The following is a 57,671-nucleotide window of genomic DNA, read 5'->3' as shown; positions in this document are numbered from 1 at the left end:
GTGCTCGATCACGCACGCACATGGCTTGAAAAAACCAGTGACGGCGCCCCGGTTGAACAGTGGAAAGCGTTGCGCCATGAGCTGGAATTACTGCAACCCAGCGCCGAAGCGCTGGATGATCGCCGTCAGTTACTGCTGTCCAACGTGCTCTACCGACTGGGTGAGTGGATCGATTTGTGGCAAGACTGCCGCAGCCTGCAATTGGCCATTGCCACGGGCGATCAAGAAGTTTGGCGCGCGGTTTATCGGCATTGGCGGCTCGGTCGCCTGACCCCTTTTCTAGACCGTGGCCTGATGTTGTATTCGGCATTTTCCACTGTCACCGCCATCGTCATCGCGTGCGTCCTGTGGATCCTGCTCGGCTGGACTGACGGCGCCAGCGCAGTGATCTTGGCGGCCGTAGCCTGCAGCTTCTTTGCGGCCATGGATGACCCCGCGCCGCAGATTTACCGATTCTTCTTCTGGACCTCGCTGTCGGTAGTGTTCGCCAGCCTGTATCTGTTTGTGATCCTGCCCAACCTGCATGATTTTCCGATGCTGGTGCTGGCATTCGCGGTGCCGTTTATTTGCGTCGGCACCCTGACCGTCCAGCCGCGTTTCTACCTGGGCACCTTGCTGACCATCGTCAATACGGCGTCTTTCATCAGCATCCAAGGTGCTTACGATGCTGACTTTCAGGTGTTCATCAACGCCAACCTGGCGGGGCCGATCGGGCTGCTGTTTGCGTTCGTCTGGACCCTGATCGCGCGTCCGTTTGGCGCCGAACTCGCGGCCAAACGCCTGACCCGTTTCAGTTGGCGCGACATCGTCAAACTGACCAAGCCCGCCACCTTGGCCGAGCATCGGCAAATGGGGGCGCAAATGCTTGACCGCCTGATGCAGCACTTGCCGCGCCTGGCCATGACCGGGCAAGACACTGGCGTGGCGCTGCGTGAACTGCGCGTGGCGCTGAACCTTCTCGACTTGCTGGCCTACGCCCCGCGTGTCACAGGCGGGCCGCAACTGTTGTTGCGCCAAGTGGTCAGTGAAGTGGGCGATTACTTTCGCGCCTGCCTTTCAGCCGGTGAGCGTTTGCCCGTGCCCAGCGCCCTGCAAATGACCCTGGACCGTACCCGTCGTGCGCTCAATGCAAACGCCCTGCAAGGCGAAAGTGAAGCCCGCGTTCACCTGCTGCACGCGCTTAGCGGCTTGCGTTTGGCACTGCTGCCGGGTGTGGAATTCATTGTGGACAACGACAACCTGCAACACCCGCATGTTCAGGGCATTGATGGAGCACCGCTATGATCGGAGAGATCGATATCAGCGGGGTATTCCTGCCAACGCTCCTGGTGTTGATGGGCATCACCTACTTACTGTTTCTGGTGGTTCACGCAGTGCTGACGCGTGTGCACTTTTACCGTCTGGTCTGGCACCGGGCTTTGTTCAACGTCGGTCTCTACGCTCTGTTACTCGGCGTTGTGGATTCGTTTAGTCGATATCTAATGACATGAAAAAACCTTTAATGACCTTGGGCAGCGTTGTTCTCACCTTGTTGGTGGTGGCTTTTGCCTGCGTCGTGGTCTGGCGCATGACCATGTACTACATGTTTGCCCCGTGGACCCGCGATGGCCATATCCGTGCTGACGTGGTGCAAATCTCTCCCGATGTGTCGGGTTTGATCAAGCAAGTGGATGTGCGCGACAACCAGCCTGTAACCCGCGATCAGGTGTTGTTCATCATCGACCAGGAGCGTTACAAACTGGCCCTGCGTCAGGCTCAGGCGACAGTGGCTGATCGCAAGGAAACACTGGCGCAGGCCCAGCGTGAAAATCGACGTAACCGAGGCTTGGGTAACCTGGTCGCCCGTGAGCAACTGGAAGAAAGCCAGTCGCGTGAAATGCGTGCGCAGGCGGCGCTGACCGAAGCCGAAGTGGCGGTCGACAGTGCACAGCTCAACCTGGATCGCACCGTGGTGCGTAGCCCGGTTGATGGCTACGTCAACGACCGCGCGCCGCGGGTCAACGAATTCGTGACCGCCGGGCGGCCGGTCTTGTCGATTGTCGACAGCAGCTCATTCCACATCGATGGTTACTTTGAAGAAACCAAACTCGATGGCATCCATGTAGGCCAGAGCGTTGATATTCGGGTGGTCGGCGATGACGCCCGTTTGCGCGGCCATGTTGAAAGCATCGTGGCCGGCATCGAAGACCGCGACCGCACCAGCGGCCAGAACCTGCTGCCCAACGTCAACCCGGCCTTCAGCTGGGTACGGCTGGCGCAACGGATCCCTGTGCGCATCGTCTTTGATGATGTCCCTGAAGATTTCCGCATGATCGCCGGGCGCACTGCGACAGTCTCCATCATCCCGGACTCCCCCAAGGCCCAGGCTGCGCAGGAGAAGGCGCAATGAAAGCTGTTCACCTGGCAGCCGTAGGCCTGGGTTTGCTGTTGTCAGGCTGTCAGATGGTCGGGCCTGACTATCAACTGCCCAAAGACTCGGCCATGCAGCGTCCAGACGTGCAGGGTGAGTTAGCGGGTGAGGGCGCCAATGTTGTATCGGCGCCGGTGCCAAACGATTGGTGGAAGCTCTACCAAGACCCGACGCTGAACGAGCTGGTCCGTCAGGCCATGGCTTCCAACACCAACCTGCGGGTGGCTGCGGCAAACCTGTCGCGTGCGCGGGCCCAGGTTGAACAAGCACAATCGGCGGGTGGCTGGAGTGCTTCGGTAAAGGCGGGGGCGCAACGTCTTCAAGAGTCAGGCGAAGCCTTCCTGCTGGCTGACAAAGTGCCCGTGGCAAACGTTGGCGACCTCGGCATCAGCACCTCGTACCAGTTCGATTTGTGGGGCACCTTGAAACGCGGCATCGAAGCGGCGCAGGCCAATGCCGATGCGACCCAAGCGGCCGCTGATACCGCGCGCATCACTGTGGTTGCTGATGTTGTTCGCGCTTACACCCAAGTCTGTGCAGCCAATGAAGAGCGTGAAATCGCTGAAGACTCGCTAAAACTGCAAGCGCAAACCACCTCACTGACTCAGCGCCTGCGTGATGCCGGTCGAGGTGATGAAACCCAGGTCACGCGCTCCGAAACCCAGTTCAAATCCTTGCGTGCTGAATTGCCGCGTTATGAGGCGTTGCGTCAGGCGGGACTGTTTCGTTTGTCGATGCTGCTCGCCAAACCGCTGGACCAACTGCCGGCCCCGGTAGCCACCTGTGCTGAGCTTCCGCATATGGCGCAACTGCTGCCGGTAGGCGACGGTGCGGCGTTGCTCAAACGCCGTCCGGACGTGCGCCAGGCCGAACGCCATTTGGCCGCCGCCACGGCTCAAATTGGCGTGGCCACCGGTTCGTTGTACCCAGACATCAGCATCGGCGCGAGCATTGGCACTGTCGGCATAGTGGACAACCTCGGCACTGCGCCGACCAATCGCTGGGGCTTTGGTCCTCTGTTGAGCTGGACCATTCCCACCAACGGCTCCAGAGCGCGGATTCGAGAAGCCGAAGCGGCCACCCAAGGTGCGCTGGCAACGTTTGATGGTGTGGTGTTGAACGCTATTCGTGAAACCCAGACCAGCCTGGTGCAATACACCGCCTTGCTTCAGCGCCGTGATGCATTGGCCGATGCCGACGCCTCGGCCAAAACGGCTGCCGACCAGACCCATCAGTTCTTCCAGGCCGGGCGCGCTTCCTTCCTTTCAGACTTGCAGGCCACACGTACCTACACCGACGTTCGGGCGCAGCTGGCGGCTGCCAACACACAAGTGGCCATGAGTCAGATTGATCTGTTTTTGGCCCTGGGGGGCGGCTGGGAAAGTGGTCGTGCACCGGCGCCAGCCAACGCGAAACCATGACAGTAATGTCACGCAGTTAATGGCGAGCGAGGGCTAATATCTGGACATTAGGATGCTGCCTTTAATTCTGTAGGAATAATCAAGTCCGCCATCCGTCGGGCGAGTAGCAGTGCCCCTAGAGCGCCTGTTTCAAGCGCCATGCTCATGGCCGTCATCGCGCTGCGCCTGATCGGTGCAGCACATGGGCACCGCTGAAAAAGCGTCGGGCTGTTGCTAGTGTTAACCTGCCGCCACTTTCCGGCCCATGAAGGGCTTAGCAAAGACCGCATATCTTTCAACACAACGGACATTGAACGGGTCAACTGATGAATAAACCATTAGGCGTACTGGTAGGCATTGTTGTAATCGCAGGGGCTCTGAATACGGCGGGTGCGTGGTACACCGGGACCAAACTTCAGGGTGAGCTGGAACAATCCCTGGAGCAGGCCAACGTTGAACTGGCGCAGCAGCTCAAAGGCACCACGACCCGCGCCACCATAGAACTGGCCTCATTTGAACGCAATCTGTACAGCAGCACGGCGCATTACCGAGTCGATATCCAAGACGACACAGACATGGGCAAGCAGCCGGTGGTCTTTCTGTTTGCAGACCACATCGAACACGGTCCTTTGCCATGGTCGCGCATCAAAACCTTCAAGTGGATGCCAGTCATGGCCACCAGCAACTATTCGCTGGTAAAAACACCGTTCACCGAAAAGTGGTTTGAAGCTGCCAAAGATCAGTCCCCGCTGAAGGGCCAGGTAACGATTGGCTACAACCGTTCGATAGAGGGCGATTTGGCGCTGTTGCCCCTTGAAGCCAAGCTTGATGAAAACGCCAACTTCATTTTTTCCGGCTTGACCATGAGTGCTCAGTCGGATGCCGACGGGAAAAATGTCAAAGGCAAAGGCTACATGGACCACCTGGAATTCGTGAGCACCACGCCTGGCAAGCCGCGTGCGCGCATCGAACTCAATGGCCTGACCATGGCCAGTGATTTGAACAAGAGCGCCTTTGGTTTTTACTTGGGCCAGAACGTTCTGGAGTTGAGTGAAGGCCAACTGACTTACGGCGAGCGCCAATCGGTGGCCAAGGTCAAAAACTTCGAATATGCGGGTTCTGCATCGGCCAACGGCAACCTGATGTCCGGGCGCCTGAGCTACAACGTGGGCGACTTCACGCTGGACGACAAGCCAGTGGGCAGTGCGCAAATGATCATGACGGCCAGCCGTCTGGATATTCCGGCCATGCAGTCGCTATTGACGCTCTATCAGGCCAAATTCCAGCCGCAACCTGATGGTACAAAACCTGTGGCCCCGTTGACCCAGGCCGAACAGATCCAGATGCAAGCCGACGTCAAACAAATGCTGACGGCCAAGCCACAGCTGGCGCTGGAGAAATTCACGATCAAAACTGCCAATGGTCAAAGTGACCTCAACTTGGCTCTAAGCCTTGCCCCGCCGACCACGTTCGAACAGCCTCCGCTCGAATTGACCCAGCAAGTACTGACCTCTCTGGACGCCAAACTGGTGCTGTCCAAGCCGATGATTGCCGATCTGTCGGTTGTTCAAGCGCAACTGGCCGGTCAGACAGACCCTCAAACCATTGAGAAAATGGCCACCATGAACAGCGAAATGGCGGGCGTCATGGCCGTGCAAACCGGCGTGGCGAAAGTGGAAGGTAACAACATCCTGGCATCACTCAACTACGCAGCAGGCCAGGTTGATTTCAACGGCCAAAAAATGAGCCTTGAAGACTTCATCAACCTGATGATCACCCGCTTCGGTAACGGCCCTGACCGCCTTTAACGACTGCGCACGACCCACTCAACTATAGAAGCGAGCGTGCCCGCGATCTTTTAAAAGATCGCGGGCACGCTCGCTTCTACTAAATGGGTTCTTACAGTCAGTAAACAATCTGACGTAATGATCCTCTGGATTGATGCTGTTTCTTTGGCTAATAGCCAACCCACTAATGGCCGCTTGCCTCTACCGATGCAAATGATAAAGAATATCAACCTCATTTAATCTAGGCAGCGCAGGCACCATGGCCTCTGAACCCGATCTGGAGCGATGGTATGCCGACTATGCACCGCGTTTGCGGCGCTTTGTGCTGTTGAAAACGCGTCAGCCCGAGTTGGCTGACGACCTGACCCAAGAATGCTTCGCCCGGCTGGCCACGCGTGACAGCGAAGAGCGTCTGCAAGAGCCCATGGCGTTTTTGTTCACCATGGCCAATCGGTTGGTCATCGACCATCGGCGCAGCCATCAGCAGGCGCGCACCGAGAGCGTCCCCCTCGACACCCTGCACGAAGTCGTCGATCCGTTGCCCGGCCCGGATGTGCAGGCCGAGGCGCAGCAAGACATGCAGCGCTTGCTGCACGCGCTGCAAGCGTTGCCGCTGCGCACGCGTCAGGTTTTCCAACTGTGCCGATTCGAGGGCATGAGTTATCCACAGGCCGCTGAACATCTGGCAATCTCCACCAGCTCCGTGCAGAAGCATCTGGCAATGGCCCTGAGTTTCGTGGCGCAGAAGATGGAGCGCCGAGGATGAAAACCCTGCGCGCATTACGTGTTTATTTACCTGATGTGGCGGCTTCGCACGTCATATTTTCTATACGCCAAAAGAAGAGAACACCCCGTGATGACGCCTGACGCCACTGCTGAGCGAATCCGCCAGCAGGCCGCTGACTGGGCCGTACGCCAACGCATGGAGCGGCTGGATGCGCAACAACTGGACGAACTGGAGCGCTGGCTGGAGGCGGACCCGGCCCATTGCGACGCATTGGCCGATGCAGAAATGCTCTGGGAGATGTCTGAATCACTGCGCGATGTGCCTCTGTTTGCCACGCCGGTGCCTGTGGCGCGAAGCACGCGCGTGCGCCGCTTCCTGCGCGGGCTGTTCGTCTGGGAGCCGCTCATGCCTGCTCGATGGGCTGGCGTTGCAGGCGTGCTACTGGTTGTGATGCTGGCGGTCAACGGCCGCGAAACGCTGGATCCGTTGTGGGCGGATTACCGCACCGGCACCGGCGAAGTGCGCGAGTTGACCCTCGAAGACGGCAGCCAAGTGTTGCTCAGCTCACGCAGCGCGCTCAACGTCGATTACGACGGTCACGAGCGCCGGGTGCGTCTGGTGCAGGGCGAAGCGCTGTTCAGTCCGGCGCCACGGCAGGGCGAAGAGCGCCGGGCGTTCGTCGTCGAAGCCTCAGGCGGGCGGACGCAAGCATTGGGCACGCGCTTTCTGGTGCAACGTCTGGACAGCGACAACGCTTGGGTTGGCGTGTTGCAGCACCGCGTAGAAGTCAGCATGAACCAGCCGCACAGCGCGCTAAACCTGAGCGAGGGTCAATCGGCTCGCTATCAACGTGGGCAAGGCATCGTCGCCCTCACGGATGACCCCGCGCAGCGCGCGGATTGGGCGCAGGGCGTATTGATTTTGCGCAATGTGCCACTCGCGCAGGCGTTGCAACGGCTGTCGGAGTTCCGTCCGGGGTTGCTCAAACTAGTCGATGGCCAGCAGGCGCAAATCCCCGTCAGCGGGCTGTTTCACCTGGACAACCTCGATGCTGCAATCCGCTCCCTGGCAGCAGAACGACACTTGCAAGTCGTTCAGTTGGCAGGCGTGACGTTGTTGTATTGAATTCGGCCGTTCTGAAATTATTTTTACCTGACGTCTGCGATCATCCGTCAACGCTAATGCAGTTGCAATTCATTAGCATTTAAGGAGTGGTTAAGGATGAACGCAGAACGACCGATTCCCAGTCGCTTGGGAAGGGCTATCGGCATGGCAATCATGCTGCTTGGTGCGGTATCGACAGGCCAGGTGGCCGCTCAACAAAGCCCTTCGGTTACGGGGGATGCCAGCAGGCAGGCAAACCTCGATAGCGTGCGCTCGTTCAACGTGCCCGCACAGCCACTGGACACCGCGCTCTACGCCTTGGCCACTCAGGCCGGCGTCGACTTGCTGGTCGGCGATGCGCAACTGCAAGGCCGCACAGGGCACGCCGTCCAGGGTAACTACAGCATTGCCAACGCGTTGAGCCGGTTGCTTGAGGGCTCCGGCATCCGCTACGAACACAGCCAGGCACAAGACAGCAAACGCCCGACAGTGCAGCTGTTCCAACTGCCCGTGCATGACGGCAATGTGCTGAGTTTGTCGGCCACTCAGGTCAATGCCGGGCACCCGGAAGATTGGGTCTACCAGGCCCCGCGTTCGGTGAGTGTGGTCACCCGCGAACAGTTGGATCGCAGCCCACCGCGTCATGCCGCTGACATGCTCGAAGAAGTGTCTGGCGTGTACTCGGCTGTCAGCCAGCAAGACCCAGGCCTGTCAGTCAACATTCGCGGCATTCAGGATTATGGCCGGGTCAACATGTCGGTTGACGGCATGCGTCAGAACTATCAGCAAAGTGGTCATCAGCAGCGCAACGGCACCCTGTACGTCGACCCCGAATTGCTCTCGCAGGTTGTGGTAGAGAAGGGCGCGACCTCCACCATGGGCGGCGCGGGCGTGATTGGTGGTATCGCTAACTTCCGCACCCTTGAGGCGGCTGACCTGCTGAGCGATGGCAAGGAAATCGGCGGCCGCATCCGCCTGACCACAGGTTTGGGCGGGCTCAGTAATGGCACTCACTTTATCGGCAGCTCGGCCTTTGCCATGGGTGGCGAAGTCTGGGACATGCTGCTGGCCGCAAGCGAGCGTCACCTGGGCGACTACGACCCCGGCACCAAAGGCAGCATCGGCGAGATTCGCAGCGGCGCGGCCTTGAGCCCGGAAAACCCCGATCGCATCAAAAACTCTGCCGTGCAGTACTCGGGGTCAGTGATGCGTTCGCGCCTGATCAAACTCGGCCTCAACCTGCCAGAAGATCAGCGTTTGCAACTCAGCTACCTGGTCACCGAGGTCAACTACGACGACGCCAACATGATGAGCGTCGAGAAAGCTCAGTTGTGGGAAAAGCTCGGCAGCAGCAGCGTCAAGGCGCAGAACCTGGCGCTGGACTACAGCTACGCGCCGGATAACCCTTTGATCGACTTCAAGGCCAAGCTCTACCACGTCGACAATCGCAACGATCAGACCACCCTGACCCGTGGCATAAACCCTGGCTACGAGATCACCTACCAGACCGACACCTACGGCCTTCAGGCGCAAAACACCTCGCTGTTCGCGCTGAGCGAGCGGTCAGTGATCAAGGCCAATTACGGCTTGGAATTCTTCTACGACAAAGTGCGCCCGGACTCTTCGCAACCTGTGGAATCAGGGTCGGCGATCAATGCGTCGGCTTCAGAAAGCATGACCCCAAAGGGCGATCGTGGCGTGGCTAGCTTGTTCGCGCGCCTGGACTACGACTATGACGACTGGCTGAATATGAATGCCGGGTTGCGCTACGACCGTTATCGCCTGCGTGGCAAAACGGGCCTCAATACCCGCACCTTCGAGCTGGGCACAACCCGACAGTTCTCAGTGCCGGTGAACTATGATATTGATGACGAGCAGGGCCGGTTCTCGCCGACTTTCGGGCTCTCCGTCAAGCCGGGTCTCGATTGGCTGCAAGTGTTTACCACCTACGGCAAAGGCTGGCGCCCACCGGCGGTGACCGAAACCATGATCAGCGGGCGGCCGCATGGCGGTGGTGCGGAGAGTACCTTCCCCAACCCGTTTCTCAAGCCTGAACGCTCGTCGACCTGGGAGCTGGGCGTCAATGTGTTCAAAGACAGCCTGTTCTTCAACGGCGACCGTCTGGGCGCCAAAGTGGCGTACTTTGATACCCGAATCGACGACTTCATTTTCATGAACATGGGCGTGCAAACCCCGGGCTATGGCATGGCCGGCATTGGCAACAGCGCCTACGTCAACAACCTGAAAGAAACCCGCTTCAAAGGCGTCGAATACCAGTTGGACTATGACGCGGGTCGGGCGTATGGCCAGTTCAACTACACACACATGATTGGCACCAATGACTATTGCAGTAAAACGGCCTGGTTGGGCGGCGTAACCAAGATCTACAAAAAACCGGGAGGCGGGAGCCGCGCGCCGGTAGACGCGATGCTCCCCGATGACGTGGCTAACGCAGCCTCACATTGCAGTGCAATCCTGGGCTCTGCTGAACACATGCCGATGGACCGCGGCACCCTCACGCTGGGCGCGCGCTTCTTCGATCGCAAACTGGATATTGGCGCGCGTGCTCGTTACAGCGCGGGCTACGCGGTAGAGGGCGGGCCCAACGTGACCGTCTCACAGACCGGCGTCTACCCGGCGGACTGGAAGCCCTACACCGTCTACGACCTGTACGGCAGCTACCGCGTCAACGAACAACTGAACCTGCGACTGGCCATGGAAAACGTCACCGACCGCGCCTACCTGGTACCGCTGGGCGACGTGCTGGCCTTCACTCTGGGGCGGGGAAGAACCTTGCAAGGCACCGTCGAGTATCAGTTCTGAAAAATGCGGCACATCGGCGTAGCAGCTGCCGAGCTCAGCGAGGCTGCGTCCGGCGGCGCAGCCGTCGTAACGTCAGGTATCGCGGACTTTCAGAAGAATCCGGGAACCAGGTTTTACGATCGCTTCGCAATCGGACGTAGCCTGCGGCAACTGCTACGGATTCAGCATTCCAAGACAGGCAACAACCCCTTCGCAAACACAAAACACAGCTTATTGCCTTCCGGATCACGGCAATACGCACCGTAATAATCGGCGCCATACTGCGGCCGGTCCCCGGGTGCGCCTTCATCACAGGCCCCCAGACGCAACGCCGTCTCCCAGGCGGCGTTCACCTGCTCAACCGACTGCGCGCCAAAACTCACCTGCACCCCGTTGCCCCACGTCGCGGGTAAACCATTGAACGGCTGTTGAATATAAAACTGCGGCCAATAGCGCCCCGGTCGCTGCCAGCCCGCTCCCGCAGGGCCCGTGTCTTCGTGCTCAGGAGCTACGCGCACCAACCCCAGCGTCGCCAGCACCGCATCGTAAAAAGCAATCATCGCCGGCACATCCCGTGCGCCAATCTGGATATGGCTGAACATGAGCAGTCTTCCTGAAGTGGAACGCACACTGTAGCCAGCTTTTGAACAGGTACGGCAACTTCTGACAAAGGCGCGTGCCTCAGATTCGCTGGCATGATCCGGGCGTCGAGTTCATGCTGAGCCAAAATTCAACGTCGGACAGCAGGAAAGCACGTGACGATCGATGGAACGAACCTCAATAGCATGAGCGGCAACGACGAGGGCAAGCCTACGGAACCTGTCCCCACATTAGAGTGGTCGGACGAGGCGTTACGTAGCTACCTTGCACAGAGATGGCAGCAGCAGAGCGCTTCGACTCTTCGGGTCATAGGCCGTGTATCCCATGCTGAAGGGAATAATTTCGGCTTTCTCAACGAGCTTCATCATCCTGATTCAGGCATCAGATTGCCTTCCCCAGTTGCCAGTTCAGGGGCAAGCCTGTCCGTCTTCGTGCCGCCATCTGAACTGCGCAATCACCTGAAAGTCGGGCTGGTTGATGGTTTCGCCATCGCCGAGCTGGACTTGTCGCCGTTGCAAGAGCGGCAAAAACGCGGTGACCCGCTGGCGTGTATGGTGCGCGCCGATACGCTGGAACCACTCAGCCAAATCCCCGAAAGTTGGTGGCATATTCAGGATATTCAGTCAGCCACGTTGCCTTTTATTGTGACCAAGGTACGCGATGCCATAGAAGACCTCGTGCGAAGAGAGACCGCGCAAGCCGCGCAGCAGCTTCAGGCTGTGCGCGAAGACGTCGAGGCCGCTGTCGAGAAAAGCACAGTGCTCAATGACCAATACACGCGCATCGAGACCGAAATGGGTGAGCGTACTGAGCGTATCGCAACATTAGAAATAGAATTTGCACAGAGGACGCATGCCTTGCAGACGAGGTTTGGAGAGCTGGAATCTTTTTTCCGAGAAAAAGGCGAACGCTTGGTCGCGCTCAACCTTATCGACAGGTCTGACATGGAGAAAGTGTTCCCCCCTCAAGCGACGCTTGATGCACGGGAAGGCCATGACTTCGGTATAGAGCTTGGAGGTAATCTTGAGCAACTGGCGTCCTATGTTCAGGCGTATCTATGGCGTCAGGGCGTACTTTACACCCGTGCCCAGTTGCTCGATTTCATGACGTTGTTGCGCACCCATGACTTGATTGTGCTGGCGGGGGATTCTGGCTCGGGCAAGACCAGTTTGGTGAAGTCATTTGCGCAGGCAGTCGGGGGGCGTTGCACGATTGTGCCGGTGAAGCCCAACTGGACCGGGTCGGACGACCTGCTGGGTTACTACAACCCTATTGAGCGGCGCTATCACCCGTCCCAGTTTCTGCTGGCGCTGCTGGAGGCGGCGCGTGAACCGCAAGTGCCTCACTTCATCTGTCTAGACGAAATGAACCTCGCGCGGGTGGAATATTATTTCGCCGATTTTTTGAGTTTGCTGGAAACCAGGAGCCAGGCTCCGTGGATTCACCTTTATTCATCATCTGAAGAACGTCAGGCCGTCGTCGATAACACCCTTTTTCTCGCGCTTGAAGAAGAGGCCAGAAAACGCGCAGGTCTTCCAGACAATGCGTCGTTCAGCGACATCTTGATGAACGATCAGGCGAACCTTGAGCTGCGCAGGCTAGCGGGTTTTCAAGAGGCTGACACCTTGCTTAACTATCACGCGAAAATCAGACGCTCGCTGTCGGGGATGATCGATATACCTTCCTCTTTCCGTTTCCCGGCTAACGTCTGGATCATCGGGGCGATCAACGTGGACGAGACCACCCACTATCTCTCGCCCAAAATTCTGGATCGTGCTCACGTGATGCGCTTTCGAAACCCTGTCTTGATGGACTGGGATGCCGTCGAGAGTGAGCTCAAGCCATTCGACCTTGATCTGCAACTGCCGATGAATATAGCGAGTACTGACTTAGGTTCACGTGCGCAATACCCGGTATTTGATCAGTCCAATGCTCAGGTAAAACGGCTCATTTCCCTGTCGCGAGATTACCTCGATCCGCTGGGCATCGAATTTGGCATGCGCGCTATCAGGCAATCGCTCAACTACATGTTGAGGGCCGCCGAAGCCGGTATCGGAGCCATGGCGGCGTTGAATAACGTCGCGGTGCATAAAATCCTGCCCAAAATCATCCTCGATGTAGAGAAGGCCGCGCCCAACGGCCAACGGCGCCGTGACGTGCTGATCGGATTGCGCGACGCGTTGGCTCAAGCGCTGGAGGGGCTTGAGCGCAGCGAGGTGACCGAGTCAGCCGTTGAGTCCCTGGATGAGTTGATCGCCCGCTCAGAGAGTAACAACGGTATCGCCAACTTCTGGACCCGATGATGTCACTGCCAATCGAAGCGCGATACTTGATGATTGACTGGCAATCAGAGGGCGTCGCGCGGGACATCAAGGCGGCGCCACAGGCGCTGGAGATAGAGCGGGACGCCAACGGCGGCTTATCCATCGAGACCACGGTTTTCAACGATTTCCATCCTTGGCTGGGGATGCGCCTTGAGCTCGCCTCCAACGAGACCGTGCCTGTTTTCGTCAGTGCATCGGGTGAAGAAACGCCAATGCTGCGTATAGCCGATCAACAGAGCGGCGGGCATTGGTGGTTGCAGCACAGCGGCTGGGATCCCCTGAATAAGCGTCATCTGAGCGAGCTTCATCGAAGTGCAGGTGCTTATCTGATTCGGTCAGGCGAGTTGACACTGCGGGTTGAAAACAGACTTTCAGGTTTCGGTCGCGCCGACATCCAGACGTACATCGATGACTTTCGAAGCGATCTGCTCTGGATGATCATGAATGAAACCGCAGCTGCTACGGCCTCAGGTCAAGGGGCTGGCGCAGGTGCCGAATTGGCCGCGGCATTAAAAACACTGCACGTTGCCGCCAGCAGAGTGCTGGCATCCCCAGCAGTCAGTATTCGGGAAGGGACTGCGTTGCAGTCGATGGCGAAGCTACGGCCGAACATTGCCACTTTTCGCGAGTACTTACGCAACCCGCAAGCTCGGCAGCTCAGGGGGCGGGTGTTCAACGAATCGGCTGATATTTCCGAGAATCGATACCTGCGGCATATGCTAGCGGTTGCTCTCAAGGTGGCCGCTGCCTATACGTCGGCAGCTACTGTGCAGGCTGACTTCCTTCAGCGGCTCTCCTCGCAAGAGGCCGAGCGTGCTTTGCGCGACAAAACAGCCCAGTCACGCACGGTTGATCCTGAAGTCTTTGATCATCAGACGCGAGAGATCACGCGCAGGTTGGAAGCACTGGGGGACTTCGTCGGGCCCTCAGCCAATGAGCCAGGGCATGCCGTTCGTTTTCCGATTCGCCTGAGTAAAAGGTACTCGGATAAGTGTGCTTTTTTTTACGAGCGTCAGGACGGCCAGCAGACCAGCGTTGACGCTGAAATCGCCTACAGAGTGGTGGTGTTTCCTGAGAAGGTGTTCGAGCTGATCCTCTGCGCGCATCACGTGTGCAAAAATCTGACTCTGACAGGCTGCGCGCGGTCCTCCTTGAAGAGAGCCGTCAACGGAAAACAATACCGCGAGCTCACGTTTATTTCAGTTCACAGCATTTCGGTGCAAACCCATGTCTTAGAAAAAAGGGCTGCCAAACGCAAACGCCTTGAGGCCAATAATTGGCACGTTGCGCTCTCAGCCAATGAACGTCGCGAACTCACGCGTGAAGCCGCAATTGCCGAGCGACGAGCGAAGCGCTCTTCAGAGAAAAGGACAGCCATTGCATCCACGACGTTGGCCATAGCGCATGAAGCCGACCGGCTGCAAAAGATAGATGCCGGATTGGCAAGTCTAGGGGTCTCATCCAGTTCGACTTTTCCGCTCGGCATGCGGCTCGTGTCCAACCCGAACTATGCGACATGCGTATCGGCGTTCAGTAAAATTCGCCAACTGATTGATCGGGGTGGCCTGGACCTGTCGAAGCTAGATGAGATCAGCCAAATAGGGATCCTGCATGCCAGTGAAATCTATGAAAAATGGTGCCTCATCAAAATACTCATGCTGCTGATGCACGACTTCCGCTTCAAGCCCGAACCTGGCTGGGAAGAAAAGCTCATTACCAGCACGCTGGCACGTTCAAATAACGTCACGTTCGAATGCTCGCGCGACGAGTTGAACCTTAAGGCATCGCTTACCTGCCAGGCAGAAATGTTGTCAGGCCGCAGGCCTGATTTCGTCCTGGACATCACACACATCCGCGACGAACTGCCGACACGTTACAACCCACAAAAAGGGCGGCGTATCGGACTCGTGATGGACGCCAAGTTCAGAAGCAAGTGGAAGAAGGATGAGCTGAACCACATGCTCGATGAACTGACCTTGATCAGGGGCTACGATCAGGCACTGGAGCATGCAAAAGTCTTCATCATCCAGCCCTGTGCGTTCACCGTACACCCGTCCAAATCTCCACTCGGATGGGGCGCGCACAGCGACTACAGCAGAACGAACGCTCACCGCCAAGGCTGGATACAAGCAGGCGTCCCCTCATCCGGAGTCCAGTCCACCCAACACCTCAAACGCCTGCTCACCCTGGCATTCCAGAGTTCATTCCCTGCGCCAACGCCAATGAGCGAAGACAAGGACGACCCCCGCTGGACATCTCACAGCTTCTGCATCGGCTGTGGCGAACGCCACGATAGCCAATCAATCAAAGCCAAGCCCATGAAGAGTGGCGCGATGCAATGGCTACTGGACTGCAGGCACTGCGGCGTCTGGACAACCCGAACCCACTGCTATTGCTGCCTAACGCCGCTTTTCAAAAGCGGCACCGTATGGACGTACCACACCACCATCGCCGATCAGGTGACGAATGTAATCTGCCCCAACTGCGGCGCCTATTTTGATGGGGATTTTGAGTAGATCGCGTGCTCAGGCTCCAGGCCTGCAAGCGTGGTGTCTGCCAAAGGGCGGCGTTTGATTTCAGTTCAAGGAATCTCAAACCGTACACGTGGGCATACACGGCGGAAGGCATAGGGGTAGACAGGAACGGATAGCCAGAAACAAGAAAGCCCGCACAGGGCGGGCTTCTTGAGGGGATTCGTAGACTGTCTGAGACAGGTCTAGATCCAGGCGGGCCTATAACTTGATGTGTAACCTATTGATTTATATCGAATAACTATTTTTATTCTTCATCAGGGATACAGATCGGGATGATACAGGCTGTTCTTTCGTAGCGAGCTTTCTGGTATTAATGGCCTACTTCGATATCCGTTTCCAAATGCGTCGCGTTTTCTACGAATCCCGTGAGCTTACCCACCATGGAGTTATAAATACTTGGTGCATCTTCTGGAGCTTGAAACGTAAGTACAAATGCTATTTCTTGCTCTGGCAGTTCGTGATGATCGTTGAGGCCAAATTGATAGAGGTCTCTAGTGAAGACGCGAGCATTAAGCCTCATCGAGCCAGGCTGGATAGACCTTCCTGAGAATGGTTTTGCATGCCTCCTTATAGGACTCCACTTAGATAAATCCTTCCTCGCATTTTCTTCTTTAACCTTAGCTTCTTGCATGGATCCCAAAAGGTTCACGATCTTGCCGTTTGGACCTTTCGCTTGAAGGGCTACCTGTAGGCGTGTGGCAAAGTAATTAACACCACCAAGACCAGATACAAGAGGTTTAATGATTGCCGTAAGAGAAGCTCTACCGGTGAGCTTCCCGTTGACCATCATCTCGGGAGGCACGGGAATGTCGTTCCAGTAATAGCTGCTGCCGGCTTTCAATCTGGACACCCAGGCCAATGTCACTGAGCCATCTTTGCAAACCCATGGCATGGTTTCAGGAGTCCACGGGGTGCCCCAACCCAACTCGTGGCAGTGGTCATCTCGTTCCGAGCAATTGATTAAAAGCGCACGTACTAGGTCGGGCGTTGGATTTTTCAAGTTGGCAAAAGTGTGTGCCGCAAGTGAGGAAATTAATGTGGTGCTGTAACTAGTACCAGTATTAGTTACGCCGCCTATCATTCTAAGGCTCGAAAACCATGAAAGATCTGGCTTTTTCATTCCTGCCGGAGCAGGACCCTTTAAGCTTAAGGAACATGCGGCTGAAGGAGAACCTGTGGTGTTCGCGGTGCGGCCACTTACAGTTAGTGCACCTTCGCAATCGGCTGGAGGGCACAGTTTTGATTTGTTTGAAATAGACGAATTTCCAATGGAGATTATAGGAAGTATTCCAAACTCTCGTGCAATTTTATTGATTTCGTGCCCTAAAAAACTAATTTCTTTAGAGTTAGCTGAGGGAGCTATTTCGTTGAAAGATAAATTCCATACTTTTGCGAAGCTATTTGTTGCAGAGGCTACATCTCTCAGGTAGGAGAGGAACTGATTCTGCGTAGGTTGTTTTGCGGTTCCATTTTTAGCAATTGCCTGCACTGTAGCAAACCGACAATTTAACTCTGGAAGTGTTAAGTTATTATTCCAGGCATGACCGTTACAAACTAGAGAGGTAATTTGATTGCCATGAATTCTATTTGCTGTGTAATCGTCAATGAGTGGGGGCGCTATCCAGTATTCGAAAGGCTCATAGCTGAGTGCCGAGCGCCCGCCATCAACCACCACTACAATAGGCAAATCGTCTGGGGAAATACTCGAAAGATCTGGCTCTTCCCCTTGGCCCGGAGGAGTAGAGTTAGAAGTTATGCCTGAAACAGGCTCTATTCGATACGTTGTCCCTGATGCGGCGATTTCCTGAAGCGATTCAATCGAGTTTACCTCGGCAGAAAAGGAAGCGATGCCGGAGTGTAAATATTCTTGGCATGCTCTTGTAAGTGCCGGGTCTATATACTCTCCAAGTGGCACATCGGGTGTGGCAGAGTTGAAGAGATTTGAATACTTTTCATCTCCGAAAGATATTTTTTTCTTTTTATAAAGCTCTATGATTTCGGAGACAACGGATACCCTGGCTGATTGTTCAGAGTACGGTAATAGCCAGAAGCTGAATTGCTTTGAGCTTTCGTTGCCTTCAGATTTCCATATCTCTTGAATGTTTTGACCGCGAAACGTTTCTGCTATATCAAATAAGTTAATCGACTCCACACGAGATATATCTACTCGATCGACTATAGTTTTCGCGGTTTTTATACGGTTTGCCATCAATTCAAAGGCATCGACATCACTCTCTATAAGATATCCGTCAAAGGCGGGCGCTACAATTCGACAACCAAACTGGCTTGAAAATATATCTTTCGGGGTCCAGGTGGATGCGTGTGAATCACTGAACATACGAGCAATAATATGGGTTTTGTTTCCATGTGTTTTTATTTTTTTGCTTCTTGCATGAATCCATTAAAAGATTCTGAAAGCTTTTTCCGTTGTGTAGCAAGCCTACTTTGGCGAATGTCCTTCTCGTTCTTACCTCCTCCTTTAATAGGAGCCGGGGCAGGCCTTTTAAGGAAGGTTAGAACGGGGTTTATTAGTTTTGTTCCATTGCCTTCGGCCATTTTCTTAATCCTTTAAATAACTTGATATAGTTTGTCTGCTGGTGTTGAGTATTCTTGCCAGGTCCACCTGAGTGACACCGTGTGTTCGATGCAGCAGGTTCGTTATACTCTTTTTTTCGACTGTAGACAGCTCGCCATTAGTAGGGGTTGCCGTGTTCCCAAGTGAGCTCGCGATTACAGCGCTTACTACCGAGCCGATATTGATATCCATTTTCGTTAGCACGCATTTTCTTCGCGTTGCGATCGAGATACTTTCAATGTCGGCACCACTTAGTCCATCAGATAACTTTGCCAATAGCGCTGTTATACTTTCATCCCCGCTGTCTAAGAATAAAAAGTGGCTCCAGAGGTTTTGTCGTAAGTCATAGTCTGGAGTTTGAAAGTTTATTTTGTAGGGGAATCTTCTCCAGATCGCCGGATCTAGAAGGCCTGAATGGTTTGTAGCAGCAATAACTACTGCATGGTCGTCAAGGGAGTCTAAGCCTTGGATTAGCGTATTAACTACTCGCTTGAGTTCACCGAGCTCATGTCGATCATCCCTAAGTTTGGCAACCGCATCAACCTCGTCCAAAAACAATATGGCATTTTTCTTTGGAGCGAAATCGAAGATTTGTCGAAGGTTTTTTGCCGTATCTCCGAGCAATGAGGATATTACAGAGTCAAGTCTAACGATATATAAGGGGCGGTTGAGTTGAGCTGCAATATGTCCTGCAACAAGCGTTTTTCCTGTCCCTGGTGGACCAGACAGCAAAAGGTTTAATCGGCCTGCTAAACCGTGGGATATAAGTTCTTCGATATTTACTACGTCTGCTATAAAGGTTTGAAAAACATTTTTTGCTTCGCTATTTAAAAATAACGGACTAACCGGCCATTGAGCCTCTTCTAATAGCGGCGCCCGGGACTTCATGTCTACAGGGAGACTCTCCATATAGCCTGAACTTTGAAGAGGTACCCCTCTCTTTCTTAATATCGACTTTATTTTTTGCGCCGATTCTAAATCATAGTTGCTTATACACTTGGCAATCTTGTTGCTAGCAGTTCGGACATTTGAATAGTTAGCTTCGAGAGATGCTTCTATTAACGCGATGATGTCTTCTGAGCTAACCTGCATTTTGGATATTTCCTTTACATACAGCTGAAAATCGTTTGGCAGTGATGTTAATCAAAATGCTGAATATGTCAAGGCCTTGGCAGGTTTATGCCAATTGTTTTTGGATTTCTGTAAAGCTTACCCATGTGAGTGCCCTGTTAAGCTCTCTGTGGCAGCCTAAAGACCCGCAGAGCCCTTCCTTATAATTTTTTTTGACTTTGAGTGCGACTAACTAAAGGTGCCAATCTGCTGTTGCAGCGTTGACGGTGCAGGGATTTGCAGGTTTTTCAGGAGCCAGCGGACAGGCGTTCGCCCCTGGCCAGGCTGAGCTGTACGCCAATGCAGGCCTGCTAGTCCGCAGGTGTGGTGGGTGGACAACGGCGCGCGCCGGGTGGAGCGCAATTCACCCAGTGCTGGTTCGCCTGATCAGTGGGATCAGTTGCGCCATTGCTTCTCACGTGACCACTTAACCGCATTATCATCGACCAATCATTTGCATTCGTGCTGACAGCGGGCACCACGTCAGAAGGCGGCGTAGGCTTAGAGCTCAAGGACTGCAATCGAGCCATTTGTTACGTTCGGTTGGACGTAACGTAGTTCTTAGAGCGCTGCTTCCCGAGCAGCGTTGAGCTCTTCCTTAAAGCTTCCCAAGTGAGCGCGAAGCACATGGTCCTGTCCATCGAAGTATTGCTTCAGAACACATAGATATTCGTCCTGTTTCCTGAATCCGTAGGGTTGGATGAGGTGCGTCCGCATCACCCTGGCCAGCGGCGCTAAGTGCGCAATTTGTTCTATGTCCCTCAGAGTGGTGAGTGCAACACTAAGTAATTCGTGTTTAAGTCTGCTAGACACATGTGAAGACATCAGGATTGGCTGGATAACATGGCCGATGGCTTCAGCGGCTTCGAAGGAAATGTGGATGTGATTGCCTTCGATTTTGTCAGAACGCAGCACTTCGCCAGGTTTCGTTAGAGCTTCGGCATCCCTCACCCATACCGTAGTAGTGCCAACGACTTGATACAGCAGATAGCACAGCGGCGTTGGGAACTCTTGGTTTTCGTCTTCCGGCCGAACTTCGCGAGCGCGGTCGACCAGGCGGCTGGCGAAATGAGGCATATAGTGCAGCCACAAATGGTCAGCGACGCGCTGATGCAGGCCCTCCAAAACCATGATTTTGAAAAAGCCGATACCCGCATAAACCGGGTCGTGGTGTTTTCCGACATCTTGAAAGGTTAGTAGCCGGCCATTGATCTTTTTTTCGAGAGCTTCATCCCCGTCAATCCGCGCGAGTACTGCCTCGCCGACAGACCGGTACACCCCGAGACGTGCGGCCACATCAACATCAGCACAATAGAAACGCAAGAAACGGTTTTCCTCAGGAAGCGCTAAACGATGTCCGCCCACGCCATAGTTTTGGTTATTCTTGAGCTCGCTATAGAAGACGCTGGATTCATTGGCCAACAGTGAGTCAAAGAACTCATCTTGGAATCCTTCCTCAAAGCGTGTTGCGCGCTCCATAACTTCTATACAGAGGTACGGTCGAGCGATGGCAAGGTGTTCTGCCAGACGGCGGGATGACAGCAGCCGCTTCACAACGATGGCAGCACGGCGCTGCACGCGCTGCGAAGAGCCAACCAGGTCGGCAAGCCACTCGCGAAAGCTAAACCATTTTCGAAAAAGCCAGTTTGTCGGAGCCCCATCTCCCAACGAGATAGAACCGTCGTCTTGGAATACGAGTTGGAAGTCGGGACGCCGTGGGCGAATGACGTTCGCCAATTGGCTTCGCACGCTTTTAAAGGAAGCCAGGTCCAGCGCCGATCCGAGGTGACGATGTAGTAAGTCGGCGAGTTCCTCGAACTTCCCGGCGTGTAAGAGTGATGTAGTCAGGTCATCGAAGAGTCCGAGGTTCCACCGCGTCAGCCTCGTCCTGCGTGAACGCCAGTAGACGAATGCAACGAGTAGCATGAACAGAACGTACTGGGTTGCGCTTTTGTCAAAGCCCCACAACCAGGGGCCAAAGGTAGGGAATCCGAGTGTGGTGAGTATGGGCTGAAAGAAAAGCCCATGGATTGTGAGCAACGCAGCCCAGATGATCAGCCAGTCGAACCAGTTCAGGCTCAACCGAAAACTGAGCCTGGCAGTGCTTGGCACGACTGCCCACACTGCGGTAATCAAGCCCAGCATGGTGAGTAGTGCGCTTGTGTCGATACCTGCTGGGTTCATAGGGAGATCCAACTTTGGTAATAGCAGAAGAGGTTCAAGGGTGTGATTGAAGCAGTTGTGGGGCGTAAGGGGTAGCGCTGTCGTAGTTGACCACTACATGTGGACTGCTCGTCCTGTTACGCGGGCCAGGTCTTAGATTTCTTTGCAAAAGGCACGAAGTCGGCCCATTTTTGTCCATTAGGTTTCACCCAGAAGCACAGGCCATTCCCGTCCTGCTCCCGATACGTTGTGTGCTCAGGCTCCAGGCCTGCAAGCGTAGTGTCTGCTAAAGGGTGGCGTTTTATTTCAGTTCGCTTCACTGCTTGTATGCCTCCAGTTCAAGGAATCTCAAGCCCTACACGTGGGCATACACGGCGGAAGGCATAGGGGTAGACAGGAACGGATAGCCAGAAACAAGAAAGCCCGCACAGGGCGGGCTTCTTGAGGGGATTCGTAGACTGTCTGAGACAGGTCTAGATTGCTATATGGTGCACCAGGCGGGATTCGAACCCACGACCCCTGCCTTCGGAGGGCAGTACTCTATCCAGCTGAGCTACTGGTGCAACGCGGGCGCCATAATACTCATCTGCGTGTCGCCCGTCCATGGAGATGATTCGTGGGGTGTTTCTTCTCGCGTTATGAGCTATTAATGGGGCCCAGGTGAGAAAAGGGTTAAACAACACCGTTTGTTCTTTTTTTCGAACAACCTATTGTCCTTTACCCCCATTGATCCTAGGATTCGTTTGAGATTTCAAACGCTCTTGTCTGAGTGCTGAACCGCACGGCCTTTTCTTTGTGCGCTATTTAGATACTTTGGCCAGTGAATGACTTCCTGACGGCAGCCTGCGAGGCTGCGTGAAAACGACTGCGCTCGGAAATACTGCGTTAAAAACAGGCTCGGAATGCTCATTTACAACACGTAAACTCCGCTTCCTCGCCTGTTTTTGCCTTGTCTTTCCTTCGCTCGTTACGTTTTCAAGCACCTCGCTTCTATGGCGCCTTTCTTCTATCAATAATTCGCTCCGCGCCTGCGCGGTGCTGTTAAGGAAAGCCAACATGCAGCTCAAAGACGCCCAGTTGTTCCGCCAACAAGCCTATATCGATGGTGTTTGGGTGGATGCGGACGGTGGTCAGACGATCAAGGTTAACAACCCGGCAACGGGCGAAATTATCGGTACTGTGCCAAAAATGGGCGCGGCCGAAACCCGTCGTGCGATTGAAGCCGCCGACAATGCATTGCCAGCCTGGCGTGCTTTGACCGCCAAAGAGCGTGCAACCAAGCTGCGTCGCTGGTTTGAATTGTTGATTGAAAACCAGGACGACCTCGGCCGCCTGATGACCCTGGAACAAGGCAAGCCGCTGGCTGAAGCCAAGGGCGAAATCGTTTACGCCGCTTCGTTCATCGAGTGGTTCGCTGAAGAAGCCAAGCGCATTTATGGTGACGTGATTCCTGGCCACCAGCCGGACAAGCGCCTGATCGTGATCAAGCAACCGATTGGTGTGACGGCGGCCATTACGCCGTGGAACTTCCCGGCCGCCATGATCACCCGTAAAGCAGGCCCGGCTTTGGCCGCTGGCTGCACGATGGTGATCAAGCCTGCTTCGCAAACCCCGTTCTCGGCTTTGGCTCTGGTTGAGCTGGCGCACCGTGCCGGCATTCCGAAAGGCGTGTTGAGCGTTGTGACCGGCAGCGCTGGCGACATCGGCGGCGAGCTGACCAGCAACCCGATCGTACGCAAATTGTCCTTCACGGGCTCGACTGAAATCGGCCGCCAATTGATGGCTGAATGCGCGAAAGACATCAAAAAAGTGTCGCTGGAACTGGGCGGCAACGCGCCGTTCATCGTGTTCGACGACGCGGATCTGGATAAGGCCGTCGAAGGCGCGATCATCTCCAAGTACCGCAACAACGGCCAGACCTGCGTCTGCGCCAACCGTCTGTACATTCAAGATGGCGTGTACGACGCATTCGCTGAAAAACTGAAAGTGGCCGTGGCCAAGTTGAAGATCGGTAACGGTCTGGACGAAGGCACCACCACGGGTCCGCTGATCGATGACAAGGCTGTGGCCAAAGTCAAAGAACACATCGCTGATGCATTGAGCAAAGGCGCGACCTTGCTGGCAGGCGGCAACAGCCTGGAAGGCAGTTTCTTCGAGCCGACCATTCTGGTTAACGTGCCGAAAAACGCTGCCGTCGCGAAGGAAGAAACCTTCGGTCCGCTGGCGCCTCTGTTCCGCTTCAAAGACGAAGCTGAAGTGATCGCAATGGCCAACGACACCGAATTTGGTCTGGCGTCGTACTTCTATGCCCGCGACCTGAGCCGCGTCTTCCGTGTGGCAGAAGCCCTGGAATACGGCATGGTTGGCGTTAACACCGGCCTGATTTCCAACGAAGTCGCCCCGTTTGGCGGGATCAAGGCGTCGGGCCTGGGCCGTGAAGGTTCCAAGTACGGCATCGAAGACTACCTGGAAATCAAATATCTCTGCCTGGGTATCTAAACCCAGCGGGTGGTTCAAGCAGAAGGGGCACGAGAGCGATGCTTCTTCTGCGTTTCAAACTGTTAATTTTTGTGGCCGGGTGCGCCATGCCAGTCGATCATCGCATGCTGGCATGAGTGTCTCCTTGGCGCGTCAGCCTTGAACCACGCTGCTTGATAAGCAGCGAATGAGGAACACCATGAGCAACAAGACCAACGCATCTCTGATGAAACGCCGTGAAGCCGCTGTCCCGCGCGGCGTTGGCCAGATCCACCCGATCTTTGCCGAGTCGGCGAAAAACGCGACCGTGACTGACGTTGAAGGTCGTGAATTTATCGACTTCGCAGGCGGTATCGCGGTACTGAACACCGGTCACCTGCACCCAAAAATCATTGCCGCCGTGCAAGAGCAACTGACCAAGCTGACCCACACCTGCTTCCAGGTACTGGCTTACGAGCCGTACGTCGAGCTGTGCGAAAAAATCAACGCCAAAGTACCGGGTGACTTCGACAAGAAAACCCTGCTGGTGACCACCGGTTCTGAAGCGGTCGAAAACGCCGTCAAGATCGCCCGTGCAGCCACTGGCCGTGCTGGCGTGATCGCGTTCACTGGCGCTTACCACGGCCGCACCATGATGACCTTGGGCCTGACCGGTAAAGTCGTGCCTTACTCGGCTGGCATGGGCCTGATGCCAGGCGGTATCTTCCGCGCTCTGTACCCATGCGAGCTGCATGGCATCAGCGTTGACGATTCCATCGCCAGCATCGAACGCATCTTCAAGAACGATGCCGAGCCTAAAGACATCGCTGCCATCATCATCGAGCCTGTTCAGGGTGAAGGTGGTTTCTATGTGGCGCCGAAAGCGTTCATGGCTCGCCTGCGCGAACTGTGCGACAAGCACGGCATTCTGTTGATCGCGGACGAAGTACAAACCGGCGCTGGCCGTACTGGTACGTTCTTCGCCATGGAACAGATGGGCGTCACTGCTGACCTGACCACCTTCGCTAAATCCATCGCTGGCGGCTTCCCGCTGGCCGGTGTGTGCGGCAAGGCTGAGCTGATGGACGCCATTGCTCCAGGCGGTCTGGGCGGCACGTATGCCGGTAGCCCGATTGCATGCGCAGCGGCACTGGCAGTGCTCGAAGTGTTCGAAGAAGAGCACCTGCTGGATCGCTGTAAAGCCGTTGGCGAGCGTCTGGTGACTGGCCTCAAAGCCATCCAGGCCAAGCACCCGGTGATCGGCGACGTTCGTGCGCTGGGCGCCATGATCGCTGTCGAGCTTTTCGAAGGCGGCGATTCGCACAAACCAAACGCTGCAGCTGTGGCTCAAGTAGTCGCTAAAGCACGTGAGAAAGGTCTGATCCTGCTGTCGTGCGGCCCTTACGGCAACGTATTGCGCGTGCTGGTGCCGTTGACCTCGCCAGACGAGCAACTGGACAAAGGCCTGGCCATTATCGAAGAGTGCTTCGCTGAGCTGGCGTAAGCCCAACAGTGAAGATGTGACTCGATAGACAAAAAAAACCGCTTCGGCGGTTTTTTTTGGTTTGAGCGGTCTGTTTACATGCTTTTTTCTGTATCCACGCGCTGCCTTTGACTAAGGTGCAGGCATCGCGCTGGGAGCACATTGCATGACTGTTGTAGATTTATCCGCTGTACCGAATGTGTTGATTGCAGAGGCCGATCCCTGGTCTCGGGATTTGCTCAAACACGTGGTCTTGAGTGTGCGCTGTGACGCACAGCTGGACGTGTGTGGTGAAGGCCAGCAAGCGCTCGTGCTGCTGGGCCAAAAAAGCTATGACCTGGTGATTGCCGACCGGGATCTTCCTGGGGTTAGCGGTCTAGACGTTTTGCGCTCCGTGCGCCAACGCCGACGCAGCCCGGTGTTACCGTTTATTTTGTTGAGCAGCCGTAATGACATCACCAGTGTGCGTGAAGCCTTGCCGCTGGCGCCGACCGCCTACCTGACCAAGCCGCTGGACATGAGCGGTCTGACCAAACGGCTGCACGGGTTGATGCTGAGCGCAGGCCAAGAAGTGTTGTGCGACGCGCCCGCGCTGGCCCCTGGCATGACCCTCAAGCGCTTTCTGACACAGCGTCGAGCGTCTTCTGACGGCGCGCCGTTATGGATTGACGCCCGAGCGGCGGTCAAACGCAGTTTGAATCCAGAGGGGTTGGACCTGACCTTGCTGGAACAGGAAGTGCACACCGATCCGCAGATTACCGCCGTGCTGATCGCGGCGGCCAACAGCGCTGCGCAACACCTCGCGCGCCCGGCCCAGACGCTTGCTCACGCGTTGCAACGGCTCGGGCCTGCGCAAAGCATGAACCTGGTGCAAGGGCTTACGCTCAAGTACAGCGCGCAGTTGAATGACCCTCGTTTGGCCGATTACGCCGAACACCAATGGGCTGTGTCACTGCGGGCGGCTGAGTATGGTCGCACGTTGGCAAACATGCTGAACCTGGACCAGGAGCGCTGCTATTGCGCAGGCTTGCTGCATCGCTTGGGTGATCTGGCCGTGTTGCGGTGTTTGCAAGAGTGGCAGCAGGCGGGCGGCGAACTGGACACCGCAATGATCGACGAGTCGCTGGCCGAATTTGGTGCCGCTTATGGCTCTGCATTGCGCACGCGCTGGCGCCTGCCGCTGGAATTGCGCGAACTGATCGCGGCTGTCTATCACTTGGGTGGCGGGGTGTATTCGCGTGAAGCGCTGGTCATGAACCTGGCGGGGCAGGCGGCCATTCTGGAGTCAGAAGAAGGCATCGAGGCATTGGTCCAAAGCAAGACCGCTCGCTTGTTGAAAGTTGGCACCTCAGAGCTGTCGCGGTTGATCAACAAGGCGTAAGGCTGACTGTTTGTAGCAGTTGACGAGCTCCGCGAGGCTACGTCCGATCGCGCAGCGATCGTAAATCCTGAGAGCCCATTTAACTGAAAGAACGCGACAGGCTATTTTCGACTGCTGCGCAGCCGGACGTAGCCTCGCGGAGCTCGGCAACTGCTACGAGGCGTAAAGCATCAAGGCAGTTGCTCCCAAACGGTGTGGGAGCAACGGTCGCCTTAAACCGCCGCAGGACGCAGCGAGTAAGTTTTCAATTGCTTGGCAAACTCGTGCAGCGAATGGATCCCGCTGGCTTCTGCCTCGTGTACCCATTCTTTGATCGCGGCCAGCATGTCGTGACCATTGCTGCTGGTCTTGAGCCATATCTGTTGCAACGCCAAGCGCTTCTCGTAAATCACTTTGAGCGAGTGGCTGTGTTCCAGCAGGGTTTCGATACGCTGGTGATGGCGCTCTTCAAGCAGGCTGGTTTCACGCGAGAGCAGACGCTTGGCGCGGCGGAACTGGTGGCGCACCGAATGATCGACCTTGGCCAGCTCTTGCTGAACCAGCGGCGCGATGACCAGCTTGCGGTACTGAGCCATGATCTGGAAACGGTTGTTGAGGATCGCCATCGCGGTGTCCATGTCCAGGTTGCCTTTGCCCTCGACCCGGTGGGCGATAGGCGCAACGCGCTGAACCTTGGCCAGGCGCAAAAAGCTGAACACTTTGATCCAGGCCCAGCCCAGGTCGAATTCCCACTTCTTGACCGACATCTTGGCCGAGTTCGGGTAGGTGTGGTGATTGTTGTGCAGCTCTTCGCCGCCAATGATGATGCCCCACGGCACCAGATTGGTCGCGGCGTCGCGGCATTCAAAGTTGCGATAACCCACCGCATGGCCTAAACCGTTCACAACGCCTGCAGCCCAAACCGGGATCCACATCATCTGGATCGCCCAGATGGTCAGCCCGATGGCGCCGAACAGCAGCAAGTCGATAGCCAGCATCAGCATCACGCCCAGCAGCTTGTAGCGCGAGTAAACGTTGCGCTCAATCCAGTCTTCAGGGCAATTTTTGCCGTAAATACGCAGTGTTTCAGGATTTTGTGCTTCTTCGCGATAAAGCTCTGCACCTTTTCGCAAAACGGTCGATAACCCTTTGACGACCGGGCTGTGCGGGTCATCAACGGTTTCACATTTGGCGTGGTGTTTGCGGTGGATAGCCGTCCACTCGCGCGTGTTCTGAGCCGTGGTCAGCCACAGCCAGAAGCGGAAAAAATGTTTCAGGCCACCGTTGAGTTCAAGTGAGCGGTGCGCTGAATAGCGGTGTAGATAAACCGTGACACCGATAATGGTCACGTGGGTCATCAACAGGGTGACTGCAACCAGTTGCCAGGCTGACAAGTCGAGAAAACCGTTGTACCACATAGGCTGTTTGGCCCTCGGGAAGATGAAAAAAACTGCAACACGCATTATCACCATGCAGCCAGATAAAACCAGTCGCCCTTTCAGATAAGAGTGCCTGGATGTTTCTTACACTATAATTCCCCTTTTTTTGTAGGCGTTATAACTTTCTTATGTCGGTTTCTTATCGCGATGCCTTGCGTGCAGCCCTGTTATACGGGCTGGTATCGGTCATCTGGTTGCAACTAACGGATCATTTATTGAGCCGCTATTTCGATGAACCGACACAGCTGGCGCACTGGCAGCTAATAAATGGCTACGTGTGGATGTTTGTCAGCGCCGCGCTGATTTTTGTCGCCCGAGCCCGGTTGTTGAGCTTTTTGGGAGGGAGCGCCAGCCTGAAGCGTCAACGCCAGGACCGAGAGCGTCTGCGCCAGGCTGAGGTGGTCTTTGATTGCACTCGCGAAGGGGTGCTGGTCACCGACCGCAAGGGTGTGATTGTGCATGTGAATCGCGCTCTGGTTGAAATCACCGGATATACGGTAGAAGAGGTGCTGGGCCGACGTCCCAACATGTTCAAATCAGGCCACCATGGCCCTGAGTTCTATCAGGCAGTGTTCAAGTCATTAAAAGACAGCGGTGACTGGCAAGGCGAGATCTGGAACCGCCGCAAAAGCGGCGAAATTTACCCGCAATGGCAAACCGTACGTGCGATCAACGATTCCAAAGGGCAACTCAGCCACTACGTCGCGGTGTTCACGGATATATCGGCGATTAAACAGTCGCAGAGTGAATTGGCACGGCTGGTGCACCATGACCCGCTGACCGATCTGCCTAATCGCCTGCTGTTCACCGACCGCACCGAACAGGCACTGGTCACGGCGCAACGCCATACGTCAGGCTGCGCGCTGCTAATGATCGACCTCGATCATTTCAAAATTATTAATGACAGCCTGGGTCATAACGTCGGAGACCTTTTGCTCAAAGGGGTCGGCGGGCGTTTGCAGGGTGTTTTTGGCAAAGGTTTTACCGTGGCCCGATTGGGCGGTGATGAATTTGCCGTGCTGATCGAAAATTGCTCCACCGCCCGCCAGGCAGAAGCCCTGGCGCAACAGGTGCTGGAGGTCATGAAGGCCGCCTTTGACATCGAAAAGCATCAGCTGTTTATCAGTGCCAGTGTGGGTATCAGCGTGTTTCCCAGTGACGCCCTGAACGCCGAACAGTTGTTGCGTAACGCGGACTCAGCCTTGTTCAAGGCCAAAAGTGCTGGCCGTGAAGGCTACGCCTTGTACACCGAAGAACTGACGGCGCATGCCCTGAACCGGATCGAGGTGGCCAGCGACTTGCGTCGGGCGCTGGAGCAACATGAGCTGCGGGTTTATTACCAGCCCGTGCATGACCTGAACACCAGCCGGCTGATTGGCGTTGAAGCCTTGGTGCGCTGGCAGCATCCGCTACGAGGCCTGGTGCCGCCAGGCGAGTTTATTCCTATCGCCGAGCGCACCGGGCTGATTGCCGAAATCGACGCTTGGGTGTTGGAGCAAGCGTGTTGGCAGATGTGTCAGTGGCAATCGGCAGGTGTGGATTTGTCGTTCGTGGCCGTGAACATCTCCAGCCGTTTGTTTGCCCGTCCGGAGTTGTACACGCTGGTTTCAACCGTGCTGGCGGACACCGGGCTAGACCCGGCCCTGCTGGAGCTTGAAGTCACCGAAAGCGCGGTCATGGATGACTCGCAAGGTGCGCTGGAGCAGATGTATCGACTGCGAGCCCTGGGTTTGCGCTTGGCCATCGATGATTTTGGAACCGGTTTCTCATCACTGCTGCGGCTCAAACGCCTGCCGGTGCAGAAACTCAAAATCGATCAGGGATTTGTCGCCGGGCTGCCAGAAGATAACGACGATGTGGCGATTGTTCGCGCGGTCATCGCGCTTTCTCAGAGCATGGGGCTGCAGGTGCACGCCGAAGGGATCGAGCAAGTTGAGCAGGCGCAGTTTCTGCTTAACCTCAACTGCGATCTGGGGCAGGGCTACTGGTTTGGGCGCCCGATGCCGGCCAGTGAACTGGATTGGCAGCGAGCGCCTGCGATCAGTCGCTGAGCTTAGCGTTACGACTTCTCGGGTGGCAGCTCAGGCAGTGCACGAAGCGCGGTCTCGTACCACTCGGTGTTAAAGGCGCGATCCTCATCGAGCATCGCGTCAATTTCTACGGCCAACACGTGGGCCATCAAGTTCAAAATCTCTTCGCGCTCGTAGCCGACCAGGGTCAACTTGTTGAACGTGGCTTTGGCGGCTGGAGGGTTGTCGCTTTCAATCTGGTTCTCAATCGCCTGGGTCAGCGTGGACTCGGTGAACTCTTCTTCGTCATTGTCGATATCTGTTGGCTCGCTCACAGGCAGGCTCCTTAAGGTAAGACCGGCAGTTTAGCGGTATTCACCAAAGTGATGCTGCTAGCCAGCTTAGCGGCGAAGCTCTATAACAGCCGCTGCCAACCCCAACACGGCCTGGAGGCATAGATAATGCTCAAGCTTTATGGATTCGCGGTCAGTAACTACTACAACATGGTCAAGCTGGCGCTGCTGGAAAAGGGCCTGCCGTTTGAGGAAGTGCGATTTTTTGCCGGGCAAACCCCCGAAGCACTTACCGTAAGCCCGTGCGGTAAAGTGCCGGTGCTGGGCGTCGAGCAGGGCTTCGTCAACGAAACCAGCGTTATTCTCGACTACATCGAACAGACTCAGCCTGGTCCAAAATTGCTGCCGATCGAGCCATTCGAACGAGCGCAAGTCTGGGCGTTGGCTAAAGAAATAGAGTTGTATATCGAGCTGCCTGCTCGTGCTTGCTACGCTGAGGCCTTCTTCGGCATGCCAGTGCCCGATGCCATCAAGAAAAAAGCCAAGGCCGAATTGCTGCAAGGCATTTCTTCGCTCGCACGCCACGGAAAATTCTCACCCTATGTCGCTGGCGAAACGCTGAGCGTGGCGGACATTTACTTCCTCTACAGCGTCAATCTGGCCTGCGCGGTGGGTCATAAAGTGTTCAATCTGGACCTGTTGGCCGAGTTTCCAGCGGCCAAGGCGCTCCTTGAGCACTTTGAGCAAAACCCGCACGTGAAGCGCATTGCTGCGGACAGAGAGGCCGCGATGCCGGAGTTTCTGGCGTGGGTTAGCAGTAAAAAGTAGCAATTTGCCGTACGAACGCCAGCTATTGCGCTGGCGTTTTTTCGAGTGCGAAAGTAGGACGTTTCTCTGGTCTGCGGTCATAAATGCACTCATTTAGATGCATTTTGTAATGCGTCGTTTAGTGCGAATCCCGTCGCAGTCATTAGCCTGAATAGTGTTGATGCTCTAACTATTTAAGGATGACCCGAGATGCTGAAACTGTATGGATTTGCGGCCAGTAACTACTTCAACATGGTCAAGTTAGCGTTACTTGAAAAGGGTATTGCTTACGAGGTTGTGCCTTTTCACGGGTGTCAGAACCCGGCCATTCTCGCGGTCAGCCCGCGCGGCAAAGTCCCGGCGCTAGAGACCGAGCAAGGGTTTCTCAGTGAAACCGATGCGATTCTTGACTACCTCGAAGAGACGCAATGCGGGCCTGCGCTGTTACCGCGTGACCCTTTCGCCCGTGCCCAGGTGCGCGCCATGGCCAAAGAAATCGAGCTGTATATCGAACTGCCTGCGCGGCTGTGTTACGCCGAAGTGATGTTTGGCGGACGCCCTACGCCCGAGGCACTCAAGCGCAAGGCTGAGCGGGACATGATCAAGGGATTTGCGACATTGTCGCGGCGCGCGACGTTTGCCCCGTACGTGATGGGTGAGCAGTTCACGGTGGCGGATCTGTACTTTCTCTACAGCGTGGATTTGGCCGCCATGGTGGCGAAAAAGCTGTTTGATATTGATGTGCTGGCTGACATGCCGCAAGCGCGGGCATTGCTGGAGCTGCTGGCTAAAAATCCGAATGTGCAGAGAGTCGCGGCAGAACGAATGGAAGATATTCCGCTGTTCCTGGAGCGAATCAAAACCGCTTGAATCTGTAATTACATGGACTCGCCCAAGCCGAGGCGTCTGTGCGCCACGGTGGCATTCTATTAGAAGCCAACGACAGCGAGGGCGAGACCATGAAAAAGAATACGACGACCAATCAGTCGATGCCAACCGATGTTTCGAAATGCACCATCATTGCCGTAGATCTGGCCAAGAGGGTCTTCCAGGTAGCCGGCGAGGATGCTTATGGCGTAACCGTGTATGAAGAACGTATCTCTTCGCGCGAAGCCTTCCATACGTTTCTTCGCAAGTTGCCAACAAGCGTAACCGTGTTGGTGGAGACAGGTCCGGGGGCTCAGGCATGGGCGCAATTGCTGAAAACCCAAGGCAATCCTGTCCGGATATTGCCAGCCCAGCATGTCGCCAATCACCGCAGCGGACCCAAGAACGATCGCAACGATGCACTGGCTATCTTGCGCGCAGGGCGAGATATCAATATCTCGTCGGTACCGGTCAAGAGTGCTGCTGCCTTGGCCATGCAAGCTCTTCATCGTGTCCGGCAAGGTTACGTGCGCCGTCGCACAGCAATGAGTAATCAGATGCGCGGCCTGTTGCTAGAGCATGGTCTTGCCATGGCGCAGGGCGAAGCAGCAATCAGCCAGGTTATCCCCCGTATTCTGGAAGATGCCAGCCAACCATTGCCTGACCTGTTACGCGAATTGATAGATGAGTTACTGGGCGAATGGAGTCAGTTGGGCGAGCGCATCAATGTACTGACCGGTCGACTGGAAACAGCGGCAAAAAATGACGAAACAGCCAAACGGCTGATGACCGTACGCGGTATCGGCCCAATTATTTCTACAGCAGTGATCGCTAAACAAACCGAGCCTGAGCGCTTTGCCAACGCGCGGCAGTTCGCTGCTTACTTCGGCTTGGTGCCCAAGCAGCACAGCAGCGGCGAGAAAGTCCGATTGGGCAAGATGAGCAAGCATGGCGATGCCTACTTGCGAAGCTTGGCGATTCAGGGCGCTCACGCGGTGTTGAGACAGGTACGCACTGATTCAGAGGATCCAGATGACCGGCGCTTGCAACGCTGGGTATCAAAATTGGGTCGCAAAGAGGCGGCCGTTCGGTTAGCCAACCGAAACTTGCGCATCATCTGGGTGCTGTTACAAAACGACCAAACGTATCGCCGCCAAGTGAGCAACGGCCAGGAGGCAGCGATGAGTTAAGGATCTAAAGAGTTCTGCCACCGGGGTGTAAACCGCTCCAACCCATGCTTAAGAACATTGATCACAGGTCAGACCGTCGCGAATTTATGCCTGCGCTCCTACCGGCCCTTGAGGCCTAACTGTAATTGGCATATCGCGAGCTCATAAAATGTTGGCCAGAAGCCGATTATGGCTTCCCAAAATAGGCCTTATACATAGATGCAGCCGGGTATCAGTGGGAAAAAGCGGGTTGACAGTGGGGGCGAGTCCATACATAGGAGCGAGCTTGCCTCGCGATCTTTTGAACGTTTAAAAGATTGCGAGCAAGCTCGCTCCTACACGGTTCGCACTATTAACGGCTCCCCAACAACGCCTTGCCGCGAACAACCGCCGCTTTCACCTGCGCAGGTGCAGTGCCGCCAATGTGATTGCGCGCATTGACCGAACCTTCCAGGGTCAACACGGCAAACACGTCGTCTTCGATCTGATCGCTGAACTGGCGCAGTTCTTCCAGGCTCATCTCAGCCAGGTCTTTGCCTGTTTCCACGCCGTACTTCACGGCATGGCCCACGATTTCGTGGCAGTCACGGAACGGCAGGCCGCGGCGCACCAGGTAGTCGGCCAGGTCGGTCGCCGTCGAGAAGCCGCGCAGCGCCGCTTCACGCATGATCGCGTGCTTGGGCTTGATCGCCGGGATCATGTCAGCAAAGGCACGCAGCGAATCACGCAGGGTGTCGGCAGCGTCGAACAGCGGCTCTTTGTCTTCCTGGTTGTCCTTGTTGTAGGCCAATGGCTGGCCTTTCATCAGGGTCAACAGGCCCATCAGTGCACCGAATACACGGCCACTTTTGCCACGTACCAGCTCGGGCACGTCGGGGTTTTTCTTTTGCGGCATGATCGAGCTGCCGGTGCAGAAGCGGTCTGGCAGATCAATGAACTGGAATTGAGCGCTGGTCCACAGCACCAGCTCTTCGGAGAAACGCGACAAGTGCATCATCGCGATGCTGGCGGCGGCGCAGAATTCGATAGCGAAATCGCGATCGGAAACGTTGTCCAGCGAGTTGCCACCCACAGCGTCAAAGCCGAGCAATTGAGCGGTCAGCTCGCGGTCGATCGGGTAGGTCGTACCGGCCAGCGCAGCGCTGCCCAGAGGCATGCGGTTGGTGCGCTTGCGGCAGTCGACGAGGCGCTCGTAGTCGCGGCTCAGCATTTCGAACCAGGCCAGCATGTGGTGACCGAACGTCACCGGCTGAGCCGTTTGCAGGTGCGTGAAGCCCGGCATGATGGTCTCGGCCTCGCGCTCGGCTTGCTCCAGCAGGCCTTTTTGCAGGCGCGTGATTTCAGCCAGGATGGTGTCGATTTCATCGCGCAGCCACAGGCGAATATCGGTCGCTACCTGGTCGTTACGGCTGCGGCCGGTGTGCAACTTTTTACCGGTCACGCCGATGCGGTCGGTCAGGCGCGCCTCGATGTTCATGTGCACGTCTTCCAGGTCGATGCGCCAGTCAAAGGTGCCGGCCTCGATTTCGCTCTGGATGGTTTTCAAGCCTTCGATGATGCTGTCGCGCTCGGCATCGGTCAGCACGCCGACCTTGGCCAGCATGGTGGCGTGGGCCACAGAGCCCATGATGTCGTGACGATAAAGGCGCTGGTCGAAAGTGACGGAGGCAGTGAAGCGCGCAACGAAGGCGTCGACGGGTTCACTGAAGCGGCCGCCCCAGGACTGATTGGTCTTGTCGGTGCTCATGGATTCGCTCGTAATCGGCTGAGGGGAGTACATAAAAAGTTGCTGCAGATCATAACAGGGTTGCCATTCATGGCGTTGACGCAGGTCGGCAGGTTTTAGATGAAGTGCGGTATAAACAAAATACCGAAACGAAATGTATCGATTGGCCACTTTCGTCTTGGCAAACGTCTACAGTTGCTCGTATGGATCAGTCTTTGCAGGTCGTTGTAGCTTGTTGGACGTATCCGGTATTAAATCGAGCAACAGACACAGGTGAATTTTGCTGTGCCACTTGCGGCACTTTTTGGCCTTCGCGCTAGTCTTAGCGTGGATCGCCGTGACAGTCGTCACTTCACCTGTCTACGCTATCCTTGTGCGAGACTCACGCAGGAATACAGCGCTATATGAATGTCCTGATCGTTGATGACGAAACCTTGGCCCGCGAACATTTGAGCCGTTTGCTCAGCGCCGCTGGGGGTTATACGTTGCTAGAGCCCGCCGCCACTCATGGCGAAGAGGCACTGAACCTGATCGAAAGTCTGAAACCGGATATCGTTCTTCTCGACATCCAGATGCCGGGCCTCGACGGGTTACAGGTAGCAGCCAAATTATGTGAGCGTGAACTGCCACCCGCGGTGGTGTTTTGCGTAGCGCCTGACGAATTTTCCGTTCAGGCCTTGCAAGACAGCGGCGTCAGCTACGTGCACAAACCGGTCAGCGCCGAGGCCCTGAGTGCGGCCTTGAAAGACGCCCACCGACCTAACCGTGTGCAACTGGCGGCCCTTACGCGGCCTGCTGCGCAAACGGGCAGTGGCCCGCGCAGTCACATCAGTGCCCGAACCCGAAAAGGCATTGAGCTGATCCCCATCGACAAAGTGATCTACTTCATTGCTGATCATAAATACGTGACCTTGCGTCACGAGGGCGGCGAAGTCCTGCTCGATGAGCCGCTCAAAGCCCTTGAAGACGAATTCGGTGAGCGTTTTGTGCGCATCCACCGCAATGCGCTGGTGGCGCGTGATCGCATAGAGCGCTTGCAGCGCACTCCGTTGGGGCATTTTCAGTTGTTCCTCAAGGGGCTCAATGGCGATGCATTGATTGTTAGCCGGCGTCACGTCGCGGGTGTACGAAAAATGATGCAGCAGCTCTGAAGCTGCGATCCGGCCTGTTCATCTGAGTGGGAGCGAGCTTGCTCGCGATTCAGGCGGCGCGGTATGCCTGAATCACAGGGCCGATGCCATCACGAGCAAGCCCGCTCCCATGCGGTATTCGTTCGCCATCCAGGAAGGGATGGCGGCTCTTGGCTTAAACGACCACGTACTTTCTGATACAAGTCAAAGCTGTTTTGGCTGAGCTGTTATTATCAGCCGTATCTTTTCAGTACGGATTGATCCATGTCCTCTCGCGAAATCCGCATCGCTACCCGTAAAAGCGCCTTGGCTCTGTGGCAGGCCGAATACGTTAAAGCCCGTTTAGAGCAGGCTCACCCAGGTCTTGTGGTGACGCTGGTGCCGATGGTCAGTCGTGGCGACAAGCTGCTGGACTCACCGCTGTCGAAAATCGGTGGCAAGGGCCTGTTCGTCAAAGAGCTGGAAACCGCTTTGCTCGAAAACGAAGCCGACATCGCTGTGCACTCGATGAAAGACGTGCCGATGGACTTCCCCGAAGGCCTTGGCCTGTTCTGCATCTGCGAGCGCGAAGACCCGCGCGATGCCTTCGTTTCCAATATGTTTGCCAGCCTCGACGATTTGCCTCAGGGCAGTGTGGTCGGCACGTCTAGCCTGCGTCGTCAGGCCCAGTTGCTGACCCGTCGGCCGGACCTCGAAATCCGTTTTTTACGCGGCAACGTCAACACCCGTCTGGCCAAGCTCGACGCGGGCGAATACGACGCCATCATCCTCGCCGCTGCGGGCCTGATCCGCTTGGGCTTTGAAGACCGCATTACCTCGGCGATCAGTGTCGAAGACAGCCTGCCAGCCGGTGGCCAAGGCGCTGTTGGCATTGAGTGCCGCAGCGCTGACAACGAAATTCACGCGTTGCTGGCGCCGTTGCATCATGCCGACACGGCCGTGCGCGTGACCGCTGAACGCGCGCTCAACAAACACCTGAATGGCGGCTGCCAAGTGCCCATTGCCTGCTATGCCGTGCTTGAAGGTGAGCAGATCTGGCTGCGTGGCCTGGTCGGCGAACCGAGCGGTGGCACGTTGCTGAGCGCTGAGGCGCGTGCCCCGCACAGTGTGGCGGCGGCGCTGGCGCTGGGTGTGCAGGTCGCCGAAGACCTGCTGGCACAAGGCGCTGGCGAGATTCTTAAGGCGGTCTACGGCGAGGCCGGTCACGAGTGACAGGCTGGCGCCTGTTGCTGACCCGACCCGCAGAGGAGTCGGCAGCGCTCGCGAACGCGCTGGCCACTGCTGGTGTGTTCAGCAGCAGCCTGCCGCTGCTGGCCATCGAACCGTTGGTCTTGAGCGATAGTCAGCGCGACGTGATCGCGCACCTGGACCGTTATTGCGCGGTGATCGTGGTCAGCAAGCCCGCGGCGCGACTTGGCCTGGAGTGGTTCAGCCAATACTGGCCGCAACCCCCCGCGCAAAAGTGGTTCAGTGTCGGTGCCGCTACCGCGCAGATTCTCGCCGAGCATGGCCTCGATGTTAGCTACCCTTTATCCGCAGATGACAGCGAGGCCTTGCTGGCGCTGCCGGCATTTATGCAGGCAGTTGCGTGCAACGAGCCCAAGGTGCTGATCGTACGGGGTGAAGGCGGTCGAGAGATGCTGGCTGACCGCCTGCGCAGCCTTGGCGCACAGGTCGACTACCTTGAACTGTATCGCCGAACGTTGCCGTCATACCCGGCTCAAATACTGCCTCAGCGCGTAAAAGCGGAACGCCTGAACGCTCTGGTGGTCAGCAGTGGACAGGGGTTTGCGCATTTGCAGCAGTTGGCAGGTGATGCCTGGCCGCAACTGAGCGGTATGACATTGTTTGTTCCAAGCCCTCGCGTTGCGCAAATAGCGCGCGATGCCGGGGCCAAAAATGTTGTGGATTGCCGTGGCGCGAGCGCTGCGGCTTTGCTGGCGGCGCTACGGGCACATCCCGTACCTGCTTTCTAACGCAAAGGATGGATACGTGAGCGAAACAGTCTTGCCAAAAGAACACGTGCAGCCCGCGCCAGAAGCGCCGGTTGAAAAGCCTGTCATCAAGCCTGAACGTCGGGGCAATGGTCTGGCCGCCTTCGCGCTGTTGCTCGGCGCTGCCGGTATTGCGGTCGGTGGTTGGGCCGTGTGGCAGATGCGCCACCTGGAAGCCAGCACTGCCGAGCAGTTGGCTGAAGTCCAGGCGCTGGGCGCGCAGACACTGTCGATTAAACAAAGCGAACAACAATTGCTGGCGCGGCTCAATCAGTTGCCCTCGGCCAATGACCTGGATAACCAGCGTCAGTTGGTGGTGCAACTTCAAGGCGATCAGCAGCGTTTGAATCAACGCCTTGAGACAGTGCTGGGTGCGAGCCGCAAAGACTGGCGTCTGGCCGAGGCCGAGCACTTGTTGCGTCTGGCCAGCTTGCGTTTGTCGGCACTGCAAGACATCAGCAGCGCGCAGGCGTTGGTGCAGGGGGCGGATGACATTCTGCGCGAGCAGAATGATCCGGCCTCCTTCGCTGCGCGCGAACAATTGGCCAAGAGTCTGGCGGCATTGCGCAGCGTTGAGCAGCCTGACCGCACCGGCTTGTTCTTGCAGCTAGCGGCCTTGCGCGATCAAGTGGCACAACTCAACGCATTGGCGCCTGAATTCAAGGATTCTGGCGATTCATTGCTGGGCCTGACCGCCGATGGCGACGGCGCAAGCCGCTTGGCGCAGTGGTGGGATGAGATTTCGCATTACATTCGCATCGATTTCAATGCCGATAAAAACGTGCGTCCACTGCTGGCGGGCCAAAGCCTGACCCAGGTGCGTCTCGCCTTGAGCCTGGCGCTGGAGCAGGCGCAATGGGCTGCGCTCAATGGTCAAGAGGCGGTGTACACCCAAGCGCTGGCTCAAGCGCAAGAGGTGCTCAAAGGCAACTTCAATCAAGACAATGCTCTGAGCAAAAAAATTCTGGAGCAGGTGGTTGAGCTCAGCAAGCAGCCGGTCACGGTCAAAACGCCAGACCTCGCAGGTACCTTGAGTACGGTCCAGGCGTACCTTGAGCGCCGTCATGTCGATGCTGATGAACCGGGTCGTGCGGCTGCCAATCCTGCACAGGAGGCCCGTCCATGAAACGCCTTTATGTGATTGTGTTCTTGTTGATTGCAGCCGCTGCTTGCGTCGGCCTGGCAATCGCTGAGGACGCAGGTTACGTGCTGATCGCCTACAAAAACTTCCGCTACGAATCCAGCGTGTGGGCCTCTGCGGCCGTGCTGGTGATCCTGTGGCTGGTGATCTGGGGTATCAAGTTGCTGGTTGAGCTGTTCACGGCCTCGACCGGACTGGTTAACCCTTGGTCGCGACGTAACCGCAGCCGTCGGGTGCAGATCGCCATCGAGCAGGGGCAAATGGACCTCGCCGAGGGGCGTTGGGCCAGTGCTCAAAAACACCTTTCCCGTGCGGCCGAAGCCGAGCGCCAACCGCTGCTTTACTACCTGGGTGCGGCGCGAGCAGCCAACGAGCAAGGGCACTACGAAGAAAGCGACAGCTTGCTTGAGCGTGCGCTGGAGCGTCAGCCTCAGGCTGAACTGGCTATTGCGCTGACCCATGCGCAATTGCAGGTCGACCGCGCTGACACGGAAGGCGCGCTGACGACCTTGCAAGCCATGCACGAACGCCACCCGCACAACGTGCAGGTGCTGCGTCAGTTGCAGCGTCTGCACCAACAGCGCGGCGACTGGGGGGCATTGATCCGCTTGTTGCCGGAACTGCGTAAAGACAAAGTGCTGCCGGCCCAGGAGCTTGCCGAACTGGAGCGCCGTGCCTGGGGGCAAAACCTCGGCCTGGCGGCGCAGCGCAATACAGAGGGCGATGCGGGCCTGCAATCACTGACACTGGCGTGGCAGCAATTGACCTCTGCGCAACGTCAAGAGCCGACTCTGGTCCTGGCTTACGCTGAGCAATTGCGCCGACTGGGCGCTCAGCCCGAGGCCGAAGAAGTGGTGCGAGGTGCTCTCAAGCGCACTTACGACAGTCACCTTGTACGGCTTTATGGCCTGCTGCGTGGCAGTGACCCGGTCAAGCAATTACAGACTGCCGAAGGCTGGCTCAAAGCGCATCCCGCGGACGCCAGCTTGCTGCTGACCCTGGGACGTCTGTGCTTGCAAAACAGCCTGTGGGGCAAGGCTCGGGATTACCTCGAAAGCAGCCTTAAACTCGAACGTAATCCTGAAACCTGTGCCGAGCTTGCACGGCTCCTGGCGCAGTTGGGCGACACTGCCCGCAGCAACCAACTGTTCCAGGAAGGCTTGAACCTGCTGGATGAGCGTCTATTGGCGCTGCCGTTGCCGGAATAGCAGGCCACACCCGTATCAGTTGCCAAGTCTCGCGGGGCTTGGCAACTGCTACGGGGGATATTCGCTTTTTGGGTGGTTGCGGAAATTTCGGACGCTATTTTCTCTCAATGCTTCCTGTGCCTGTCGGTAATTCCTTACAGGCTTAAGGAAGTATCCGTATTGGCTGGCCTTGAAAGGGCTGATGGCTTTCCTCTACCGTAAACGCCTGTCCATTTTGTTACGGATAAGCCATGTTTTTGGCCTGCTCACGCGTCATGTTTCTTGTGGCTTTTCTAGCCAGTGCCTTAGTGCTGTCCGGTTCGCTGTACTTGGAGTATGGGGCCGGGCTGACGCCCTGTTTGCTCTGTTTAATGCAGCGTTATCTCTTGCAGGCTTTCTGTTTCGTCAATTTGATTGCTTATGTTCATGCACCTCGCCATGTCGGCTCGCTGGCGTATGCATTTCTTGCCCTGTTGCTGGCAGCAACCGGAGCGGCGAGTGCGACCAAGCAGGTGCTCAGTCAGCGATTTGCGCCTGAGCAACTGATGATCTGTCAGCCCGATCTGGCTCATTTGTGGAATAACCTTTCGCTCAGCCAGATTTTTATGTCGGTCTACCGGGACACACAAGCCTGTGCGCAAATTCAATGGACGCTGTTTGACTTGAGCATTCCCGAGCTCAGCCTGCTGGCCTTTTTAGGGCTGGCGATGCTGAGCCTGTTCCAGTTGCTGCGCTCCCTTTTCTTCCGAAAACGCTCCCGGCCTGCGACGGGAAGTAGCAGTTAGTATTAAACGCTTGTATGAACTTTCTCTCGTGCGTACCTTGAAGCAGTTGCCGAGCGGGCATAATCTGGCCCGCACGCGTTATTGGAGTTATGCCGCCCAATGCCGGTGTGTCAGCACAGGTTTTGGTTCACATAGGCCCGGTCAAAAACCGGGTGGCATGGGCCCACAAGGGAAGAGAGATCATCATGCTCGAAAGATGTGAGAGTGCTCAGGAACGTTTCAATGGTGTCCACCAGTTGATTGATCGCTGGCTGCATGAGCGCCGTAAACTGGTGAAAGCTTACGCAGCGGTCATTGATCAACAAAACAACCCCAAGCGCGGGCCTCAAAAAGAGTTCTGTCAGGTGTTGGTTGATTACGTTTCTGCTGGCCATTTCGAAATCTATGAGCAGCTCAATCAGGAGGCCCAAGCCTTCAATGATAAGCGTGGGCTCGCATTGGCCGAGACCATCTACCCTCGACTCACCGTGATTACTAAGGCCGCCTTGGCGTTCAACGATCACTGCGACGGCAAAGCCCATCGCCCGGATTGTGACAAGCTCGCAGACGAATTCAAAACACTTGGCGCCTTGCTGGATGAGCGTTTTGAGCTTGAAGACTGCCTGATTGAAGTGCTCCACAGCGCACACAAACAGAAAGAAGCAGCCCAGGCTTAAAAATTGTGGGAGCCTGGCTTGCCAGCGATGCAGGCGGCGCAGTTTGTCTAAGACACCTTGTCGAGCCCATCGCGGGCAAGCCCGCTCCCACAGGTCTAAAGTCGCACTCAACATCTGCTACTTGATATCGAGCAACTCGATCTCAAACACCAAGGGCGTATAGGGCGCAATCAAGTCCCCCGCCCCGTCAGCGCCATAAGCCTGATTTGACGGTATCGCCAGTCTCCACTTCGAACCCACCGGCATTTGCACCAGCGCCGAGCGCCAGCCTGCAATCACGCTGTTCAGGCGAAACCATTGCGGTTGAGTACTTTGGTCGAACACCGTGCCGTCAGGCAGACGCCCCACATAGTTCACAAATACTGAACCTTGAGCGCCGGGTTTTGCCCCTGTTCCGGGTTTGAGCTCCGTGACGAGAATGCCATCGGCCAATTCGCGAACACCAGGTTGCTGTTTTTCTTTGAATAAAAAATCGCGCTCGGCGTTCAGCGCAACTTCACTGTGCGGTTGCGCGTGCTCGGCGTCTGCTTGTGCCTGGTGCACCGTCAAAATCTGTTCAATACGCTCATCGCTCAGTGCCAGCGGTTTACCTTGGTAGGCGGTGCGCAAACCTTCGATCAATGCCTGAATCTGTAACTCGGGGACTTCATCACGCAAGCGCTCCCCCAGACTCGCGCCCAAGCTGTAAGCCAGGTCGTGAGCGGCTTGTGGGCTTGGCGAGGGCGCGGCATGAGCCCACGAAGCAAGGCACAACAAGGACAATAAAAGCGAACGCGGCATGGGCATTCTCCGGCCTGAAGTGCGAGCGATTATGCCAACATCCGGGGTTTTATTCAGGGCTTTAAACGACGCTGAATCCGCCGCAAAAATGAGCGCCAAACAGATTTAAAGATTGATCCAGCACAACCTTTTGCAACGCTATGCAACGCGTGGCTATCGTTAGTGTCAACATGATCTAGCGGCGGTTCTTGCAGAGGTCTAGTATGAGCCGCACTCACTTCAGCCAGGAGGTAAACCATGTCGGCCAACAAGAAGTCTGTTAACACGCCGTTGCACCTGCTCCAACAACTCTCAGGCAGCCTGCTTGAGCATTTGGAAAGCGCTTGTTCCCAAGCGTTGGCTGATGCTGAGAAGCTGCTGGCCAAACTTGAAAAACAGCGTGGCAAAGCTCAGGAAAAACTGCACAAGTCGCGTGAAAAACTGCAAGACGCTGCAAATGCAGGCAAGTCCAAGGCACAAACCAAAGCCAAGTCTGCCGTGAAAGAACTTGAAGACGTGCTCGATTCGCTCAAAGACCGCCAGAGCGAAACGCGTGTCTACATTCTGCAACTCAAGCGTGATGCTCAAGAAAGCCTGAAGCTGGCACAAGGTATTGGCCGCGTTAAAGAAGCGGTTGGCAAGGCACTCTCGACTCGCGACGCCAAGTCTGCTGTCAGCGCCAAAAAACCTGCGGCTAAAGCGCCTGCCAAAGCGCCCGTTAAAACGCCAGCCAAGGTTGCGGCTAAAGCACCCGTGAAAGCACCTGCCAAGCCTGCGGCTAAAGCACCGGCACAAAAGCCAGCAGCTAAACCTGCTGTGGCCAAAGCCCCTGTGGCCAAGCCAGCCCCCGCTAGAACAGCTGCTGCCAAACCAGCCGCCGCGAAACCTGCGGCCAAACCGGTAGCTGCAAAAGCTGCGGCCAAGCCTGCTGCCAAAACAGCTGCCGCCAAACCGACAGCGGCCAAACCCGCTGTGGCAAAACCAGCCGCCAAGCCTGCTGTAGCCAAACCGGCTGCAAGTGCCGCGAAAGCTCCGGTTAAGCCAGCCGCCAAACCTGCCGCAAAACCTGCTGCCAAGCCAGCGGTTAGAAAGCCTGCTGCTGCCAAGCCCACGGCCGCCAAGCCAGCGACAGCCCCTGCAACAGCACCCGCTGCTGCGCCTGCGGCCTCTGCACCAGCCCCGGCGTCTGCTGCAACCCCGGCTACAACCCCTACCAGCGCTTCTTAAGCGTGGTTGATTGCGGCGCGCAGCGTTTGCAGCGCGTCGTAATCAGGGTGGTCGACACTGTCCGCCATCCTTTGCAGCCAATCGCAGCCGTTTTGCGATCGGGTCGGCAGCCATTCCCGGGTTGCCGATTCCAGGCGCCGCAATAAGGTTCGCTCCGCCTCCAGCTCCAATCCCTTGATCTGCCCGCGTAATGCCGACAGCGCGTCATCGTGCGTGGCCGCTTCGCGCCATTGGGTACGTAACGCGCGCAAAGGCTGCACCACGTCACGTTGCCAGGGTTCGGCAAGGGCTCTCAGAGACTCAAGACGCGCCTCGTCACAGGCCACGTTGCGGTGCTCCAGCCATGCGGCGCACAACAACAGGCACACATCCAGGCCCTGACTTTGCAGGCGCAAACACGCGTGCTCAATCCCGGGAAGGGCATAGGCCTTCAAACAGTAATTCCACAGATCAGTCTGCATAGTGCAATTCGCGCCAGTTGAGAGGGAAGCTGGTAGACTCCGCCGCCATTATGATCCGACTTCAGAACCTGACTTTACAGCGTGGCCCGCAACGTCTGCTAGAAGACGCCGAGCTGACCCTGCACGCCGGCCACAAAGCCGGTTTGGTCGGCGCCAATGGCGCCGGTAAATCCACTTTGTTCGCCTTGCTGCTGGGTGAGTTGACGCCTGATTCCGGGGATTGTCTGCTACCGGCCGACTGGCGGATTGCCCACATGCGGCAAGAAATCGACACGCTTGATCGCATTGCGATCGACTACGTGCTCGATGGCGACCAGCGTTTGCGTGAGGTTCAAGCCAACCTCGCACAGGCTGAAGCCGACCAGGACGGCGCCGCACAGGCCCGCTGGCACGCCGAGCTGGACAGCGCCGATGGCTACACCGCGGATGCCCGTGCGCGCAAAATGCTCGCCGGTCTGGGGTTTACCAACGAGCAAATGGACCGTCCGGTTGCCGACTTCTCGGGTGGCTGGCGCATGCGTCTCAACCTGGCCCAGGCCCTGATGTGCCCGTCCGACCTGTTGTTGCTCGACGAACCGACCAACCACTTGGATCTCGACGCCATTCTGTGGCTCGAAGACTTCCTCAAAAGTTATCCCGGCACCCTGCTGCTGATCTCCCACGACCGGGATTTCCTCGATGCCGTGGTTGATAACATTGCTCACGTTGATCAGCGCAAAATCACCCTCTACCGTGGGGGTTACAGCGCCTTTGAACGCGCTCGCGCCGAACGTCTGGCCCAGCAGCAACAGGCCTACGAGAAACAGCAGGCGCAACGTGCGCACATGGAAAGCTACATTGCCCGCTTCAAGGCCCAGGCCACCAAGGCCCGTCAGGCGCAGAGCCGGATCAAGGCCCTTGAACGCATGGAAGAACTGAGCGCGGCCCACGTCGACTCACCGTTCGACTTCGTGTTCCGCGAGGCGGTCAAACTCTCCAGCCCGCTGCTCGACTTGTCGGATGCACGCTTGGGCTACGGCGACAAAACCATCCTTGAGAAGGTCAAGTTGCAGTTGGTTCCGGGCGCGCGGATTGGCTTGCTCGGCCCGAACGGTGCCGGTAAATCGACCCTGATCAAAAACCTGGCGGGCGAGCTTGAGCCGCTGTCGGGTCGTTTGGCCCGTGGCGAAAACTTGGTAGTGGGCTACTTTGCCCAGCACCAGCTTGACTCGCTGGACTCCAAGGCCAGCCCATTGCTGCACATGCAGCGTCTGGCGCCGACCGAACGCGAGCAAACCCTGCGCGACTTCCTCGGTGGTTTCGACTTCCGGGGTGCGCGCATCGACGAGCCGGTACTGAACTTCTCGGGTGGCGAGAAAGCCCGTCTGGCACTCGCGCTGATTGCGTGGGGCCGACCGAACCTGCTGCTGCTCGACGAACCGACCAACCACCTTGACCTCGAAATGCGCCTGGCACTGACCATGGCCCTGCAAGAGTTCAGCGGCGCGGTGTTGGTGGTCTCTCACGATCGACACTTGCTCAAAAGCACCACCGACGAGTTCTTGCTGGTGGCCGATGGCAAAGTCCAGGAGTTCGACGGCGACCTCGAAGACTACGCCCGCTGGCTGGCTGATTACCGCCTGCGCAACGCGCCGGTGAGCAACACCGTGATCAACCCTGACAAGACCGATAAAAAGGCACAGCGTCAGGCCGCCGCCGCCTTGCGTCAGCAGTTGGCACCGCACAAGCGCGAAGCCGACAAGCTCGAAAGCGAATTGGGCAAGGTCAACGAAAAACTCGCCAAAATCGAAGCCAGCCTGGGCGACAGTGGCGTCTACGAGGCAGCACGCAAAGACGAACTGCGCGAGCTGCTGGCCGATCAGGCCAAGCTCAAAGTGCTCGAAGGCCAGCTCGAAGAGCGCTGGATGGAAGCCCTGGAACTGCTTGAAACCTTGCAAGCCGAACTGGAAGCCCTGTCCTGATGGAGTCGCTCAACTTGCCGGTACCGGCCGAGCTGATTGCACCGCTGTGGATTGGCGTGCAGATTTTGCTGATCCTGCTGGCGGGGTACTTCTCGCAGCGCGTCGTCGCACGCTTCCTGACCCGGCTCAGTGAGCGTTACCCGTTCCCGCCGCAGTTGATGATGCCGCTGCGGGGCGGTTTGCGCTGGTTCATCATGGGCAGTGCGGTGATCGTCGTCCTTGAGCGCCTGGGCGTCTCGGCGACTGTGTTGTGGACCGCGCTCTCGGGGTTTGTGGCCGTTGCGGCCATTGCCTTCTTCGCGATGTGGAGCGTGCTGTCCAACCTGCTGTGCGCGGTGTTGATCTTCACCGTGGGGCCGTTTCGCATTGGCGACGTTGTGGAGTTGCTCGACACCCTCGACAAACCGGGCGTCAAAGGCAGGGTCGTTGCGATCAACCTGCTTTACACCACCCTGATTGAGCCAGCAGAAGCGGGCAGTGGCAGCAGCATGGTGCAAGTCCCCAACAGCTTGTTCTTCCAGCGCTCCGTACGCCGCTGGCGCGAAGGCGATAACTAAATACGCCACCCCCCTGTAGGAGCGAGCTTGCCTCGCGATCTTTTGACCTTAAAAAGATCGCGAGACAAGCTCGCTCCTACACGCAATATCCGCAAAAACATCTGGTCAATTTTCATCCAGCGCATTAGCTTAGCGACTTGTTACAGCTTTTGTCCGAGGTGCGCGATGTCGTTGGAAACGTGGTTGGCCTTTTTTGCTGCCTGCTGGGTCATTAGCTTGTCTCCTGGCGCGGGCGCCATTGCTTCGATGTCGTGCGGCCTGCAATACGGCTTCTGGCGCGGTTATTGGAACGCACTGGGCCTGCAACTGGGTCTGGCGCTGCAAATCGCCATTGTCGCTGCCGGTGTCGGCGCTATCCTTGCGGCCTCATCCACCGCCTTCTACGCGATCAAATGGTTCGGTGTGGCCTATCTGGTCTACCTGGCTGTCAAACAGTGGCGTGCCCTGCCAGCTGACCTCAGCGATGACGCCGCCATCCGCCCCATCGGCAAGCCGTTGGCGCTGATCTTTCGCGGCTTTCTGGTCAACGTCAGCAACCCTAAAGCATTGGTCTTCATGCTCGCGGTCTTGCCGCAGTTTGTAGACCCGCACGCACCGCTGGTGAGCCAATACCTGACGCTGGGCGTGACCATGATCAGCGTCGATCTGATCGTCATGGCGGGCTACACAGGTTTGGCGTCCAAGGTGCTGCGCCTGCTGCGCACGCCTAAACAGCAACGCCGCATGAACCGAACCTTTGCCGGTCTGTTTGTGGGCGCGGCCGGTTTCCTGGCGACGTTGCATCGCGCCACCACCTAAAAATCTTGAGTCGCGGTCATGGGAAGTGAACAATGTGTTACTTCTCATTTCCACCCGGATTTATTAATGACCGCCCGCTCGCGTTTTTTGGCCTGGCTGATGTTGCCAGTGCTCGCGTTGTGCAGCCTTGCTGTGTCTGCCAACTCCCCGGAAGGCGCCTCTCAAGCGCTGCACCTTATTGACTACATCGGTGCGGACTATCCGCCTACGGTTGAAGACGGCAAGGTCATCGACGAAACCGAATACCGCGAGCAGTTAGAGTTTTTGACGGTCCTCAAGGGCTTGATTGCCGATTTGCCAGAACGCCCTGAGCGCGTGGCGCTGGTACAAGGCGTGAGCGCCCTGCAATCGGCTATAGAACAACGCGAAGACGGCGCCAGCGTCGCCCGTGCGGCGCGTCAGCTCGGTGCCAAACTCGCTGTCGCCTACGAAGTCAGTCAGGCGCCGGTCATTACGCCTGATCCAACCCGCGGTGCGCCGCTGTATGCCCAGCATTGCTCGGTGTGCCACGGCGCAACCGGTGCAGGTGATGGCCCAGCCAGCGTGGGCATGACCCCGCCGCCAGCCAACCTGCGCGATGCAGAACGTCTGGACCGCCTGAGCCTCTACGCGATCTTCAACACGCTGGGGTTGGGCGTTGAAGGCACTGACATGCCCGCATTTGCGGACCAGTTGGACGAACGTCAACGTTGGGACCTGGCCACGTACGTGGCGGGCCTGAGTGCTGATCCGGCAGCGGCTAAAGCAGACAAAACCTACAACCTCGCCGATTTGGCCCGTCAGACACCTGGCGAAGTATTGACCGCTGAAGGTCCGCGGGCCGCTGCCACATTCCGTGCGCAGCGGGCTCAGCCGCCGCAGGTCAAGCGTGGCCCGGCGCAGTTGCTCGACTACACCGGCGAAACCCTCGATAAAAGCCTCGCGGCTTATCGTGCAGGTGATCACGAACAAGCTTACGACCTGTCTGTAGCGGCGTATCTGGAAGGTTTTGAGCTGGTTGAAAGCTCGCTGGATAACGTCGACAGCAACGTGCGTAAAAACACCGAAAAAGCCCTGATGGCTTACCGACAATCGTTGCAGGACGGTTTGCCGATTGAGCAGGTTGAACAGCGTCTGGACACGGCTAAAGCCTTGCTCAAAGAGTCGGCCGGGTTGCTCGGCAGCGATGGTTTGAGCTGGTCCTTGAGCTACATCTCGGGCCTGTTGATTTTGCTGCGTGAAGGCCTTGAAGCCATCCTGGTCTTGGCCGCTGTATTGGCGTTCTTGCGCAATACTGGCCAGCAGTCAGCGGTTCGCAGCGTCAACATCGGCTGGATGCTGGCCTTGGTCGCGGGCCTGGCGACTTGGGCGCTGGCGGCCTATGTGATTGACGTCAGCGGTGCTCAACGTGAACTGCTGGAAGGCTGCACGGCGTTGTTTGCCAGCGTCATGGTGCTGTGGCTGGGGGTGTGGATGCACGACCGCCGTCACGCCGCCGCGTGGCAGGACTACATCAAAAGCAGCCTGGTCAAAGGCGGTGGGCGGTTTGGCTTCGCCGTACTGGCGTTTTTCTCGGTCTACCGCGAACTGTTCGAAGTGATCCTGTTTTACGAAACCCTGTGGCTGCAAGCGGGCCCTGCAGGCCACAACGCCGTGCTGGCGGGCGGTGCCACAGCGCTGGTGCTGTTGATCGGCCTGGCCTGGATCATCTTGCGCGGCTCGGCCAAATTGCCGCTGGCGCTGTTCTTTGGCATCAACGCCGCGTTGCTGTGCGCCTTGTCAGTCGTCTTCGCGGGCCATGGTGTGAAAGCCCTGCAAGAAGCCGGGATCTTCGGCACACGGCCTGTGCCGTTCTTCGAGTTCGACTGGCTGGGCATTCATGCCGACGCCTATTCACTGAGCGCGCAAGCCGTGGCGATACTGGCGATCATCGTGCTTTACGGGCGCAGCAAACTGGCCGAAAAACGCCGGGTGCAGACGTCGTAATCACCGTTGCCTCTGTAGCCGCTGCGGTAGCGGCTACAGAGTTTGGATCACTGTGTTCAGGAGTTACTCCCATGCGTGTCTGGATCGACGCAGACGCTTGCCCCAAGGCCGCGAAGGATCAAGTCATCAAGTTCGCGCTCAAGCGTCAGTTTGAGGTGGTGCTGGTGGCGGGGCAGAGTCAGATCAAGCCGACGTATGCGTTGGTCAAACTGATTGTGGTGCCCAGCGGCCCGGATGCGGCGGATGACTACCTCGTCGAGCACGCGGTGCCCGGTGAGCTGGTGATTTGCAGCGATGTGCCGCTGGCGGATCGGCTGGTCAAGAAAGGGGTGGCCGCTCTGGACCCGCGTGGCAAAGAGTTTGACCCGCAAAATATGGGGGAGCGGCTGGCGGTGCGCAACCTGTTCACTGATCTGCGCGAGCAAGGTCAGATGGGAGGCGGGCAGGGCACGTATGGCGAACGCGACAAGCAGGCGTTCGCCAATTCGCTGGACCGGATTCTGACCCGGCTGGCGCGCGGCTGATCAGGCTTTTTGGGTCAGCTCCAGTACGCGGTCGACCATTTTGTTGATGCCCGATGCGGCTTCGCTGATGGACTGAGCCAGCATGTACGCAGGCGTGCTGACCAATTTGCGCGCCTTGTCTTCAACAATCTCGGACACTTCGCACTCTTTGTGGGTCGCGCCCATTTTTTCAACGGCGGCTGCGGTGTCGGGGTCGTTGCCGATGGTGCAGGTTACGCCGGGGCCGTAGATCTTGGCCGCGATGGCCGGTGAAATACACATCAGGCCAATCGGTTTGCCTGCCTCGGCGAAGGCCTCGGCCAGCGCCAGCACATCCTCCTGAACGCTGCAGGCGGTGCCTTCAGAGGCAAAACTGGACAGGTTTTTTGCCGCGCCAAACCCGCCGGGAATGATCAGCGCGTCAAAGTCTTCGACCTTGGCTTCGCGAATGTCCTTGACCTCACCCCGGGCGATACGCGCCGACTCAACCAGCACATTGCGCGACTCGGGCATTTCTTCGCCGGTCAGGTGGTTGATGACGTGCAGTTGCGCAATGTTGGGCGCGAAGCATTGCACCTTGGCGCCGCGCTGGTCGAGGCGCAGCAGGGTGATCACGCTTTCGTGGATTTCGGTGCCGTCATAGACGCCACAGCCGGAAAGAATAACGGCAACGTGTTTGGTGGTCATGGTGGGTCTCCTTGTTTATGGCGTTAATGTCGCCTTATTTGGCACTGGATGCCATAGGGAGGTTCCCGCTGTCCGCAGGCGCTGCGATGGCAACGCCTCGGGGGAAGGTCTGTGCGAGTGCACAAACCGGGTTACTCAACAGGTGGCTTGTTAGCCTCGCTCGCCTGGATTTTTTGCTCTTCAAGCGCGGCCTGTTTGGTCAGGCGGGCATTTTTGAAGCGCCGACGCGCCCACAAACCCAAGCCAATGACCAGCAAACCACCCAAGACCCACAACTCGTACTTCTTGACGCTGCCCAGCAATCCTTCAAGCACGGCGCCAAAGTGATACGCGGCGGTGGCCAGGGCGATGGCCCAGATGGCGGCACCAATGCCGTTGAGCAGCAGGTAGCGGCCCGGCGGGTAGCCCGAGAGGCCAATGGCCACAGGCATGACTGTGCGCAAGCCGTAGACAAAGCGGAAACTCAAGACCCAGATGTCCGGGTGCTTGCGAATATGCTCCAGCGCCTTGTCGCCCATGAGTTGCCAGCGCGGTTTGCGCGCCAACAGTTTGCGGCCGTGCTTGCGCCCCAGGAAGTACCACAGCTGATCGCCGGCATAGCTGCCGAGGAATGCCACGATCATGACCAGTTTGAGGTCCATGTATCCGCGGAACGCCAAGAAGCCTGCGAGAACCAAAATGGTCTCGCCTTCAAAGAACGTCCCTAGAAACAGGGCGAAGTAGCCAAATTCTTGAAGAAATTGTTGGAGCATTGTCTGGATGCTGGCGAAATGAACGCGCAGCCTACGCCTTAAGGGGCGTTCGGGAAAGTATCGAACTGTGTCTTGTCGTTAACAGTTCCTACAAACCGTAAGTATTTGACCTACGTCAGTGGTGTTGTCATCTAGTGTTCATGGCAGGTTGCTATAAAGGGCGCGCGCGACGCAGATAAACATTTGTAGCCGCTGCCGCAGGCTGCGATGGGTTGCGCAGCAGCCCTGTTTTTACAGCGAAGGCCCTGCGGTCCTTATCGCAGCCTGCGGCAGCGACTACAAATACGGCGTCACAAGAACAAATTCAACAAATCACCCTCTAACCAGGCTCCAGCCCGCATAAAGCGCCTCTGAGCGGTTTAAACCCGCAGGCGTTGGTGGCATTCTGGCAGCTTGATTGCACGCGCCGCTTAACGGTCACGAGAGTCAAACCCGCTCTTACAGGAACATTCAATGAATACCGAAGGACAGACAGAACTCGTTGCTACTGAGGCTGAACCGGTTTTGGAAGAGGCTTTAGAAACGCCGCCCGTACCGGAAGCTCACGCACCTGCCGCGACTGAGGCGCCTGCGGCGGCGCATCCAGCGATTGCCGTTCCTGGCCTGGATGACAGCAGCTTGTACATCCATCGCGAGCTGTCGCAACTGCAATTCAACATCCGAGTGCTGGAGCAAGCACTGGATGAGTCCTATCCGTTACTGGAACGGTTGAAGTTCCTGCTGATTTTCTCCAGCAACCTGGACGAGTTTTTCGAAATTCGCGTTGCCGGCCTGAAAAAGCAAATCACCTTCGCCCGTGAGCAAGCGGGCGCCGATGGCCTGCAGCCGCACCAAGCGCTGGCCCGGATCAGTGAGCTGGTACACGGCCACGTAGACCGCCAATACGCGATTCTCAACGACATTCTGCTGCCCGAGCTTGAAAAGCATCAGGTGCGCTTTATTCGTCGTCGTTACTGGAACACCAAGATCAAGGCGTGGGTGCGCAAGTTTTTCCGTGACGAAATTGCACCGATCATCACCCCGATCGGCCTCGACCCGACGCACCCGTTCCCGTTGCTGGTCAACAAGAGCCTGAACTTCATCGTTGAGCTTGAAGGTATCGACGCCTTTGGCCGCGACTCGGGCCTGGCGATCATTCCGGCCCCGCGTCTGTTGCCGCGTGTCATCAAGGTGCCTGAAGACGTGGGCGGCCCAGGCGACAACTATGTGTTCCTGTCGTCGATGATCCACGCGCACGCCGATGACCTGTTCCAGGGCATGAAGGTTAAGGGTTGCTACCAGTTCCGCCTGACGCGAAACGCTGACTTGGCGGTCGACACCGAAGACGTAGAAGACTTGGCCCGCGCCCTGCGTGGTGAGTTGTTCTCGCGTCGCTATGGCGATGCAGTGCGTCTGGAAGTGGCCGACACCTGCCCGAAACACCTGTCCGACTACCTGCTCAAGCAGTTCAACCTGCACGAGACCGAGCTGTATCAGGTCAACGGCCCGGTGAACCTCACGCGCCTGTTCAGCATTACCGGTCTGGACAGCCATCCGGAGCTGCAATACACGCCATTCACCCCGGCGATTCCAAAGCTGTTGCAGAACAGCGAGAACATTTTCAGCGTGGTCAGCAAACAAGACATCTTGCTGTTGCACCCGTTTGAGTCGTTCACCCCGGTGGTCGATTTGCTGCGCCAGGCGGCCAAAGATCCGCATGTACTGGCCGTGCGCCAGACGCTGTACCGCAGCGGCGCCAACTCAGAAATCGTCGACGCGTTGGTGGATGCCGCACGTAACGGCAAAGAAGTGACAGCGGTTATCGAACTGCGAGCGCGCTTCGACGAAGAGTCCAACCTGCAACTGGCCAGCCGCCTGCAAGCGGCCGGCGCGGTAGTGATCTACGGCGTGGTGGGTTTCAAGACCCACGCCAAGATGATGCTGATTCTGCGCCGTGAGGCGGGCGAGATTGTGCGTTACGCGCACTTGGGTACGGGTAACTACCACGCGGGCAACGCGCGTCTGTACACCGACTACAGCTTGCTGACGTCGGATGATGCGCTGTGCGAAGACGTGGGCAAGTTGTTCAGCCAGTTGATTGGCATGGGTAAAACCCTGCGCATGAAAAAGCTGCTGCATGCGCCGTTTACCCTGAAAAAAGGCATGCTCGACATGATTCAGCGCGAAACCCAGTTCGCGTTAGAGGGCAAGCCTGCGCACATCATTGCCAAGTTCAACTCGCTGACCGACCCGAAAATCATCCGCGCGCTGTACAAGGCCAGCCAGTCGGGCGTGCGCATTGATTTGGTGGTGCGTGGCATGTGCTGCCTGCGTCCTGGCATTCCGGGCGTATCGCACAACATCCACGTGCGCTCGATCATTGGTCGCTTCCTGGAGCACACACGGGTGTTCTACTTCCTCAATGGCGGCGAAGAGCAGATGTTCTTGTCGAGTGCTGACTGGATGGAGCGCAACCTCGATAAACGCGTCGAGACGTGCTTCCCGATTGAGGGCAAAAAGTTGATTCTGCGGGTCAAGAAGGAGCTGGAATGCTACCTGACCGACAACACGCACAGCTGGAGCCTGCAGCCAGACGGCCGTTATGTGCGTAACACGCCGACCGGCAACCAGAACGCGCGCAGCGCCCAGGCAACCCTGCTGGACCGCCTGAGCCTGCCGGTACTGACCGTCAGCACCGGGCCGTCGGTGTAAGTCGACCCTGTAGGAGCGAGCTCGTCTCGCGATCTTTTTGAACCTGAAAAGATCGCGAGACGAGCTCGCTCCTACAATGCGGTAAGCCTTACGAAATAGTCAGCACAATCCCGACCCGTTCCAGCCATTGGGCTTCTTGTTCGAAGTCAGCCTGGGTCAGCGGGTTCTGTTCCAGCCAGCCCTCGGCGAAGATCACGTCCAAGTGATCGCCATCGGCGCGTAGTTTCACCTGCGACGCTTCCTGATTGCCACGGATGTGGTAGAACAAAATCGAAAAGCGCAACAGCACGCACAGGCGAATCAGCTTGATGCCATCACCGCCAAATTCGGCGAATTTGTCTTTAGGGATATTACGGCGATGACCGCGCACCAGCAGCGCGAGCATTTCCTGGTCTTCGCGTGAGAAACCAGCCAGGTCGGAGTGCTCAATCAGGTAGGCGCCGTGCTTGTGGTAGTGATAGTGGGCGATGTCCAGCCCGACTTCATGCACCTTGGCTGCCCAGCTCAGCAGTTCACGCCAGACGCCGTCATCGAGTTCCCACGACTTGGCCACTTGATCAAATGCGCGCAGGGCTTTGCGTTCAACCCGGTCCGCCTGTTCAAGATCAACGTGGTAGCGCTCCATCAGTGAGCTGAGGGTGCGTTCGCGCACGTCTTCGTGATGATGGCGACCCAGCAGGTCGTAGAGCACGCCTTCGCGCAGGGCGCCTTCGCAGTGGTCCATGCGTTTCAATTCAAGGGCGTCAAAAATCGCTTCAAGAATCGCCAGGCCCGCCGGGAAGATCGCGCGGCGGTCAGGCTTGATGCCCTCGAAGTCGATTTTGTCGACCTCACCCAGCTTGAACAGCTTGCGCTTGAGCCAGGCCAGGCCTTCGGCGTTGACTTCGCCGGTGCCATGGCCGCCTGCTTTCAGGGCCAGGCCAATCGCCCGAATGGTGCCCGAGGAGCCGATGGCTTCATCCCAGGTCAAACGGTGCAGTGCGTGCTCAATGCTCATGATTTCGAGGCGCGCAGCGGTGTAAGCCTGTGCATAACGTGCCGGGGTGATCTTGCCATCGCGGAAATAACGCTGGGTAAAGCTCACGCAGCCCATTTGCAGGCTTTCGCGCAGCAGCGGTTCAAAGCGTTGGCCAATGATGAATTCAGTACTGCCGCCGCCGATGTCGGCCACCAGGCGCTTGCCTGGAGTGTCGGCGAGGGTGTGCGACACGCCCAGATAAATGAGGCGCGCTTCTTCACGTCCAGAAATGACTTCAACGGTGTGACCCAGAATCTCTTCAGCGCGCACGATAAATTCGTTGCGGTTACGGGCTTCACGCAGGGCGTTGGTGCCAACGATGCGCACGGCGCCCAATGGCATGCCCTTGATCAACTGCGCAAAACGTTTCAGGCAATCAAGCCCGCGCTGCATGGATTCTTCGTTGAGTTTGCGGTCTTCGTCGATACCGGCAGCCAACTGAACTTTATCGCCAAGACGTTCAAGGATGCGTATTTCGCCGTTCTGGGCTTTGGCCACCACCATATGAAAGCTGTTAGAACCCAGATCTATAGCGGCGATCAGGGACGGATTCTTGCTTTTGGATTGGGGCATGGTAGAGGGGTCTCGGTCGATAACTACGCCATCGTGCCACGATCAAACGCCCGCGCCAACGCGTGATGTCAGATGCATTGATGTGGAGCACGTAAGAAATGACGTTAGCTTGTTCCTGCCGACACGTATTTTTTCAGCGATCTAATTTCCGTCACAAACACCCTGTAAAAGCTCCCGCAATTGTAGGAGCGAGCTTGCCTCGCGATTTTTTAAACGATCAAAAGATCGCGAGGCAAGCTCGCTCCTACGGGATTTAAGCCTCAACCGAGCCGATAAAATTCGCCAGTTCAGGGGTTTTCGGGTTGGCGAACAAGACCTTCGGGTCGCCCACTTCATGCACTTTGCCCTGGTGCATAAACACCAGCTTGTCGCCGACTTCCCGGGCAAAGCGCATTTCGTGGGTGACCATGATCAGCGTCATGCCTTCACGGGCCAACTGGCGCACCACGTTGAGCACTTCGTTGACCAGTTCGGGGTCGAGCGCCGAGGTGATTTCGTCACACAGCAGCACTTTGGGCGACATGGCCAGCGCACGGGCAATCGCCACCCGCTGTTGCTGCCCGCCGGACAGACGCTCGGGGAATGCGTCGAACTTGTCGCCCAGCCCCACGCGTTCCAGCATCTCGCGCGCTAACTGTGCGGCTTTGGCCTTGGGCACTTTTTGCACCACTTGCGGGGCCAGCATGACGTTTTCACCGACACTCAAGTGCGGGAACAAATTGAACTGCTGAAACACCATGCCGACCTTCTGGCGCAGGCTGCGCAAGTCGGCGCGGGCGGCGTCCAGGTATTCGTCATCGACTTCAATCACCCCGTCATTGATGGACTCAAGGCCATTCAAGGTTCTGAGCAGCGTACTTTTTCCCGAGCCGCTGCGACCGATGATCGCAACCACCTGGCCTTGTTCGACGCTCAGGTCGATACCTTTAAGCACGTGATGGTCGCCGTAGTATTTATGCAGGGCGGTAACTCTAAGCAGAGGCATGCAGTCTCCTTTCCAGATAGCGCGCACTGAGCGACAAGGGGTAGCACAAGAGGAAGTAACCGAGCGCCACCAGGCCGTAGACCATAAACGGCTCAAAGGTCGCATTGGCCAGCATGCTGCCGGTCTTGGTCAGCTCGGTGAAACCGATGATCGATGTGACGGCGGTGCCTTTAATCACTTGCACCGAAAACCCGACGGTGGGTGCGATGGCCACCCGAAATGCCTGCGGAAAAATCACATAGCGCAATTGCTCCAGCGGGCTCATCGCCAGGCTGGCCGAGGCTTCCCACTGGCCATTGGCAATCGACTCGACGCAGCCGCGCCAGATCTCGGCCAGATAAGCGCTGGTAAACAGCGTCAGCGCCAGGGCTGCGGCCATCCACGGAGAAATATCGATGCCCAGCAACGCCACGCCGAAGAAGATCAAAAACAGCTGCATCAGCAGGGGCGTGCCCTGAAACAGCTCTATATAGCCGCGTGCCAGTGTGCGGGCGAAGCGGCTTTTAGAGATGCGCATCAGCAACACCAGCAAACCGATCAGGCCGCCGCCGATAAACGCGACCACTGACAGCGCAGCGGTCCACTGCAATCCCGTCAGCAAATTGCGCACGATGTCCCAGAAGGTAAAGTCCATCAGCGGCTCCTGCTCAGGTAACGGCGGCCGAAGGCATTCAGTAACTGGCGAATCAACAGCG

At 57.0% G+C, this 57,671-nt stretch carries 47 protein-coding genes, 1 tRNA gene and 2 pseudogenes (2 of these 50 running past the window's edge); 32 read left to right on the top strand and 18 right to left on the bottom strand.

Annotated features, from left to right (window positions below; all coding sequences use genetic code 11):
* The 8 genes from RHM56_RS22555 to RHM56_RS22520 all read left to right on the top strand — a co-directional run.
* A protein-coding gene (locus RHM56_RS22555; protein WP_322236228.1) for an FUSC family protein crosses the window boundary here: on the top strand, nucleotides 1-1,284 show its 3' portion. 807 nt of this gene lie to the left of the window's left edge; 1,284 of the gene's 2,091 nt are visible here — the last part of the coding sequence; the start codon falls outside the window, past its left edge; its stop codon occupies nucleotides 1,282-1,284.
* Nucleotides 1,281-1,490, top strand: coding sequence for a DUF1656 domain-containing protein (locus RHM56_RS22550; RefSeq protein ID WP_322236226.1), 210 nt, complete (start codon nucleotides 1,281-1,283; stop codon nucleotides 1,488-1,490). Before RHM56_RS22555 ends, RHM56_RS22550 begins: the two co-directional genes overlap by 4 nt.
* Nucleotides 1,487-2,389 carry an HlyD family secretion protein gene (locus RHM56_RS22545; RefSeq protein ID WP_322236224.1) on the top strand — a complete coding sequence of 301 codons (903 nt, stop codon included), beginning with the start codon at nucleotides 1,487-1,489 and terminating at the stop codon, nucleotides 2,387-2,389. The genes RHM56_RS22550 and RHM56_RS22545 overlap by 4 nt, the downstream gene beginning before the upstream one ends.
* Nucleotides 2,386-3,831: an efflux transporter outer membrane subunit gene (locus RHM56_RS22540; RefSeq protein WP_322236222.1), complete on the top strand. Its 1,446-nt coding sequence runs from the start codon at nucleotides 2,386-2,388 to the stop codon at nucleotides 3,829-3,831. The genes RHM56_RS22545 and RHM56_RS22540 overlap by 4 nt, the downstream gene beginning before the upstream one ends.
* Before the next feature lie 305 nt (nucleotides 3,832-4,136).
* Nucleotides 4,137-5,618, top strand: coding sequence for a YdgA family protein (locus RHM56_RS22535; protein WP_322236220.1), 1,482 nt, complete (start codon nucleotides 4,137-4,139; stop codon nucleotides 5,616-5,618).
* Between the two features lie 238 nt (nucleotides 5,619-5,856).
* Nucleotides 5,857-6,363, top strand: a complete 507-nt coding sequence (locus RHM56_RS22530) for an RNA polymerase sigma factor (RefSeq protein ID WP_322236218.1) — start codon at nucleotides 5,857-5,859, stop codon at nucleotides 6,361-6,363.
* 90 nt (nucleotides 6,364-6,453) lie between these two features.
* On the top strand, nucleotides 6,454-7,449 hold the full coding sequence (locus RHM56_RS22525; protein WP_322241849.1) for a FecR family protein: 996 nt from the start codon (nucleotides 6,454-6,456) through the stop codon (nucleotides 7,447-7,449).
* 96 nt (nucleotides 7,450-7,545) lie between these two features.
* Entirely contained in the window at nucleotides 7,546-10,251 is a 2,706-nt protein-coding gene (locus RHM56_RS22520) for a TonB-dependent receptor (protein WP_322236216.1), read from the top strand.
* A 161-nt stretch (nucleotides 10,252-10,412) separates the two neighbouring features.
* Here the strand turns inward: RHM56_RS22520 and RHM56_RS22515 are convergent, their stop codons facing one another.
* Complete coding sequence (locus tag RHM56_RS22515; protein ID WP_322236214.1) at nucleotides 10,413-10,832, bottom strand: VOC family protein; 420 nt, start codon at nucleotides 10,830-10,832, stop codon at nucleotides 10,413-10,415.
* 153 nt (nucleotides 10,833-10,985) lie between these two features.
* Between RHM56_RS22515 and RHM56_RS22510 the strand changes: the two genes are divergently transcribed.
* Both RHM56_RS22510 and RHM56_RS22505 read left to right on the top strand, forming a co-directional pair.
* Nucleotides 10,986-13,133: an McrB family protein gene (locus tag RHM56_RS22510; protein WP_322236212.1), complete on the top strand. Its 2,148-nt coding sequence runs from the start codon at nucleotides 10,986-10,988 to the stop codon at nucleotides 13,131-13,133.
* 29 nt (nucleotides 13,134-13,162) lie between these two features.
* Nucleotides 13,163-15,670 carry a hypothetical protein gene (locus RHM56_RS22505; RefSeq protein WP_322236210.1) on the top strand — a complete coding sequence of 836 codons (2,508 nt, stop codon included), beginning with the start codon at nucleotides 13,163-13,165 and terminating at the stop codon, nucleotides 15,668-15,670.
* Nucleotides 15,671-15,998: 328 nt separating this feature from the next.
* On the opposite strand, the gene RHM56_RS22500 is transcribed toward RHM56_RS22505, so the two are convergent.
* From RHM56_RS22500 to RHM56_RS22475, 6 genes and pseudogenes are all read right to left on the bottom strand, one after another.
* Nucleotides 15,999-18,026, bottom strand: a complete 2,028-nt coding sequence (locus RHM56_RS22500) for a S8 family serine peptidase (RefSeq protein WP_322236208.1) — start codon at nucleotides 18,024-18,026, stop codon at nucleotides 15,999-16,001.
* 35 nt (nucleotides 18,027-18,061) lie between these two features.
* The gene (locus RHM56_RS22495; RefSeq protein WP_322236206.1) at nucleotides 18,062-18,244 is read right to left on the bottom strand and encodes a hypothetical protein; all 183 of its coding nucleotides are present in this window, start codon (nucleotides 18,242-18,244) and stop codon (nucleotides 18,062-18,064) included.
* Between the two features lie 4 nt (nucleotides 18,245-18,248).
* Nucleotides 18,249-19,355, bottom strand: a complete 1,107-nt coding sequence (locus RHM56_RS22490) for an ATP-binding protein (RefSeq protein ID WP_322236204.1) — start codon at nucleotides 19,353-19,355, stop codon at nucleotides 18,249-18,251.
* 579 nt (nucleotides 19,356-19,934) lie between these two features.
* A complete protein-coding gene (locus RHM56_RS22485; protein WP_322236202.1) occupies nucleotides 19,935-21,557 on the bottom strand; it encodes a hypothetical protein in 1,623 nt (540 codons plus the stop codon).
* Nucleotides 21,558-21,724: 167 nt separating this feature from the next.
* Nucleotides 21,725-21,856, bottom strand: a pseudogene (locus RHM56_RS22480) (integrase); the annotation flags it as partial.
* 166 nt (nucleotides 21,857-22,022) lie between these two features.
* Nucleotides 22,023-22,099, bottom strand: a tRNA-Arg gene (locus RHM56_RS22475).
* A 493-nt stretch (nucleotides 22,100-22,592) separates the two neighbouring features.
* On the opposite strand from RHM56_RS22475, the gene gabD reads away from it, so the two are divergent.
* The 3 genes from gabD (at nucleotide 22,593) to RHM56_RS22460 (ending at nucleotide 26,857) form a co-directional block, all read left to right on the top strand.
* On the top strand, nucleotides 22,593-24,035 hold the full coding sequence (gene gabD / locus RHM56_RS22470) for an NADP-dependent succinate-semialdehyde dehydrogenase (protein WP_322236200.1): 1,443 nt from the start codon (nucleotides 22,593-22,595) through the stop codon (nucleotides 24,033-24,035).
* Between the two features lie 178 nt (nucleotides 24,036-24,213).
* Nucleotides 24,214-25,497, top strand: a complete 1,284-nt coding sequence (gene gabT / locus RHM56_RS22465; protein WP_322236198.1) for a 4-aminobutyrate--2-oxoglutarate transaminase — start codon at nucleotides 24,214-24,216, stop codon at nucleotides 25,495-25,497.
* 145 nt (nucleotides 25,498-25,642) lie between these two features.
* Entirely contained in the window at nucleotides 25,643-26,857 is a 1,215-nt protein-coding gene (locus RHM56_RS22460) for an HDOD domain-containing protein (protein ID WP_322236196.1), read from the top strand.
* Between the two features lie 212 nt (nucleotides 26,858-27,069).
* Here RHM56_RS22460 and desA read toward each other — a convergent pair whose 3' ends face one another.
* Nucleotides 27,070-28,254 carry a delta-9 fatty acid desaturase DesA gene (gene desA / locus RHM56_RS22455; protein WP_322241848.1) on the bottom strand — a complete coding sequence of 395 codons (1,185 nt, stop codon included), beginning with the start codon at nucleotides 28,252-28,254 and terminating at the stop codon, nucleotides 27,070-27,072.
* A 149-nt stretch (nucleotides 28,255-28,403) separates the two neighbouring features.
* Here desA and dibA point away from each other — a divergent pair, with 149 nt between their 5' ends.
* Entirely contained in the window at nucleotides 28,404-30,326 is a 1,923-nt protein-coding gene (gene dibA / locus RHM56_RS22450) for a phosphodiesterase DibA (RefSeq protein ID WP_322236194.1), read from the top strand.
* Between the two features lie 8 nt (nucleotides 30,327-30,334).
* Here the strand turns inward: dibA and RHM56_RS22445 are convergent, their stop codons facing one another.
* Complete coding sequence (locus RHM56_RS22445; protein WP_322236192.1) at nucleotides 30,335-30,619, bottom strand: hypothetical protein; 285 nt, start codon at nucleotides 30,617-30,619, stop codon at nucleotides 30,335-30,337.
* A 126-nt stretch (nucleotides 30,620-30,745) separates the two neighbouring features.
* On the opposite strand from RHM56_RS22445, the gene RHM56_RS22440 reads away from it, so the two are divergent.
* The 3 genes from RHM56_RS22440 to RHM56_RS22430 all read left to right on the top strand — a co-directional run bounded on the left by RHM56_RS22440 (nucleotide 30,746) and on the right by RHM56_RS22430 (nucleotide 33,441).
* Nucleotides 30,746-31,405, top strand: coding sequence for a glutathione S-transferase (locus RHM56_RS22440; protein ID WP_322236190.1), 660 nt, complete (start codon nucleotides 30,746-30,748; stop codon nucleotides 31,403-31,405).
* Between the two features lie 189 nt (nucleotides 31,406-31,594).
* Complete coding sequence (locus tag RHM56_RS22435) at nucleotides 31,595-32,254, top strand: glutathione S-transferase (RefSeq protein ID WP_322236188.1); 660 nt, start codon at nucleotides 31,595-31,597, stop codon at nucleotides 32,252-32,254.
* A gap of 119 nt (nucleotides 32,255-32,373) precedes the next feature.
* Nucleotides 32,374-33,441 (top strand): IS110 family transposase, encoded by a 1,068-nt coding sequence (locus RHM56_RS22430; RefSeq protein WP_322241847.1) that lies wholly within the window; start codon nucleotides 32,374-32,376, stop codon nucleotides 33,439-33,441.
* Nucleotides 33,442-33,772: 331 nt separating this feature from the next.
* On the opposite strand, the gene argH is transcribed toward RHM56_RS22430, so the two are convergent.
* A complete protein-coding gene (argH, locus tag RHM56_RS22425) occupies nucleotides 33,773-35,167 on the bottom strand; it encodes an argininosuccinate lyase (protein WP_322236186.1) in 1,395 nt (464 codons plus the stop codon).
* 270 nt (nucleotides 35,168-35,437) lie between these two features.
* Between argH and RHM56_RS22420 the strand changes: the two are divergent.
* The 8 genes and pseudogenes from RHM56_RS22420 to rsd form a co-directional block, all read left to right on the top strand.
* A pseudogene (locus RHM56_RS22420) lies at nucleotides 35,438-35,554 on the top strand (sensor histidine kinase); the annotation flags it as partial.
* Entirely contained in the window at nucleotides 35,551-36,297 is a 747-nt protein-coding gene (locus RHM56_RS22415) for a LytTR family DNA-binding domain-containing protein (protein WP_322236184.1), read from the top strand. The pseudogene RHM56_RS22420 and the gene RHM56_RS22415, both read left to right, overlap by 4 nt.
* Nucleotides 36,298-36,540: 243 nt before the next feature.
* Nucleotides 36,541-37,488, top strand: a complete 948-nt coding sequence (hemC, locus tag RHM56_RS22410; RefSeq protein WP_322236182.1) for a hydroxymethylbilane synthase — start codon at nucleotides 36,541-36,543, stop codon at nucleotides 37,486-37,488.
* A complete protein-coding gene (locus RHM56_RS22405; RefSeq protein WP_322236180.1) occupies nucleotides 37,485-38,252 on the top strand; it encodes a uroporphyrinogen-III synthase in 768 nt (255 codons plus the stop codon). The genes hemC and RHM56_RS22405 overlap by 4 nt, the downstream gene beginning before the upstream one ends.
* Before the next feature lie 16 nt (nucleotides 38,253-38,268).
* Nucleotides 38,269-39,396 carry a uroporphyrinogen-III C-methyltransferase gene (locus RHM56_RS22400; protein ID WP_322236177.1) on the top strand — a complete coding sequence of 376 codons (1,128 nt, stop codon included), beginning with the start codon at nucleotides 38,269-38,271 and terminating at the stop codon, nucleotides 39,394-39,396.
* The gene (locus RHM56_RS22395) at nucleotides 39,393-40,619 is read left to right on the top strand and encodes a heme biosynthesis protein HemY (RefSeq protein WP_322236175.1); all 1,227 of its coding nucleotides are present in this window, start codon (nucleotides 39,393-39,395) and stop codon (nucleotides 40,617-40,619) included. Before RHM56_RS22400 ends, RHM56_RS22395 begins: the two co-directional genes overlap by 4 nt.
* A 230-nt stretch (nucleotides 40,620-40,849) precedes the next feature.
* Nucleotides 40,850-41,383, top strand: coding sequence for a disulfide bond formation protein B (locus tag RHM56_RS22390; RefSeq protein ID WP_322236173.1), 534 nt, complete (start codon nucleotides 40,850-40,852; stop codon nucleotides 41,381-41,383).
* A gap of 185 nt (nucleotides 41,384-41,568) precedes the next feature.
* On the top strand, nucleotides 41,569-42,039 hold the full coding sequence (gene rsd / locus RHM56_RS22385; RefSeq protein WP_322241846.1) for a sigma D regulator: 471 nt from the start codon (nucleotides 41,569-41,571) through the stop codon (nucleotides 42,037-42,039).
* Between the two features lie 117 nt (nucleotides 42,040-42,156).
* On the opposite strand, the gene RHM56_RS22380 is transcribed toward rsd, so the two are convergent.
* Nucleotides 42,157-42,819 carry an FKBP-type peptidyl-prolyl cis-trans isomerase gene (locus tag RHM56_RS22380; protein WP_322236171.1) on the bottom strand — a complete coding sequence of 221 codons (663 nt, stop codon included), beginning with the start codon at nucleotides 42,817-42,819 and terminating at the stop codon, nucleotides 42,157-42,159.
* 237 nt (nucleotides 42,820-43,056) lie between these two features.
* Here RHM56_RS22380 and RHM56_RS22375 point away from each other — a divergent pair, with 237 nt between their 5' ends.
* Nucleotides 43,057-44,025, top strand: a complete 969-nt coding sequence (locus tag RHM56_RS22375; RefSeq protein ID WP_322236168.1) for an AlgP family protein — start codon at nucleotides 43,057-43,059, stop codon at nucleotides 44,023-44,025.
* On the opposite strand, the gene RHM56_RS22370 is transcribed toward RHM56_RS22375, so the two are convergent.
* On the bottom strand, nucleotides 44,022-44,486 hold the full coding sequence (locus RHM56_RS22370; protein WP_322236166.1) for a TIGR02444 family protein: 465 nt from the start codon (nucleotides 44,484-44,486) through the stop codon (nucleotides 44,022-44,024). The genes RHM56_RS22375 and RHM56_RS22370 overlap by 4 nt on opposite strands.
* A gap of 50 nt (nucleotides 44,487-44,536) precedes the next feature.
* On the opposite strand from RHM56_RS22370, the gene RHM56_RS22365 reads away from it, so the two are divergent.
* The 5 genes from RHM56_RS22365 to RHM56_RS22345 all read left to right on the top strand — a co-directional run bounded on the left by RHM56_RS22365 (nucleotide 44,537) and on the right by RHM56_RS22345 (nucleotide 50,291).
* Nucleotides 44,537-46,447: an ATP-binding cassette domain-containing protein gene (locus RHM56_RS22365; RefSeq protein ID WP_019408434.1), complete on the top strand. Its 1,911-nt coding sequence runs from the start codon at nucleotides 44,537-44,539 to the stop codon at nucleotides 46,445-46,447.
* Entirely contained in the window at nucleotides 46,447-47,004 is a 558-nt protein-coding gene (locus RHM56_RS22360; RefSeq protein WP_322236163.1) for a mechanosensitive ion channel family protein, read from the top strand. The genes RHM56_RS22365 and RHM56_RS22360 overlap by 1 nt, the downstream gene beginning before the upstream one ends.
* Before the next feature lie 165 nt (nucleotides 47,005-47,169).
* On the top strand, nucleotides 47,170-47,802 hold the full coding sequence (locus RHM56_RS22355; RefSeq protein WP_322236161.1) for a LysE family transporter: 633 nt from the start codon (nucleotides 47,170-47,172) through the stop codon (nucleotides 47,800-47,802).
* 66 nt (nucleotides 47,803-47,868) lie between these two features.
* A complete protein-coding gene (locus tag RHM56_RS22350; protein WP_322236159.1) occupies nucleotides 47,869-49,767 on the top strand; it encodes an FTR1 family protein in 1,899 nt (632 codons plus the stop codon).
* A gap of 71 nt (nucleotides 49,768-49,838) precedes the next feature.
* Nucleotides 49,839-50,291, top strand: a complete 453-nt coding sequence (locus RHM56_RS22345; RefSeq protein ID WP_322236157.1) for a YaiI/YqxD family protein — start codon at nucleotides 49,839-49,841, stop codon at nucleotides 50,289-50,291.
* Here RHM56_RS22345 and elbB read toward each other — a convergent pair whose 3' ends face one another.
* Together elbB and RHM56_RS22335 are read right to left on the bottom strand one after the other, a co-directional pair.
* Entirely contained in the window at nucleotides 50,292-50,957 is a 666-nt protein-coding gene (gene elbB, locus RHM56_RS22340; RefSeq protein ID WP_322236155.1) for an isoprenoid biosynthesis glyoxalase ElbB, read from the bottom strand.
* Nucleotides 50,958-51,088: 131 nt separating this feature from the next.
* Nucleotides 51,089-51,709: a DedA family protein gene (locus tag RHM56_RS22335; RefSeq protein WP_322236153.1), complete on the bottom strand. Its 621-nt coding sequence runs from the start codon at nucleotides 51,707-51,709 to the stop codon at nucleotides 51,089-51,091.
* A gap of 453 nt (nucleotides 51,710-52,162) precedes the next feature.
* Between RHM56_RS22335 and ppk1 the strand changes: the two genes are divergently transcribed.
* Nucleotides 52,163-54,400, top strand: a complete 2,238-nt coding sequence (gene ppk1 / locus RHM56_RS22330; protein WP_322236151.1) for a polyphosphate kinase 1 — start codon at nucleotides 52,163-52,165, stop codon at nucleotides 54,398-54,400.
* An 88-nt stretch (nucleotides 54,401-54,488) separates the two neighbouring features.
* Here ppk1 and ppx read toward each other — a convergent pair whose 3' ends face one another.
* The 4 genes from ppx to RHM56_RS22310 all read right to left on the bottom strand — a co-directional run.
* The gene (gene ppx, locus RHM56_RS22325; protein WP_322236149.1) at nucleotides 54,489-55,991 is read right to left on the bottom strand and encodes an exopolyphosphatase; all 1,503 of its coding nucleotides are present in this window, start codon (nucleotides 55,989-55,991) and stop codon (nucleotides 54,489-54,491) included.
* A gap of 253 nt (nucleotides 55,992-56,244) precedes the next feature.
* Nucleotides 56,245-56,976, bottom strand: coding sequence for an amino acid ABC transporter ATP-binding protein (locus tag RHM56_RS22320; protein ID WP_322236147.1), 732 nt, complete (start codon nucleotides 56,974-56,976; stop codon nucleotides 56,245-56,247).
* The gene (locus RHM56_RS22315) at nucleotides 56,963-57,613 is read right to left on the bottom strand and encodes an amino acid ABC transporter permease (protein WP_322241844.1); all 651 of its coding nucleotides are present in this window, start codon (nucleotides 57,611-57,613) and stop codon (nucleotides 56,963-56,965) included. Before RHM56_RS22315 ends, RHM56_RS22320 begins: the two co-directional genes overlap by 14 nt.
* Nucleotides 57,610-57,671, bottom strand: the 3' end of a protein-coding gene (locus RHM56_RS22310) for an amino acid ABC transporter permease (RefSeq protein WP_322236145.1). 604 nt of this gene lie beyond the right edge of the window; 62 of the gene's 666 nt are visible here — the last part of the coding sequence; its start codon lies beyond the right edge, outside the window — the gene reads right to left on this strand; the stop codon is at nucleotides 57,610-57,612. Before RHM56_RS22310 ends, RHM56_RS22315 begins: the two co-directional genes overlap by 4 nt.

This window comes from Pseudomonas sp. CCC3.1, assembly GCF_034347405.1.
GTDB lineage: Bacteria > Pseudomonadota > Gammaproteobacteria > Pseudomonadales > Pseudomonadaceae > Aquipseudomonas.
This window is presented reverse-complemented; position numbering and strand designations above follow the sequence as displayed.

Coding starts and splice junctions, on each gene's coding strand:
- RHM56_RS22550 (WP_322236226.1), top strand. CDS start 1,281: ATGATCGGAGAGATCGATATCAGCGGGGTATTCCTGCCAACGCTCCTG.
- RHM56_RS22545 (WP_322236224.1), top strand. CDS start 1,487: ATGAAAAAACCTTTAATGACCTTGGGCAGCGTTGTTCTCACCTTGTTG.
- RHM56_RS22540 (WP_322236222.1), top strand. CDS start 2,386: ATGAAAGCTGTTCACCTGGCAGCCGTAGGCCTGGGTTTGCTGTTGTCA.
- RHM56_RS22535 (WP_322236220.1), top strand. CDS start 4,137: ATGAATAAACCATTAGGCGTACTGGTAGGCATTGTTGTAATCGCAGGG.
- RHM56_RS22530 (WP_322236218.1), top strand. CDS start 5,857: ATGGCCTCTGAACCCGATCTGGAGCGATGGTATGCCGACTATGCACCG.
- RHM56_RS22525 (WP_322241849.1), top strand. CDS start 6,454: ATGACGCCTGACGCCACTGCTGAGCGAATCCGCCAGCAGGCCGCTGAC.
- RHM56_RS22520 (WP_322236216.1), top strand. CDS start 7,546: ATGAACGCAGAACGACCGATTCCCAGTCGCTTGGGAAGGGCTATCGGC.
- RHM56_RS22515 (WP_322236214.1), bottom strand. CDS start 10,832: ATGTTCAGCCATATCCAGATTGGCGCACGGGATGTGCCGGCGATGATT.
- RHM56_RS22505 (WP_322236210.1), top strand. CDS start 13,163: ATGATTGACTGGCAATCAGAGGGCGTCGCGCGGGACATCAAGGCGGCG.
- RHM56_RS22500 (WP_322236208.1), bottom strand. CDS start 18,026: ATGTTCAGTGATTCACACGCATCCACCTGGACCCCGAAAGATATATTT.
- RHM56_RS22495 (WP_322236206.1), bottom strand. CDS start 18,244: ATGGCCGAAGGCAATGGAACAAAACTAATAAACCCCGTTCTAACCTTC.
- RHM56_RS22490 (WP_322236204.1), bottom strand. CDS start 19,355: ATGCAGGTTAGCTCAGAAGACATCATCGCGTTAATAGAAGCATCTCTC.
- RHM56_RS22485 (WP_322236202.1), bottom strand. CDS start 21,557: ATGAACCCAGCAGGTATCGACACAAGCGCACTACTCACCATGCTGGGC.
- gabD (WP_322236200.1), top strand. CDS start 22,593: ATGCAGCTCAAAGACGCCCAGTTGTTCCGCCAACAAGCCTATATCGAT.
- gabT (WP_322236198.1), top strand. CDS start 24,214: ATGAGCAACAAGACCAACGCATCTCTGATGAAACGCCGTGAAGCCGCT.
- RHM56_RS22460 (WP_322236196.1), top strand. CDS start 25,643: ATGACTGTTGTAGATTTATCCGCTGTACCGAATGTGTTGATTGCAGAG.
- desA (WP_322241848.1), bottom strand. CDS start 28,254: ATGTGGTACAACGGTTTTCTCGACTTGTCAGCCTGGCAACTGGTTGCA.
- dibA (WP_322236194.1), top strand. CDS start 28,404: ATGTCGGTTTCTTATCGCGATGCCTTGCGTGCAGCCCTGTTATACGGG.
- RHM56_RS22440 (WP_322236190.1), top strand. CDS start 30,746: ATGCTCAAGCTTTATGGATTCGCGGTCAGTAACTACTACAACATGGTC.
- RHM56_RS22435 (WP_322236188.1), top strand. CDS start 31,595: ATGCTGAAACTGTATGGATTTGCGGCCAGTAACTACTTCAACATGGTC.
- RHM56_RS22430 (WP_322241847.1), top strand. CDS start 32,374: ATGCCAACCGATGTTTCGAAATGCACCATCATTGCCGTAGATCTGGCC.
- argH (WP_322236186.1), bottom strand. CDS start 35,167: ATGAGCACCGACAAGACCAATCAGTCCTGGGGCGGCCGCTTCAGTGAA.
- RHM56_RS22415 (WP_322236184.1), top strand. CDS start 35,551: ATGAATGTCCTGATCGTTGATGACGAAACCTTGGCCCGCGAACATTTG.
- hemC (WP_322236182.1), top strand. CDS start 36,541: ATGTCCTCTCGCGAAATCCGCATCGCTACCCGTAAAAGCGCCTTGGCT.
- RHM56_RS22395 (WP_322236175.1), top strand. CDS start 39,393: ATGAAACGCCTTTATGTGATTGTGTTCTTGTTGATTGCAGCCGCTGCT.
- RHM56_RS22390 (WP_322236173.1), top strand. CDS start 40,850: ATGTTTTTGGCCTGCTCACGCGTCATGTTTCTTGTGGCTTTTCTAGCC.
- rsd (WP_322241846.1), top strand. CDS start 41,569: ATGCTCGAAAGATGTGAGAGTGCTCAGGAACGTTTCAATGGTGTCCAC.
- RHM56_RS22380 (WP_322236171.1), bottom strand. CDS start 42,819: ATGCCGCGTTCGCTTTTATTGTCCTTGTTGTGCCTTGCTTCGTGGGCT.
- RHM56_RS22375 (WP_322236168.1), top strand. CDS start 43,057: ATGTCGGCCAACAAGAAGTCTGTTAACACGCCGTTGCACCTGCTCCAA.
- RHM56_RS22370 (WP_322236166.1), bottom strand. CDS start 44,486: ATGCAGACTGATCTGTGGAATTACTGTTTGAAGGCCTATGCCCTTCCC.
- RHM56_RS22365 (WP_019408434.1), top strand. CDS start 44,537: ATGATCCGACTTCAGAACCTGACTTTACAGCGTGGCCCGCAACGTCTG.
- RHM56_RS22360 (WP_322236163.1), top strand. CDS start 46,447: ATGGAGTCGCTCAACTTGCCGGTACCGGCCGAGCTGATTGCACCGCTG.
- RHM56_RS22355 (WP_322236161.1), top strand. CDS start 47,170: ATGTCGTTGGAAACGTGGTTGGCCTTTTTTGCTGCCTGCTGGGTCATT.
- RHM56_RS22350 (WP_322236159.1), top strand. CDS start 47,869: ATGACCGCCCGCTCGCGTTTTTTGGCCTGGCTGATGTTGCCAGTGCTC.
- RHM56_RS22345 (WP_322236157.1), top strand. CDS start 49,839: ATGCGTGTCTGGATCGACGCAGACGCTTGCCCCAAGGCCGCGAAGGAT.
- elbB (WP_322236155.1), bottom strand. CDS start 50,957: ATGACCACCAAACACGTTGCCGTTATTCTTTCCGGCTGTGGCGTCTAT.
- RHM56_RS22335 (WP_322236153.1), bottom strand. CDS start 51,709: ATGCTCCAACAATTTCTTCAAGAATTTGGCTACTTCGCCCTGTTTCTA.
- ppk1 (WP_322236151.1), top strand. CDS start 52,163: ATGAATACCGAAGGACAGACAGAACTCGTTGCTACTGAGGCTGAACCG.
- ppx (WP_322236149.1), bottom strand. CDS start 55,991: ATGCCCCAATCCAAAAGCAAGAATCCGTCCCTGATCGCCGCTATAGAT.
- RHM56_RS22320 (WP_322236147.1), bottom strand. CDS start 56,976: ATGCCTCTGCTTAGAGTTACCGCCCTGCATAAATACTACGGCGACCAT.